The organism is Paenibacillus thalictri, assembly GCF_004307995.1.
GTDB lineage: Bacteria > Bacillota > Bacilli > Paenibacillales > NBRC-103111 > Paenibacillus_AF > Paenibacillus_AF thalictri.
This window is the reverse complement of record NZ_SIRE01000047.1, coordinates 1-43,563: the sequence shown is the minus strand read 5'-3', so window position 1 is coordinate 43,563 and position 43,563 is coordinate 1. Positions and strand designations below refer to the sequence as shown.

At 50.2% G+C, this 43,563-nt stretch carries 20 protein-coding genes; 2 read left to right on the top strand and 18 right to left on the bottom strand.

From position 1 onward, the window contains the following. Positions 1 to 534 (top strand): IS630 family transposase (locus EYB31_RS38490; RefSeq protein ID WP_131018910.1); only part of this gene is annotated, 534 nt, incomplete at its 5' end. Positions 535 to 575: 41 nt separating this feature from the next. After that, positions 576 to 1,382, top strand: coding sequence for an RnfABCDGE type electron transport complex subunit D (locus EYB31_RS38485; RefSeq protein WP_131018909.1), 807 nt, complete (start codon positions 576 to 578; stop codon positions 1,380 to 1,382). Positions 1,383 to 1,425: 43 nt separating this feature from the next. On the opposite strand, the gene EYB31_RS38480 is transcribed toward EYB31_RS38485, so the two are convergent. The 18 genes from EYB31_RS38480 to EYB31_RS38400 all read right to left on the bottom strand — a co-directional run bounded on the left by EYB31_RS38480 (position 1,426) and on the right by EYB31_RS38400 (position 43,234). Further along, positions 1,426 to 2,271: an RMD1 family protein gene (locus EYB31_RS38480; RefSeq protein ID WP_131018908.1), complete on the bottom strand. Its 846-nt coding sequence runs from the start codon at positions 2,269 to 2,271 to the stop codon at positions 1,426 to 1,428. A 313-nt stretch (positions 2,272 to 2,584) separates the two neighbouring features. Next, positions 2,585 to 7,606 (bottom strand): S-layer homology domain-containing protein, encoded by a 5,022-nt coding sequence (locus EYB31_RS38475; protein ID WP_131018907.1) that lies wholly within the window; start codon positions 7,604 to 7,606, stop codon positions 2,585 to 2,587. A gap of 335 nt (positions 7,607 to 7,941) precedes the next feature. After that, the gene (locus EYB31_RS38470; protein WP_131018906.1) at positions 7,942 to 8,964 is read right to left on the bottom strand and encodes a phosphotransferase enzyme family protein; all 1,023 of its coding nucleotides are present in this window, start codon (positions 8,962 to 8,964) and stop codon (positions 7,942 to 7,944) included. Beyond that, a complete protein-coding gene (locus EYB31_RS38465; protein ID WP_131018905.1) occupies positions 8,951 to 9,361 on the bottom strand; it encodes a nucleoside 2-deoxyribosyltransferase in 411 nt (136 codons plus the stop codon). The genes EYB31_RS38470 and EYB31_RS38465 overlap by 14 nt, the downstream gene beginning before the upstream one ends. A gap of 136 nt (positions 9,362 to 9,497) precedes the next feature. Continuing rightward, on the bottom strand, positions 9,498 to 12,203 hold the full coding sequence (locus tag EYB31_RS38460) for a UxaA family hydrolase (RefSeq protein WP_131018904.1): 2,706 nt from the start codon (positions 12,201 to 12,203) through the stop codon (positions 9,498 to 9,500). 114 nt (positions 12,204 to 12,317) lie between these two features. Continuing rightward, entirely contained in the window at positions 12,318 to 12,506 is a 189-nt protein-coding gene (locus EYB31_RS40545; protein ID WP_165452832.1) for a hypothetical protein, read from the bottom strand. A 69-nt stretch (positions 12,507 to 12,575) separates the two neighbouring features. After that, on the bottom strand, positions 12,576 to 15,431 hold the full coding sequence (locus EYB31_RS38455) for a glycoside hydrolase family 3 C-terminal domain-containing protein (protein WP_420819502.1): 2,856 nt from the start codon (positions 15,429 to 15,431) through the stop codon (positions 12,576 to 12,578). A gap of 55 nt (positions 15,432 to 15,486) precedes the next feature. Continuing rightward, a complete protein-coding gene (locus EYB31_RS38450; protein ID WP_131018902.1) occupies positions 15,487 to 17,607 on the bottom strand; it encodes a cellulase family glycosylhydrolase in 2,121 nt (706 codons plus the stop codon). A gap of 66 nt (positions 17,608 to 17,673) precedes the next feature. Then, positions 17,674 to 24,231, bottom strand: a complete 6,558-nt coding sequence (locus EYB31_RS38445) for an Ig-like domain-containing protein (protein WP_165452831.1) — start codon at positions 24,229 to 24,231, stop codon at positions 17,674 to 17,676. Between the two features lie 205 nt (positions 24,232 to 24,436). After that, positions 24,437 to 26,461: a beta-galactosidase gene (locus tag EYB31_RS38440; protein ID WP_131018900.1), complete on the bottom strand. Its 2,025-nt coding sequence runs from the start codon at positions 26,459 to 26,461 to the stop codon at positions 24,437 to 24,439. Positions 26,462 to 26,481: 20 nt separating this feature from the next. After that, entirely contained in the window at positions 26,482 to 27,924 is a 1,443-nt protein-coding gene (locus tag EYB31_RS38435; RefSeq protein ID WP_206105537.1) for an alpha-L-fucosidase, read from the bottom strand. Positions 27,925 to 27,947: 23 nt separating this feature from the next. After that, positions 27,948 to 29,627: an ABC transporter substrate-binding protein gene (locus tag EYB31_RS38430; RefSeq protein WP_131018899.1), complete on the bottom strand. Its 1,680-nt coding sequence runs from the start codon at positions 29,625 to 29,627 to the stop codon at positions 27,948 to 27,950. Between the two features lie 56 nt (positions 29,628 to 29,683). Continuing rightward, positions 29,684 to 30,589: a carbohydrate ABC transporter permease gene (locus EYB31_RS38425; protein WP_131018898.1), complete on the bottom strand. Its 906-nt coding sequence runs from the start codon at positions 30,587 to 30,589 to the stop codon at positions 29,684 to 29,686. 19 nt (positions 30,590 to 30,608) lie between these two features. Next, entirely contained in the window at positions 30,609 to 31,571 is a 963-nt protein-coding gene (locus tag EYB31_RS38420) for an ABC transporter permease (RefSeq protein ID WP_131018897.1), read from the bottom strand. 111 nt (positions 31,572 to 31,682) lie between these two features. Further along, complete coding sequence (locus tag EYB31_RS38415; RefSeq protein ID WP_131018896.1) at positions 31,683 to 33,215, bottom strand: response regulator transcription factor; 1,533 nt, start codon at positions 33,213 to 33,215, stop codon at positions 31,683 to 31,685. Further along, complete coding sequence (locus EYB31_RS38410; RefSeq protein WP_131018895.1) at positions 33,190 to 35,019, bottom strand: cache domain-containing sensor histidine kinase; 1,830 nt, start codon at positions 35,017 to 35,019, stop codon at positions 33,190 to 33,192. Before EYB31_RS38410 ends, EYB31_RS38415 begins: the two co-directional genes overlap by 26 nt. 168 nt (positions 35,020 to 35,187) lie before the next feature. Further along, positions 35,188 to 40,689, bottom strand: a complete 5,502-nt coding sequence (locus tag EYB31_RS38405) for a glycoside hydrolase family 2 TIM barrel-domain containing protein (RefSeq protein WP_131018894.1) — start codon at positions 40,687 to 40,689, stop codon at positions 35,188 to 35,190. 208 nt (positions 40,690 to 40,897) lie between these two features. Next, positions 40,898 to 43,234 (bottom strand): sialidase family protein, encoded by a 2,337-nt coding sequence (locus tag EYB31_RS38400; RefSeq protein WP_131018893.1) that lies wholly within the window; start codon positions 43,232 to 43,234, stop codon positions 40,898 to 40,900. Positions 43,235 to 43,563: the final 329 nt, after the last annotated feature.

Here is a 43,563-nt window from a genome sequence, read left to right as displayed (position 1 = left end):
CTTTTGTTTGAAGATGAAAGCATGATCCGTGATTATCAAGCGCTGCAACGAACGTGGTTTGAGAAAGGCAAGCAACGTATCGTTCGGACAACGGGCAAGCATCGCGGCGTGAAGTTGCTTTCATCCGTTGACTATTGCAATGGAAAAATAGTTTGGCATGAAGACGTAGAGTATACAGCAGACACGTTTCTGAATTTCTTGAATCGGGTGCTGGAAGCTTATCCTTCAGGTAACATTACGATGGTGCTGGACAATGCTCGGATTCATCACGCCAAGTTACTTGAGCCGTTCATGAACGAAAACAAGCGCCTCACATTCGTCTTCCTTCCACCTTACAGCCCGCAGCTCAATATTGTGGAAGGGCTCTGGAAGTGGCTCAAAGGCGATGTCGTTAATAATGTCTTTTACCACACGGTAGCAGAAATACGTAACAATGTTCGTTCCTTTATGGAATCAATTATGAAGAATCCTCAAGCCATAATTGACCGTCTCTGCGTCCGCATGGAGTCCGATAAAATTGTGGAACTTCTTTAATTCAAGTTATATAGACATCATTAGAGTTGGAGAGATATCAGGTGACTATAAAGCAATGGGTTAAAACGCCAAAAGCATATGTTGGATTTACCCTTTCGGCTTTTCTTGTGATCGCCTCCATCGAATCACGAGACATGAAAGGCATTTATGAAGCCGCCATCGCCGTATTCGTCTGTCTGGCAGCGGATATTCTTTTTTCAAGTATGGGCAAAAGAAAACGAACTTTATGGGACGGTCCGGTAATCACCGGACTGATCGTCGCGCTAATTTTGAGCACAACAAGTTCATGGTATGTTGTAGCCGCCACATCCGCGCTGGCGATTTTGTCCAAATATATATTTACCAGCAAAAAAAGACCGGTGTTTAACCCGGCCGCTTTCGGATTGCTATTATCCATCCCGTTGTTTAAGAGCGCTCAAAGCTGGTGGGGGGCTTTCGGAGATCTTCCCGCCTGGACCGTCCTATTCCTATTGATAGGGGGATTCGCGGTAACGAATCGGGTAGGCAAATTCCCTCAAGTCTTCTCTTTTCTGGGGACCTACTTCGTTTTATTGCTGTTCATGGGTTTACTCCATATTGGTGATGCCGCCGACGCGCTTAGGTCCCCTTTCATCAATATGACTCTGTTTTTCGCCATGTTGATGCTGACCGATCCGCCTACTTCACCGGGTAAAGTTAAGGATCAAATCGTCTTCGGCGTAATCTCCGCACTCGTGGGAATTACTGTTTACGGGTGCTTCGGAGGATTAATGTACCTTTTTATCGGATTGCTCTCCGGCAATCTTTATTGTTTGTTGAAATCACGCAACACCTTACCTGCCGCAAACCGGGTGACAACCGCTAAGTGAATTAATAACGAGAGGTTTGGACCTCTTATTCATAAAGTGTCAGTTAATGAGAAGGAATTAATCCGCATATTTGAAGAATAGTGATAACTACCTCAATAACGATAAGGATCACAATGATCCATTCAACGAATAAGCCCCTATTAAAATGACTGATATCCGAGAAACCTTCTGTGACGTGATACAAAGTGTCGGTTTTGCTTTTCAAAATTTTATAGCGATCGTTTAATTCAAAAAAATTCATCATCGCATCGTAAAACTCGCTTGCCGAACTGTGCGTCCAGGTGATCTCCGGTTTATCCAAAATCATGATATAAGCAAGCGTGTTAAATTCGTGACGGAGAATTCTAGCCGTTGTTTTGGCTAATTCCTTATTACTGACTCGCAGCTTTCCTTTTTCGAGTCTTTCTATCATCAGTTCCAAATGATCTTGGATTTTACTTAACTGCTCTTCCGATTTCTCAAGCGCCACCGATTTGGCGAGGATCGTTGAGATCAACTCTGGCAAAAAGTGCTCGTATTCGGCTACAACGACATACTCATCCGTTAATTCCATTCCTTCCACAGCTGCAATTTGCAGATTGTAGTCATCTCTGTAATGATCTGCTTGCTGCAAGTTGATATCGTGCTCGAAATTTTGGAGAAATTTCAAAAAGGTTTCTATTTGGCCCATATTTTCGTGATTCACAAATACAACGCTGCCGAAAGAAAATACCATCACTTGCTGAAAATCATCCACAGCAGGAGTTTGATAGATCGAGTTGAGAATATTGTTTCTAATAATCAAGGGTTGTTCCCAAGTATATTTCTTAGGAATTCCGCAATGAATAGCAATTTTATTTAAATCAATTTCAACAGCGATGGCTAACGCCTTAAACGTAATATTATTCATCTCATGTATCTTCCAATGTAGTTTATTGTTTAATGATTATCAATTAATAGCATTTCTTAACGAAGACTGGTGTATACAGTATACCAAACGGTGAGTTCCGGTTACAATGATCTCGACTGCCTTAAAAATAACTTAACATGAATGCCTTATTGCATACATTTGTGACCATAGTGTCGCCTAGCTCTTTTGCAACTTTGCACCGCTGATCGCATCCGTCAGCCGCTCGGCGGGCTGCTTGGACGGAATCGGATAAAAATAAAGCGGCTATCGGTGTGAACCGATTAACCGCTCTTTTTCATAACGCCTTGACTGATTACGGGGAAGCAACAAGCGTAATGTGTACCGTATCACTGGTCGCTTTTCCAATCGTCGTTGCGGATAATGATAGCTGATCCCCGGCTTTATTTAATTCCGTTGGCCAATAAATGGAATAACTCCCATCCGGTGAGGCAATAGTTGTATTGTAATATCCCCTCGTATCACTTTTCAGCGTGATGATAGCACCAGGTTCTGCATGACCACTGAACCGATTGGTTCCAATCACATTATCGTTAAATGTAGGTACGGCCGTTTGACCGGATGTCGCTTGCACAGTCATTTTGACCGGATCGCTTTTTTTCTTGCCATACGCTTGGGCCATCACCCATATTTCTTCTCCGACGGTCAACGTTACATAAGACCATACCACCTGCTTTGCAGAAAAAGTGCTGTCCGATGCTATGCTATACGAACCTATAAACGTTCCATCCTGCTTAGTCAAAGTAATATCGGTATTCCTTGATCCCGAATCAACAGATCCATTAAGAGTAAATCCGTTGGGGTATACATTTCCGTTAACGACCGGCATTGCAGTTTTCGGCGATGCCTGCACAATGGAAATAACTGGAACGCTTGTTGCTTTTCCCATCACAGTAGCCGTAATCGTCACTTGATCTCCTGCATTAAATAAGCCTGTCAGCAGCATATCTGCGCTGAAGGTACCGTCATCATTTGTCCAGGACATCCAGGTAACGTATTTGCTCGAACCTTTCTTTATAGTAATGATAGCGCCGGGTTCCGCACTCCCGCTGATTATCGCTTCCGAGACGGTTTCTGTTCGAGGTGCTGCCGTTTGGCTGGCAGCCTCCTGTACGATTATTTTGACAGGATCACTTGTTTTCTTGCCATAAGCTTGTGCTGTCATTAGAAGTTCTTCACCGGCAACAACGCTCACATCTGGATTAGTAAACAAATCTTTTGCGTAAAAAGCGCCATCTGCTGAAGATACGCCTATTCCGTACAAATAAGTCCCATCTTGTTTAGATAATGTAACTTTTGTCCATTTTTCAAAAGCGCCTTCTTCAGCTTTTCCCTGGATGATGAGCGCATTGGGATATACGTTTCCTGTAAAGCTGGGAGTGTCGGTTTTCGGTGCTGATTGTACGGTTACGTGAATCGGGTCGCTTGTTTCCTGACCGATCAATGTAGCGGTAATCGTCAGTTGATCCCCCGCATTAAATATACCGGATTGCAAATAGGATAAGCTAAAATAGCCGTCCTGCATTGAAGCGCGAACCCATATATCGTTCCCGTCCCCACCGGACGTATTCGACTTGATCCTGACCAGGGAACCAAATTGAGCCCACCCGCTAATCAAGGTATCATTCACAATGTCCGTCATAACCGGAGCAGTTCGTCCGGAAGTGGCCTGAACGATTATTTTGACAGGATCGCTTTTCTTCTTGCCAAACGCTTCCGCTGTAAGCAGCAGTTCTTCACCTGCCAAAAGCGTAACATTCGGATAGATATCGTTAATAGTAAACAGTCCATCCGAACCCGTACCGCTCATCGCTACAATCGTTCCGTTTTGTTTAGATAAAGTTATCAAAGTTGGCAAATACACGGATCGTGGCTCTGATTTCCCGTTAATCTGTGCTCCGTTGGGGTATACATATCCCGTAAATGTGGGCACCATCGTTTTCTCCGAGGGTTGTACGGTGACCGTAACAGGGTCGCTTGTCGCTTTTCCGAGCAATACAGCGGTTAACGTCACTTGATCCCCCGCTTTAAGTCCTTCCGATGTATGGAAAAAGTAGAATCCGTTGTTTTCCCCATCCCCCACTTCGGCTCGGGCCGTTAAGGAATATCCGCTTAATCCCTTTAAGATAACATACGCCTCAGGCTCCGCGTAGCCGCTGTTACCCGTTTCATAGACAATACCGCTCACCGTCGGCATTGCCGTTTGACCGTTGGTATTCTGCACAACAATCTTTACCGGATCGCTTTTTGCCTGGCCATATACCTGAGCTGTTAATAGCAGTTCTTCGCCCGCCGAAAGCGTTACATTTGGGGAATCGCTATAAAGCCACATCATACGAAACGAACCATCCGGTCCTACACCGTTTCCGGTTATAATGGTACCGTCTTGTTTGGACAAAGTAACACTGGACGGCACATCGTTCAACCTTGGTTCCGTCGTTCCCGTAAGCACGAATCCGTTCGGATACACGCTTCCGTTGACTTTAGGTGTCGCGGTTTTCTGCACCGCATCCGCTGACGGTGTTACGCTCACTTCATTGGAAGTTAAGATCATGCCATCTTTAACGGCCTTCACAATAAAATAATATGGAGTACCGTTATTCAAACGGGATGCCGTGTAGGTTATACTTGTTACCGATGCAGGCATTGACGTGTATGATCCGCTAACCGTGGAGCCGTACACCTGGTAGGTTACGTTTGTTCCCAAAGGACTCCATAATAAGGATACCTGACTATCGCCTGCTATCCCCCGCAGTGTCAGCGCCGCTATATCTACAATTACGGTGACGCTTGCCGTTTTTCCACCGTAACTAACCGCAATAACAGCAGTACCGTTAGCCGCTGCCGTCACGATGCCTTCTTTGCTTACCGTAGCTACAGCCGGGAGACCGCTGGTATAGTTGGCGATATTCGTTACGGGAACAACAGTACCGTTTGAATAATTGGCCATGACGATCAATTGCTGAATCGCACCACTCGCCGTTAAGTTGATGACACCGTTTGGCTCGATGGTCAACGAAACCAAGGTCGGCGCTGTCGGATCAGTCGGCACACTTTGAGCCAATACAATAATGGAAAACACAACTTCCCGCTCTTGACCATTTTTCGACAATCGGGCAGTCAGATCAACTTGCGCATTCGCTTCGCCAAAGGCTGGCCGTGTCACAATTCCGCCGCTGCTGACGACGGATGAGTTCGAGCTTTTCCAGCTAATGCTCACCCCTCTTATTGCGTCGACTATCGGAAGTGTTATATTTTCCGTAACGGCATTTACCGAATCATTTCCGGCAAAAACAATTTTAAGGTCAGTATTAGCTGCATCCAAAGTGAAACCGGTCATTTTTCTTTTGACCTCAAACAGCTTTGTGGAATAATCCGGAATATCCGCTTCCGCTACTCCGAGCAGGATTGCGTTGTTCGCTAACGTTTCAGCTTCCATGATGCGGGCATCGATTTCTGCCGAATAGGCATTGAAGTCGCCAATTGCAGCAATGGCGGAAATGGCATGGTCTTTCAGTGTATTAACCACATCTGCTGAAACCTCCACGACAATGCCGGGCGCTGCTGTTAACTGAACTGTGCCGATTACATCAACAGTACCTTCCAATTTAATGTTCGCATTCAAATGAATAGACGAAATATGAGTGCTCGCAAGATTTAATGTCGCGCCTTCAGCTTCGCTGGAAACCGTGACCGAGCGGATTTCTCCCTCTCCTGCTAATGCAATATTCGTGTTTGAACCGGTGATGGTTACTTGGTCCAATGAAACCCCTGCATTCATCGCAATGGTTGCATTGGTGCCGACATTTAAATTGGCCACAGACGTCGTACCCCCGTCTTTTGGAGGTGCAAGTTTGATTGTCGCACCTTGTCCTTCTACGGTAACGTCGCCTTTGATGGTGCCCCTTAATTCAATTTCTTGCCCTTGTGCGCCCGAGCCGATTTTAATCATTCCAAGGCTTCCGGCGGTGGACTCCATAATCACTTTCGATTGAATATCGGTATTCGTTACCTCTGAACCGGCGAGGGATTCAATACGAACCGGATTCGGTTGATTTGCCGCTGCCACTCTTAATGTTGTAATCATCGTATTAGCCAATTTAATAGAGTTGGGGCTGCCAGAAGCAACGACGATATTGGCGGCAACGACGTTTTGAAGCGTGATCTCGCCGCTCGCGCCGGGGTTCAGCGTAAGTGTACCCGTAACGATCGTTTTCCCCGTCCCATCAGACGGACCTGCAGTTCCTGACGCTGTAATCGTAAGCGAATCATATGTACCCCCGCTATTTAACTTATCCAGATCGGACTTTGCGGGGTTGTCGTTGGTAATTGTTCCACTACCACCACCTCCACCGCCACCTCCACCAAAACTCGCTGCCGCAAGGCCAGTGAACATTTTACCGGTATCTTTTCCTTTGTAGCTGAGCTTGTACACCGTCCCTTCCGTTTGAGCCGAAGTAGTAAGCACGATGACAGATTTGCTATCTGACTTCAGTTCGACTTTCAGGATGCTTAGACCATTATCAAAGGTGAAATCCGTCGCATCAAATGCAAGTATTTCCCGATTAAAGGTTACTTCAATCGTGCTGTTGTTTACCGCATTTACGGAGCTAACGGCAAATTCTGCACTATGGACAAGCTCTTTGGCCTTATCTATGTATTTCGCTTTGTTTGTTTTGAACTCGTAAGCCAAACGGGCTAAAGCTTGTCTTTCCGCATGATTTCGGGGACTGAACCGCAAAGATCCGTCAGCGTTTTCAATACCGTTCACGAAGCCAATCTTGAAGGCAAGCGATAACGGAGCTTGTGCCCAACTTGAAACTTCATTGAAGTCTGAAAGCTGAGCAACGACCGGCAGCTTTCCTGCCGTTTCTTCCAAGCCCATAGCACGAATAAAAAATACGACCAACTCTTCTCTTGTTACCTTGGCATCAGGGGCAAAAGTTGTCTCCGAAGTGCCTTGTGTAATCCCCGTTTCAACCAATGCACCAACAAAACCGTTGTACCAGCCATCCCTATCCACATCATTAAAAACAGACCCTTTTTCTGCATTCTCCTTTAAGCCAAGAGACAATGCGATGATTTTGGCCAATTCGGCGCGGCTCATCGCTTTATTAGGCTGGAAAGAACCGTCCTCATAGCCGCTGATAACTCCGGTGTCAACCAAGCTTTGAATTTCTTTTTGGGCGTATGAATCATGGATATCCTCGAATTCAGCTGCAGCGGCTTCCGATGCCATTGCTGGCGTCAGTATGCTGAACAACAGCACAAAAACAAGGACCACGCTTAGTATACTGCGGCCTTTTTGCAAAAACATGGTTTCTCCTCCTTGTACGAATCCTTGACCACAGAATGCATTGTCCGCCCTATCAGTAGTAAAAGCTTCACTATATTGCTGGAATAATCTCGTATCAAACTTATAAGTAACCTTACTAGTTGTTCAATTCCTAGTACTCGCGATAACCCTCCTCTCTCATACAATTATTCTATATTTTACCATAATCTTCGGATTAATTCGATACTCTCCTAGTAAATCAAAGTTCAGCCCTTTCCCGAATCAAGTAGAAAAATGAAAGAAAAATCACTTCAATAAAGAAAATGGAGCCGCCATATGGCGACTCCACTCCAATGTATCCCGTTATCGCAATCTCATTAGATTGCATCCAATTGCTCAGATAATGTGGCCCAGTTATTTTCAATCCAATGCATTTCTTCAACAAACCTGCCCAGCAATCCGCGTAGTTCACTCTTTTCACGGACCTCTGTACGGAGCCACCAAATCGATTCGATCAAATAAAGCATTTTCATCGCTCGGGAGAGTGCGCCGTTTGAGGCTCCCGAGTATCCTCGGTAACCATCCATCAATGCTCGAGTAGCCTCGATTTGAATCTGGCCGTCTCGCAAGGCGCCAGTTAAGACTGCCCGGGCCACGTCAACTTCCTGGTAAACCACGGCCATTCGGTCAAAATCAACAATACCGGATAATCCCTGCTCATTCAGTAAAATGTTATCCACCCACAAATCCCAGTGCAGCCATCCCGGTTGACATGATTCAAAAATACCAAAATCCATTGATTCAACAATCGAATGTGACCGATCTAGCCAACTCATCACAATGTGATCTCCTACTTCTTGCGCCTTGTTCCAATTTGCCTGCCATTCTTGCAGATAGACATCTTTAAGCGGCCTCCAAGCGGGTTTGTCCAACAGAGGGACATTTTGCAGCCACTTATGCATTTTTCCCGTTGCCGCACCTAATTCAAACATTTGAGCCGTTTTCAAGGTCCCGGCTTGAGCGGTATACCCATCAACCCAGTCCAGCACTGCATAAAACAACCCGGACGGAGTTTCCTGAATATATTGCCCGTTGTAGGAGTACACACTCGGACATGGTATTTCGGCTTTGCTCAGCTCATGCTGCAATTGCAGCGTCCTTTCTACTGCTTTCCTTCTCTCAGGACGTACATGGAGCTTATACCTATCCGGATGATAATATTTTACAAACAAGGGTCCGTGATCCGTCTCCATTTTCCATTTCAGATTGAGCCAGCCCATATCAATTGGCGCTAATTCTCTCACGGATAGTCCGAAACGCTCCTTAATATGAAGTACTATTTCGGATGTCCAGCATTCTACCAATTCATCAGTCATATTGTTCAGTTCATATCCTTTCATTGTATTTATACAGGTATTCGAGGCATACCGAATTTATTAAGTCATCTATTGAGCCCATCCGTTGTTCGACTGCATCAACATGATAAAAAGTACATGTGTTTTCGAGTTCGTTTAGTTCATTGGTTGTTGAGTGTAAATATATTTTCTTTCCAGCCCCCAGAGCGATTCCTAACTCAACATGGCATCCTTTTCCTGCTGGAAACATGATTATTACAACATCTGCATTCATCACCCCGGATACTTCTTCTTGGCCAATCTCACGAAGTTTTCCGATGGAGTCTACTTTTGAATGCGTTGTCCAGTCGTATGTATGTTGAAAACCACAAGCTTTCAAACTTTCTGCCACTTGCCGAACATTTCTCATATTTTTCAGACTAGACGCTATATAAAATTTCATATTCTTTTCCCCAGCCTATTATTATATTTTCTCCGTCTACAACTTTGTCCCATTAGAAAACGGAGCCCCAAAACTCGCAAGGCTCCGTTTTTGTTGTTTCAGAATGTGGTTAGAATTAAAAATCCGCCGCGGCACACTACAGCGAAACGCCCAGCAAACCACGTGTTAATTGAAAGTCGACATTGCCTTGCTGGTACAACCGCGGCGTATAATTATGCTCGATGACCATCTTGCACTTCTCCAAAATTTGCTCCGTCCAAACGGAGGAGTCCCCGGCCAGCAGCAAATCCATATCGCCCGCGTACGTTTGCTGCATCTCCAGCCCCGACGTTACCTGCAGCATCGGCACAAACGGATGTGTCTGCATCGGGCGGCATCCCACCAGCGCGATCATCAACTCTACACCCGTAGCGGCCAAACCTGTGACCGTCTCCACCCAATGTTCGGTCGGCGTCTCCATAATGTGAAAGCCCGATTGACGGGCATGCTCGCCATAAGCGATGGACGGCTTGCATTCCGATGTGGTCAACACATTCCCACGGTACGCAGGCGTCGCAAGCAAGCTGCTGTTCTCGGGGACAACGACGGTACCGCCTGCGCCCACAACCATTTTGGTCAGCACCGCCAGCTGTTCGCCCGCCTCATCTGCAACAGGACCGTCGCTCAAAATGCCGATACGCAATGCTTCCAGGCCGGCGGTCTCCTTTGCGGCGGCGCCTGCCGCGGCCAATTGCGCGGCAAACCAAGCTTCCACCTTCTGAGTGACCTTGTCGATCCCGCCGTCAAGCTGAATGCTGGCAAAGCCGAGTCGGCTTGGGTCAACTCCCATTTCGTCCATCTGATGCCGCATGAAGTCGTTATGCGTTTTCTCGCAGCCGTGCTCCAGCAGCAGGCAAGTTTTCACCAGCGGATGCGTAATATAACCGATCATCGTCCGCGCGTAAAGCTCCTCCGGCTGACCCGCCGAGTTGCCGCAGCCTTCCGTGTGAGCGAGCGCAACAAATCGCGAAAGCTGCTCGGTACGCCCCAGCTCCTGCTTGTTCAGCCGTCTTGCGATCATATTTGCCACCTGTCCGGCGCAAAGGCTCGTTGGCAGAAGCAGTCCGATCTGGTCGCTGGCCAGGTGATCACGATCACGATAAAATGTGAAGCGAATCGGATTGGTGGCAGCCGCTTCATCCGTTTGAACCGGAATCGGCTCTCCTCCCGGCAAAACCACATGAAGCAGCTCCTCCAAGCGGCTTGCGTCCGTTTGCTGCCAATTGCGCCAAATTTGCACCTGCGAATGTCCTGCCTTCTCGCCCACACTAAGCTGGCCGGAGGCAATCTGCAAGAAATACTCGAAAGCATCCTTGCCCAGCTCGTCCATGGACACGCCCTCTAAGTATTGACCGGCGTTGATGTCCATATCGTTCGAAAGCAGCTGGAAGCGCTGCGTTGTTGTCACAACCTTGATTGTAGGCACAAACGGGAAGTTCGTTATCGAGCCGTTGCCCGTCGTAAAGAAAATGAGATTGCAGCCCGAGGCTACTTGCCCGGCGATACTCTCCAGATCATTGCCGGGACTATCCATAAAGTAGTAACCAGAGTCCGGCATCAACTCACCGTATTCAATTGCATAGTCTAGGCGGGTCACCGGATCCTTCTTGCGGGCGGCTCCAATGGATTTCAAATAAATGTTATACAGACCGCGGTACTTATTGCCGCCGGAAGGGTTTCCTTCCGCATTGGCGCCGTGCCAGGAGGTGCGTTCCTTAAACCGCTCGACCAGCTGCAAAAATTTGCGAGCCGTTTCCACATCCCGCACCTTTTGCAGCACATAAGGTTCCGCACCGATCAGCTCATCGGTTTCAGCCAGACTGGCCGCCCCGCCGTAACGGATCAGTTCCTGAGAGATCCACCCCAGCAGCGGATTGGCGGAAATGCCGGAGAAGGCGTCCGAACCGCCACATTGCAGGCCGATTTTTAAATGGCTAATCGATTCGGGAGTCCGCTCCATCGCGTTGACCGCCTGCAGCCAGGCACGCACGATCGCTTCCCCGGCAGCCAGATTGTCATGAAAACCGCCGTCAACGGTCAAAAACCGATGGATCACGTCATCGATCGGGTAATTGTGCTCGCGCATATAGTCTTCTACCATCCGGTTGGTCACGGCTTCGATGCCATAATCTACGATCAGCACCGCTCCAACGTTCGGATTGACGATAAATCCGGCCAAGGTGCGCAGCAAAAGGTCGAGATTGTTCAGCTGTTCCGTTCCGCCTTCGGTATGAGCCGCAGGAACGATGCCTTCTACATGAGGGTAGCTCTCCAGATCACCTTGCAGTCTGGCCGCAAGCTGTTTAACGTAGCTGCCCGTGCGGGAGGTGGTACCCAGCAGAACAATCATGTTGCGCGTGCCTACGCCGCGGGCTGGACAGCGCCGGTACCCCATAAAAGTACGCGTATCCTCGTAAGCAGGCATAACGGGAGCGGGTTGAAAATTCGCCTCGTCGAGCACGTACGGCTGAAGCTGATCGGCAAAATTAGGCGCTGCCGGCAGCGCAAATTTGAGCGAACGTACACTTAACGCTTCAAGCACAGCTTTGTTGATCACATAACTGCCGGGCTGAATCGGCTGCAACGCTACACCAAAGGGCAATTCCCACGAGAGCAGCGCTTCGCCGGGCGCAATCTCCTTCACTGCAAAACGATGCCCTTCCATTACGGTATGATCCAATGTCAATAGCTGATCTTCATAATCAATGACTGTACCCGCGTCCAGCTGGCGGATGGCGATAGCGACATTGTCGCCGGGCAAAGGAAGTCTGCCGACTTCGCCAAAGCGGAAAGTTGCGCTCATCACTTTCCAACTCCTTTTGTTTAAAATAGGCTTGAATCTTTAAAATAGCTGTAACCGATTACAAAAAAATGATTTCAGTGGTTGGCCTCTGCGTACTTTCATGCACATATTGTATCATAAATTAAAGAGATGGAACGGTATTTTCCTGGCTGCTTTTGTAAAATTGGAGATCGCAGTTGCTTCGCGGACAGGAAATATTCCCAATGTGACGCCGAAATTCCTCGCTACGGATCGTTGTCCTTCCTTTCCTTCAAGGCACTTCTTAACCGATTGTATTTTTTCTTGTGCCGTTAATTTAGCCATAAAAAAACTGCACTTTCATTGTTAGATGGTGTCTAACAATAAAGGCACAGTTCAATGGTCTTGCAGCTTTTATTTATTTAAAAGCACTGATTCAAGTATGCGAACCGTCTTCAGCCTCAGCTCGCCTAGCAATACAAACACGACATTCAAATAACCGGATAAAACACCGACATCGCAAGTTACGGTAGTCCACGCCTGTGTGCCTCCGGTCGGAGGGACTTGGCATGTCCCAAGCAGCGGTCCATCCGGCGTATCCAGCCGGATTTCGATTGCCGCTTCAGGTCCGGGATTGGCGACTCTGGCCGTAAACGCCGCCGCTTTTTCGGCAAATTCAGCAAATTCCACATTTCGAAAAGCAATCCACCCCTTACCGCTCTCGCTGTATACACAGTTGCCGCCTTCATTGCATTCATCTATCCTGATCTTCTCGTAATCGTCATACAACACGGCTCTTACAGGCTCGGCTAACCTTCTTGGCGGAATGGTCTCGCCATCCACCTTGACGACCGTCTCACCGGCTATCGCTTCTGATGAGCCGCCGACCATAATGGTGTACAAGCCGTCTTCCACGCAATATTTCTCACGCGTCACATCCCAGAAAGCCAGATCTTCTACCGGCAGCCGGAAGGTCACGGTTTCCTTTTGTCCGGCAGACAGCGGGATGCGGCGAAAACCTATAAGCTTTTTGAGCGGCCTCTTCACTCTGGAGCGGTTCGCTCGCACATATAGTTGAACCACTTCTTCACCGGCGCGGCTGCCCGTATTTTCAACGTTCACAGAAATGAGCAGCTGGCCTCGCAAATCGGTCCGGTCGTGATTTACTTTCAGATCGGTATACGAAAATTGCGTATAACTCAAGCCGTGACCGAACGGATAAAGCGCTCTGCCCTCAAAATATTGATACGTTCGTCCACTCTTTATGATGTCGTAATCCATAAAGTCAGGCAGTTGGTCGACGGACCGGTACCAAGTCATACTCAATCGGCCTGCAGGGTTGTAGTCTCCCAGCAGAACGTCCGAGATCGCCCTTCCCAGTTCCTGGCCGCCATGCGATGTGTATACGATCGCGGGGGCATACTCGTCCGGCCATGTTACGGCAAATGGATAGCTGCCTACAATTACAACGATTGTATTGGCATTTGCTCTGACAACGGCGCGCACAAGCGCCTCCTGCTCCGGAGGGAGAACGATATCTTGGCGATCGACGCATTCTTTGCCGTTAATGAATGGACAATTCCCGACAAACACGATGGCCGCATCGGAGCCTCCCGCCGCTTCGACCGCTTGATGAAGTCCGTACTCAGCGACCTCGATAATAAACAGGTCGTCCCCTTCAGACTCAAATGAATGCTCCTCCCGGACGATCAGCCTGGAGTGCGCATCGACCGCAATGAGCCGTCCATTCCACGACTTCAGAGCAACCGTACCGTCTGAGAACGTATTCACGCTAAAGGATTCTTTAACAAACCAGCCGCGTGCTTCCGCCGCAGAAGCAAATAATACGTTGTCTGTTTCTGTAACGAATCGCTCGTTGCTTACCGCTTTTAAGGTTGTGCTTCCCCAGCCCCAGTCAGTATGCGCAAATATTTCCGCCGCATTGGGATCTGCGACAGCGGCCTCCAATTGACCGCCCTTTTCCCGGTTGATCGCGACATATAAGCCGGTAGCAGCGCTGCGAAGCCGGATGCGGTCCGCTCCGTCGCGATAAGCAACCTTGCCGCTGCCCAGCTTATCCCGCAGCCCTTGCAACGGCGAAATATGATAAGGCGGCGTGCCGCTGTACCAATCCGTGTAAACGCTTGAGGCAAGCGGCCCCAGCACGGCTACCTTGCCAAGCTGCTCCTTATGCAAGGGCAAAGCGCCATCATTTTTCAGCAGCACGACCGATTCCCGCGCCGCTTGGAGCGCTACGGACGCATGCTCAGCCGAGCACAGCTTTGTTTCCGGTATATTCGCATACGGATTGCGCTGCCCGTCAAACTCTCCAAGCCGGATGCGTACCCGGAATGTATTGTGCAGCGCTTTGTCTAAGTCCGCCTCCTCAAGCATGCCTTGCTCCAGCGCGTCGTGCAGCGCACGCAACGAGATAGCCTGTTCGTCCGTAATGCTGTCGATGCCGCTTCGGATCGACTTGGCGACGGCTTCGGCATAAGAATGGACATACCGATGATCTTTAACGGTCCCTAGCACATCCCCTGCGTCGCTGACGACAAAGCCGTCCATCCCCCACTCTTCTTTCACGACCTGACTGATATCCGGGTTCAAGTTGCACGGCGTGCCGTTTACCGAATTGTAGGCGGTCATCATCGATTGGGCGCGGCCTTCGCAGAAGGCAGGCTCAAACGCTTTTAAATAATATTCCCGCATATTGCGCGGGTCAATGCTCGCCGAGCACTGGCCCCGGTCGACTTCATTATTGTTGCCAAGGAAATGCTTGAGCGTTGCGGCCGTTTTTAAATAAAACGAGTCTGCCCCTTGCATTCCCTTCACCAGTGCCGTACTGAGCCGCCCTGTCAAATAAGGGTCCTCGCCGTACGCTTCCTCCGTGCGCCCCCAGCGCGGATCCCGCTCCATATCGACCGTTGGCGCCCAAATCGTGAGCCCGTTGAGCGCGGGGTCCTTCTGGTAATACACTCTCGCCTCATCCCCGATGACCGCGCCGATGTTGCCCATCAGCTCCGGGTTCCATGTGCATGAAAGACCGATGTTTTGCGGAAATACGGTCGCCTCGCCGAGCCACGCCACCCCGTGGGCCCCTTCCGTGCCGTGTTTATATTTCGGAATGCCCAGTCTGGGTATTTCCTCTTGATATTGGCACATTAGCTGGATTTTCTCCTCCGGCGTTAATCGCGAAACCAGATCGCGAACCCGCTCCTCCAGCGGCAAATCGGGATCGCGGAATGGGTACTTCAATGTATTCTCCATCATCTTGTATTGTCTCCTCTTGGCCAATCCATGACTCCTTTGTCTTCATTCAATGTTATTTCACGGTAAAAGTCCCTGCGCTATCGTTCCAGAAGATACCTTCCTTCCAGTCTTTCGTAAAGAGGGCGAACTTCACCGTATATTTGCCGCTTTCCTTCGGTATAAACGTGTGGATTACCGACAACGTATCGTTTTCTTTCACCATCTCGCCGTTAAACACTTTCTGATCCACCTTTTGTCCGTTATGATGAATTTCAATATTGACAACCGCATTGGAAATATTCGCGCCGTCGACGCTGGTAATTTTTCCAATGATTTCTACCTCCTGCCCGACAACCGCTTCCTTCGGCTTAATAACCACCTTATTTTTAAAATCCGGATGCTTGGGCCCTTCCGCCATCTTCACATTTACGTCCTGACTGACGCCTTTCGGGAAAAACTCGAAGGTCACCTTCATCTCTGAACCCAGGTTTAAATTTTTCAAAAGCCCGCTTTTCAGAATGACATTTTGTCCATCCGAATCAAAGTCATCGCCGAAGCGAAGGTAGCCTTTGGCCCAATCCTCCTTGATCGGTGCGCCGCTAGAAGTAACGGCCTTCACTGTAGCCAGCATCGTGCCGTTAAAGTCAATCGGAATTTTCACATCGTCCGCCGCGCCGGCCGCTGTAACCTCTGTAGTTGAAAATTTCGGCTGCACATATTGGATGAGCGGAAGCGTTTGCTTCAAGCCGCGGGAAAATTGAAATTCAAGCTCCGCATTGGTGCCTGTCGCATTCGGCTTGAGCACTTTCGATAAGAAGCTTTTGTTGATCGTGATTTCAGACTTTTCCGCATCCCACGTATAGTCATCGCCTGCAGACAGCCGGCTGGAGCCGTTGTAAATACCCTCCAGCGTATTGCCGTTCAGCTCCAATCTGGCAACATAATTCTCCAGGGGTTTTTCTGCGGGAATATAAGCCTCTCCCGGGAAAACAAATGAGTTGCGGATGCCTTGAGCGCCTGTGACAATCGTTTGCATCGCCTTTTCGAATCGCCAGGTATGGTTTTTTCGGTCCAGATTATCGTTGCCGTTGTCCCAGTAAATCGGAGCAAAGCCGTATTTATACGACAGTTGCATCATGTAATCGTAATAATACTCCTTGGAATGCTCGTACACCTTGCCGACCGTACCGAATTCGCCAACAATGACGGGTACTCCGTTCCGCACGAATTTGTCGTATACCGGCCGGAAATATTTATCCATTTCCTGCTTGTCGGCATCGGAACCCCATGTCGTGCGCCCCCACCAGTTGCTGACAAAATCCCAAGGGGTATAGTAGTGAAACGTGGCCAGCACATATCTGTCCTGAGGCATAATCAGATGATCGACGGCATCTTCGCTGTTGTCCCCTTCGGCTCCAATAACGACAAGTCGTTTGTCATTATGAACGCCTGAATTGCGAATGGCCTTGAGCATTCGGAAGTTCATCACATTGACTTCATCTTTAGTCAAATGATTCTTCCTCCCCGGATCGTCCGGATCGGCAGGAGTATCGTTCTTATCTTGAAGGTCTCCTTTATCCGGCTCGTTAAGCACCTCAAACATCAGCTTTTCGCTTTTGTAATTAAAGCGCTGGGCGATTTGAGCCCAAACCTTTTCCAATTTGTCCATGTTGTTGTTGAAGTTATCGGTAAATTTCCCCGTTGTCGGGTCAACTGCCATCTGAGTAGCCCATATATAGTTGTCGTGATGGACGTTAATCATGACATACAGATCTCTTTTCAAAGCCCAATCGATCACCTGCTCCACCCGGTTCATCCAGTCATGGTCGATTTTGTAATCGGGTCCCGGTCCTATATACACATCCCAGGTTATCGGTATTCTGACGCTTTTGAACCCGGCTTTGACGATATCGTCAAAGGTTGATTCCTCCACGGGTGGGTTGTTCCAGGAGCCCTCTCCGCCGGTCGCATCCATCGTATTTCCCAAATTCCAGCCCGGTGCCATACCTTTAACGGCATCTGCGGGTTTTAATGGCTTAAATGAGTTGACGTCGATATTTTTAATGTATGGAGAGGCTTCCGACGATTTGGCGCTGTCAGCCGTTTCTGCCGCGTAACCCGCTGAGCCTAACGTCATCAGCATCATTCCGGCGATCGTAAGTGATGCCAGCGACCTGGAGGTTATTTTTCTCATTAGCGTCGACTCCTTCACTTTAAACGGATGCAGCGGTGTTCCCGCCGCATCCCTTAAGTAATGAACTTATTTGGTATAAATGCGGTGCATCAGCACGGCCGTTTCCGCTCTTGTCATGGAAGCGTTCGGATACACCTTGCCATTGCTGCCCTGCACTAAACCGGCTTTGCGCAGCGCGGCAATGCTGATTTTTGCATAATCGCGAATGTCTGCCTGATCGTCGTATGCGTTCGGCTCAAGCGATTCTTCTTCAACGGATAGCTGGCCAACCGCCTGCAAGGCCCTTGCCGTAATGACCATCATGTCCTGACGGCTAATCTCCTCGTCCGGGGCAAACATATTGCCGCCGATCCCGGTTGTGATGCCAAGCTTCTTCGCAACGGCTACCGGCTGCGCGTAATACGCTGAATTGCTCACATCGGAGAAGTTCGAATCCGCCTTCGCGGTTAAATTGAGTGTGCGTGCCAACAGTGTAATAAATGCGCCGCGTGTCAGCTTGCCTTCCGGCGAGAAGGTCGTGTCCGAAGTGCCGTTAACGACCCCTTTGGAGGCAAGCAGCTCGATCTCCTTCTGAGCCCAGCCGTAGCCGCTCAAGTCGCCGAAGGTCTTCTTCACAAAGGAAATTGCGTATTGGCTAAAATGTGTCGTCACAAAGCTGATTCTGCCTCCCGTGCGGTCGTAACGTCCGCTTGGCAACCCTGTGACCGAGCCATCGTCCGCAATGTAGAGAGCCACCATATGTTCCGGCTGATCCAGCTCTTCGGAGGTTGGCGAGTAATTGAGCGAAATACGGACAGGCGCTTCCGGATTGCTCCAAGGCAGATGAGCTTCGCCCGCCTGCATGGTGATGTCGAAAACCGGCCTGTCGCCTATGAGTGCCGCAGCCTCTGCGCTCAGCTTGGACTTGTCAACCGTGCTGAATACAACCTGCACTGTTTCCGAACCCTTCACATCTGCAGCTTGCAGCATATTTCCAGGCAAGGATATAGAACCAAGAGGGGTTATAAGCTCGATGGTTTTGTCATTGGTCCCGGAAGCTAACGCCTGCACCGGCAGTTCGACGCCATAGCCGCGGGCCTCACTGGATTCGGGCACATGAATAATTACCACTTTGTTCAAGTCCCCGACAAGTGCCGTTTGCGTCAATCCTTGATTGATCGTATCCATCCCAACCGTGACGATGGAGCGGTCACCCTGCAGTTTGACGTTATCCGACTCGACCTTGTATATGCCTTGGGAGCCATTGGTCAAAATTTGATTCAGCGGCGGCAATACAGGCGGCGCGATCGGCGCGGAAACAGTTCCTGCCGGTAAGCCTGTCGGGCCAACAACAGGCGCTTGAGGCTGAATGACATTAAAGCTGCCAGGCATCGAGTTAAGATATGCGTAAAGATACGCCTTGGGCCTCATCTCAATGCCATCGACAGTGCCGAACACGTATATGGCTTGAGTCTCATCATCGAAGCTGTAACTATCCCATTTTACATTCATCTGCTGTTGTGTCCCGTCCGTATACAACGCAGCAACCGTGGCAGGCAACGAAATCTTGTAATCCTTAAACAATACAAACACAGGAATTTGCGGCACATCAAAGCCGGACAACAGGTGTCTTGGCTGCTTGGATATCCACATGTCGCTGATCCAGAACTGAATAGGAGAACTATTGGACGATGTAAATTGCAGGTGGCTGATGTTTTTAACATCCAGCGTATCTCCAATCAACTGCTTAAGCGGAATCGATACCGGATGCCAATACGTATCCCCGTAGTTTTTGAACTCTATCGTCTTGGTCGTTATCTTGTCGTCGGCTCCAGTGCTGGAGAGGCCAATGTTAAACGTCTCAGTGCCGCTAGCGCCCTTGATATAGAAATTCAATGCACCTAGCTCCAGATATGAACTTAAATCATAGGCAAGCGTGTCCGTGCCGTCTGCTTTTTGATGGCCCGGGAACGGGATTGTGGCTCCCCAGCCGGCCCAGGTTGGACCTGACACCGAAGCGGTTTTAAAACGATAAGACGGGACTCCGTCATAAGTCACATCCGTATCGAACGGAAGCATAGCCCCTTGGCCTTCCGTTTTCATTTCGCCGCTTGTATCCTCAATAGCCAAATGCCCCCAGCCCCATGAGTAATTGTTCACGTCCTTGTTCCTAAAGATGCCTAATCCATTATGCTCCACGCTGGCTGTTGTCTGGGACAGCACGGCTATATTCGCAATAACCGGAAATTTAATCCGCTTTGCAATACTCACCCCATTCACAACTTCGGTCCATGCCACCTGGCCCTTTGTCTGAAAGGCTCCTTCGGATGCATAATTCAAGGATGGCATAACGTCCCAAGCTACGGATTTAACTAAAGTGGTGTTGTCGTTGTACACAATGGTCGCCATTTCCGGCAATACCGGTACTTCTCCAGCCAATGTATTTAACGAAATGGGCTTGAAGCTCACCGGCGTGCGCACGTATACATCCGCTGCAACCGTGCCGTACGTTGTGGCTCCATTCAACCGGAACGGAGCTGCGCCTTCGGCGTACATGCTTGTTGCAATTGGATCCCAAGCGGTAACGGCGACGGTCTCACCAACCCCATCGTCAAATAATACCCTTGCTGTAGTTGGCATCGTTGGCGGTGTTTCGGCATAAGTCGTTACCTGTATATCTTTAAACCGTTTAAATTGATGCGGAGCGCTTGTTTTCCTCACTTTGACAACCGTGGATATCGGTGCGCCGCTCTCGATTAAACGTCCTTTCAGCACGACGTCCCCGACTTCCAAATAATCATTCGAGTTAAGATCCCAGCTGATTTTTACATAACGGGTCGCTGTGCTTTTGAATGCAGCGTTAACGCCAGCGGGCGGTATAGGATCAACAAAAGCAACGGTCGATACGGCGATGGGTTGAGTTTCCATCAATGTATCGGATGTGACGCGCATATCGTTCAACCAAAATTCCATAGCCGAAGCCGAGTTGCTCGTTAACGAAATCTGCCTTATCTTGCTCATGCTGAAGCCTTTTGGATAAACAAACGAATCCATCGGAATGGAGATATGCTTCCATTCATTAGTGACATTGATAACTTGGGCTTCCGTACTCAAGTTGTCGGTTTCATCGTATAAGCTCAGTTTGAACGATTCGCCGCCAGATCGGCCTTTTACATTAAATTCAAGACTGCCGTTTTTCACGTAGGCTTCAAAACTCGGATAATCGTCTTGCCAACTCTGGGTAGACCGGAACATGACACCCCAATACCCGCTGCTCCCCGTCACCTTCACATTGTGGGAACCAAGCCCGTTATACGGCTCCGATACCGTATCGAAGGGAACGTCGGTCAAGGAGAAGCCGTTGCCGGCGTATGTTCCCGCTACGGGACTGGCTGAACTATGAAAGATCGTAATATCGGCCGGTCCCAATACAGCTACCGCAATTGCAATTTGGGCGGCAGCAGCATCTCCCCCGGGAACACCGGCGGCCAGTTGAACCGGCGTTGGCTTCAACTTGCCTTTTACGTTAAACGCTTGTAATTCTTTGCTGTACAATGGAGCGGCAACCGTCTCCCATTCAACTGCTACCTCTTCCTGGGAAGCATCCTGAAAATTCGCTATTACGGTTCCGGGCAAAACCGGCGCTATTCTTGCATTTGTCGAGACTGCCGCAATAGCATCCAATCCTGCGTATACATGCGGCTGGCCGTTTGTAACGGTAACCTTGACCGTGGGCTGCAGCTGCACGCCTGCTACGGTGCCTTTTACCAGAAAACTGGTGCCGGCGGACGCATACTGATTTGGCGAAATAACGCTCCAGCTCACATTCAGCGGCTGCGTGCCGCCGTCACTCATCACGGCATTCACCGTAGATGGAAGATTAGGCGCGACGCCTTCAGCCGTGTTCACATTCGGCAACGAATATCCGTTTACATAAGAGGCTGTAAACCTCATATTGCTGACGCGTACCTGCTCCACGTCCATCACATAATCGAAAATCCCGACTTGCCTCACCTTGGAGATGTCAAAAAGGCTTTGCTTTGTAGCTGACAGGTTGCCGACCGCAGCGATCGTCGTGCAAGTCTTGTCGTTTGGTGTGGCGGCGCTGTTCAGCTTGCTTATCGGTATCGCATAATGCCTCCATTGGTCGGTTACGGGCACTTCGCAACGGGCTGATTCCGCATTAGACGTTCCGTTATCCAGCGCATTTAAAGCGATGGTTACGATTTTTTCGCCCGGCCTGCCTTTGATGTCAAATTCAAGTGCGCCGTTGGCGGTATAATTGGTTAAATCCCAGTTGTTTCCTAGTGTTGTGCTTTTCAGGAACTTCATGCTCCATATAGCGCCAGTTGAGCTCCTCTGCAGGTTATACGAGGGAGTTACCCCGTCGGCCGTATCGGTTGTATCAAAAAGCACGGTATTTAAATTGTTGATTAATTCTGAGCCTGCCCGGTTGTTTTTAAACACGGTCAAAGTAGGATTCACGTAAATCGTTACGGATACGGCTTGCACCGGCACGCCGCTGGCTATTTGAGCCGGCGTGGGGGCTGTCGTTCCGGTTGCCGTAAAGGAGGCCGGTCCGGCAGCGTATTTCGCCGGATCGATGGCGCTCCACTGAATAGCGACATCTTCCTTCGCGAGATCAAGATAATTTACTTTAACGGTTGACGGCAACACCGGTGCTTCATTGGGACTGACCGTGATCTGCGCCGGAAGTGCATCAAAGCTTGCATAAGTATGCGGTTGGCCGTTCGTAACCGTTACAGTCGCTTTGGGCTGTAATTGTATGTTCTTGTCGGTCGTGCCTTGAACTGTGAAAATTTGGCCTATTGTATCATATTGGGACGATGTGATCGCATTCCAAGTCACGTTGATTGATTTGGTGCTGGCGTCGCTGTACACCGCCGTGACGACGGACGGCAGATTAGGCGCCACACCTGCTTGGGTAGTGAGATTTATTGCTTGGTAGCCGGTTATATATACCGGGTTGAATTTCATATCGCTGACCCAGACCTGCTCGGTCCTGCCGTCGTAACTGAACAATCCGACTTGCCTGACCTTCGATATATCGAAGTTGGCTTGTTTGGTGCTGGTTTGTTTACCGACGCCCGAATCCGACGTGCACGTCGTATCGGAAGGTATAACGGAAGCGTTCATTCTGCTTAGAGGAATCGAATAATGTGTCCATTGAGTCGATAGCGTAAGCTCACAACGGGCCGACTCGGCATTCGATCCGTTATCCACGGTATTTAAAGCGAATGTAACAACCTCGCCGGCATTTTTTCCTTTTAAATCGAATTCGAAAGATCCGTTCACGGCATAATTATTCAAATTCCAGTTATCGCCTAACGTGGTGCTTTTAAGCCATTTCATAGCCCAATACGTTGTGGAACTGGAGCTTCTTTGCAAGTTATATGAAGGAGTGACGCCATCTTTACTTTGCGTTGCATCAAAAAGCACGGCGGCCATCCCTGCCGGAATTTCGGAGCTCGATGCCATCCGGGTATCTTTAAACACCGTAATCGTTGGCAACACAGCGACGTTGACTGTTACCGAAACATTTTGCGTCGGTACGCCGTTTGCCGTTTGAGCAGGTGTGGGACTCGTTGTTCCTGACACGGTAAATGTGCCTGCTCCCGCATACTGCGACGCATTGACTGCATTCCAGTTGACGGATACATCCTCCTTTACTGCATCCTGAAAGCTTGCTTTAATTTTAGCCGGCAAGCCAGGCGCCGTGCCGGCAATGGTTGATACTGCCGCAATGGTATCATAAGAGACAAACGTGTGGGGCAGGTTGGTCGTTACCGTGAGGGTAGCCGTAGGCTGAAGCTGGGCTCCATCTACTTTGCCCGTCACTGTAACCGTACCCGGCGCGGCATATTGTGAAGGTGTAAGGTTCCAGGTTACGTTCAACGGCTGCGTTGATGCATCGCTGAAAACGGCATTCACCGTGGAAGGCAGCGTTGGAGCCGTTCCTGCTGGTGTGGAGCTATTGACCGCACTGTAACTGTTTACGTAGGCAGATGTGAATTTCATATCACTGACCCAAATTTTCCCCAGTGAACTGCTGTAGTCAAACATCCCGATTTGTCTGACTTGTGCAAATGTTGTATCGAAACTAGCTTGAACAGCCGTTGTGTAAGTGCCGCCAACAGCCGAGCAAGCAGCCGCATTTGAACCGTTTGTATTCTTAAAATTATTGAGCGGAATAGAAATATGCGTCCATTGTGCCGTTGCCGTTATTTTACACCTGGACGACTCCTGAGCCGAGGCGCCGCTTACAGAAGCTTTATTTAGTGCGACCTCAACCGCTTCTCCGCCTACATTTCCTCTGATGTCAAAGTCAAGACTTCCGGTTGAAGCGAAGCCGGATAAGTCGTAATAATCCGTTCCTGAATAATTATTTTTAAGCCACTTCATACTCACTGTCCCGGCACCATTACGCTCTAACTGATACGAGTACGTTACCCCATTGACCGTTTGGATTGTATCGATTGGAGCCATGTTGCTGGAATAGCCTGCGTTCCAGATCGCATCCTTAATATTTGTTGCAATTTCATATTCCGTCCGGGAATTTTTAAACACGGTAACGGTGGCAGCCGCCTCCGCTTTGGATGGATCGAAAAATGGTAACACACTCACGCACGAAAAGACGAGCAAGAACACAAGCAAGCTTGAGATCAGGCGCCGCCATCGGCTGTGTTGGAACATCATAGGTAAGTCTCCCCCTTTTACAACGGTTTTCACAGGTGTGCCTCACAAAATAATAGCGCTTTCAACCTCATAGTAACATGCAGCTAATTTCTTAAATACATACCAAATTAGCGCTTTTTTCATGGCATAATCTTTACTTTGCGAGAATAGCTACTCCTTTGGGAGGCAATTCCATCGTCCCTTGAACGATTCGCGGTTCAAGAAGTTCCAGCAACGGTTCATCCCCTATGTGCACAGTGACTTGCATGTCATTATGGTTAAGCAGGAACATAAAGCGCTTGCCGTCCTTCTCACGCTCGGACACTTCTACGCCGGCCGGCGCGTCCAGCAGCGGGGCAATGCCCTTCGCTTCGCACAAGCTCGCGAGCAGGTGCTGCAGAAACCTCGGCTCCGGACTGGAGGCAATATACCACGCTTCGCCTCCGCCGAAGCGGTTGACCGTCACAACCGGCCTGCCTTTGTAAAAATCGGAGCCGTATTCGGCCACAACCTCGGCACCTTCGCTATGTATCAAATCGCAGAGCAGTCTGCAGTCGTACGTGCCGCTCATCAGTCCCCAATCGCCGCTCATCACCATTTGGTTGCTTTGCTCCGGCAACAAAGCGTCGATTTCCTCCGCCCAGATGCCAAGCACCTTGCGCAGCTCGCCCGGATATCCGCCGACAGTCACCATATCGTGCTCGTTCACAATGCCGCTGAAAAATGTCGTGACATAGGCGCCGCCGCGCTGGACGAATTGCTCCACCTTTGCCGCATACCCCGGCTTGACCATGTACATCACCGGCGCGATGATTACGTCGTATTTCGTAAAATCTTCGTCCGCTCCGACCATATCCGCTTGAATGTTCAATTGGTACAGCGCATCATAATACCGATGCACTTCATCCGTATACTTCAGCGCAACGCTAGGCCCGCTCGACAGTTCGACCGCCCAGCGGTTGTCCCAGTCGTAGACAATCGCAACGCGGGCCTTAACGCGGGAATCGAGCAGTTGCTCGCCAAGCGTCTGCAGCTCGCGCCCAAGCTCCGCACATTCGCGGAATACGCGCGTATGTTCATGTCCGGCGTGCTCGATCAGCGCGCCGTGAAACTTCTCACATGCGCCGATAGAACGCCGCAGCTGGAAAAACATCACCGTGTCCGCTCCCCGCGCCACGGCCTGATAACTCCACAGCCTCATCACACCGGGCCGTTTCAGCGAATTATAAGCCTGCCAGTTTTGCTGGCTTGGCGTTTGCTCCATCAGCATAAACGGCTGTCCGCTTTTCAGCCCGCGCATCAAGTCGTGCGCCATCGCCGTATAGCTGACCGGCGTCTCCATGGACGGATAGTTGTCCCACGAAACGACATCCATATATCGGGCCCACTTAAAATAATCCAGCTCGGGATAGGTGCCCATCAGATTCGTTGTAATGCGAATCTGTGGCGTATGCCGCTTCAGCTCCTCATATTCGGTCCTGTAGCATTCGAGCAAACTGTCCGACTGAAAGCGCCGATAATCGAGAGAAATTCCCTGAAAATTCGTACGGTTATACATCCATTCCTCGCTCAGCACATTCGGCACGACAATCTCGTCCCAATCGTAAAAGGTATGTCCCCAGAACCCGGTATTCCACACTTTATTAAGCGTTTCCAAAGATCCGTAACGCTCCTTCAACCAGCCGCGGAACGCTGCAGCGCAGTTGTCGCAGTAACAGTAGCCGCCGTATTCGTTGCAAATGTGCCAGGCCGCTAGTCCCGGGTGATCCTTATAGCGCTCTCCGAGCTTGTCTGCCATCAAACCCGCATATTTGCGGTACGTCGGACTATTCGGACATGAATTGTGACGTCCGCCGAAGCGCCGTTTGCGGCCTTCATAGTCGACGCGCAGCACGTCGGGATATTTCCGGGCCATCCAGGCGGGATGCGCTGCCGTACTGGTGGCCAAGCATACGTAAATCCCTTCCCGGTAAAGCCGGTCTACTATGTTATCGAGCCATTCAAAGCGGTAAGTGTCCTCATCCGGTTGGCTTAAAGCCCACGAAAATACGTTTACCGTCGCTACGTCAATCCCGGCCAGCTTGAACATGCGCAGATCTTCCTCCATGGTCTGCTCGTCCCACTGTTCCGGGTTGTAATCTCCGCCGTACCATATTTTCGGCAATTTGGCATGGATCATGCTGTAAGCTCACTCCCTTATCATTTCTGAAGCCCGTCTATTTTGAATATAAAAGCGTGCTCGCACGGCCTCTCGTCAGGCAGCGTTACATGCAGCCCGTCGTTATTTCTGCTCCATTGCAGCTTTGCTTGGCTGCCCAGCAGCTCAACGCCGCCGATTTCCTGCTCGTACAAGCGGGAAGCATAGCCAAGCGAACGGATGCTCACTTTGCCGTCCTCAGGCCAGCCCATTATTGCCGCATACAAATGATCGCATCGCATCGTAAAGCGGATATCGCGTGCCGTATACGGCTGCCGTTTCGAATCCGTAAACTCGCCGCCGACGGATGGAGTCGGTCCTTCTCCGTACAACCTCCACGGACGGGAGTTGTAGATCGCCTGCCCGTTTACGGCAAGCCAGCGGCCCAGATCCAGCAATATGGCCTCTTCTTCCTCGGGAATCGCGCCGTCCGCGCGCGGGCCGATATTGAGCAGCAAATTGCCGTTTTTGCTGACGGTGTCGATAAGGTCGCCGACAATCTCGCGCGAAGTTTTGTACTCCTGGTTGTTCACATGGCACCACGAGCTTTTCGATACGGAAGTGCATGTCTGCCAAGGGAGCGATCGAATATGCTCCGATTGACCGCGCTCCAAATCATATACGGCCGTTCCTTCCGGAAATGCGCCGTGTTTGTAATTAATGACAACCCCACGTTCCCGCTCCGCCGCCCGGTTGTAGTAATAAGCTGCGAACCGCCGCAAATAAGGCTCAAATACCGGCTTGGCGATCCACCAATCGAAATAAACTAGCTGCGGTTCGTATTTATCCGCCAGCTCGCACGTCCGCGCCAGCCAGTCTTCGAGAAACACCTCGTTGGGATACAACGCTTGCGGCTGGGCAGGCCCGTAAAAAGCGGCGAACCGCGGGTCTGCTACGTCGGAAGCAAACTGCCTGCCTCCTTCGAAAAACCACCAGTTTTCAGCCCGGTGGCTGGATAGGCCAAAGGTCAAATAATGCTTCCGGCACGCCCCGGCAAGCTCCCCGATCACGTCCCGCCGCGGGCCCATGCGAACCGCATTCCACTCGGTGAAGGAGCTGTCGTACATCGCAAAGCCGTCATGATGCTCCGCGACCGATACGACATACTGGGCTCCGGATCTGCGGAATAAGCCTGCCCAGGCGTCAGGGTCGAACCGCTCGGCGGTAAAAAGCGGGATAAAGTCCTTGTATCCGAATTGCTCCTGCGCGCCGAAACGTTCGCGGTGAAGCTGATATTCCGGCATATGTCTCTGGTACATGTTGCGAGAATACCATTCGTTATGGATAGCCGGAACCGCATACAATCCCCAATGGACAAAAATTCCGAATTTCGCATTGGCATACCAGTCTGGAACTTGGTAAGCCCGCAGCGATTCCCAAGTATTCGAGAACGGTCCGGCCTCAATCCCGGCGCGGATCGTTTGTTTACAACTGCTTGGCGCCAACGTGATCGTCCTTTCTCCAGCGCTTATTCACTCCAGAGCTTAACTTTTTCCTGCAGGATTTTAGTGAATTCATCCTCCAGCTTGTGCACTCCGGCCTTCTCCAAATCTTTCTGGAACGCATCCCACACCCCGTCAAACTGTTCCGGCTTGGCAAGAATCATTTCGGGAGCCCGTTTCTTGAAAATATCGGAAAGCCGCTTGGACAGCACATCCGCCTCCGAGCCGGTGGCCAGATTGATTTGCCATGCCGCGCCATAAGGACGCACCGGGAATTCGCTTTCCTTCGGGAATAAATCCGCCCACATCTCCACGTTATAATGCTTTAGCGTTTCTTTTTCCACATCCGTATAATCTTTTTTAATCTGCTCCTTGCTTGATGTGGAGAACGAATTGCCGGTAGAGTCCAATCTGGCATTGCCGGCAATCGGGAACGGATATACATAGTTGCCGATTCCGCTTTTTTTGCCGTACAGCGGATCGTTGGTGCGTTTGTCTAAATCTTCCTTTGTCATGACGCGCTTGCCTTGTTCAACGGTATAATTTACCCCCTCGATCCCCCATGAGCGCAGGATCATGCCTTCTTCCGAGGCCAGATAATCGAGGAATTTGATAATACGCACCGGATCTTTCGCCGATTTCGTAATGCCCACTCCCCATCCGGCCAAATAACCGGCGCTGTGAGTCGAATGATCCTTGTATTGCTCGTTTACCGTCACCGGGAAATTAGCATACGTGCGTTCCGGTTTGCCTGCTTGACGGACCACCTTCTGCCCTTCGTCGTAATCCCATTTCTGATCGATCAGACCAAGCACGCGGCCTGTGCCGACTTTGGCCTTGTATTGATCGTACTTTTGCACAAAGCTTTCCGGATCGAGCAGCCCGATTGCGTTCATATGATTAAGCCAGCGATAATACTCCTTCTCCTCCGGCCGGGTATGATGGTAAATGGCCTTTGACGTCTTGGGATCCACATACCATTCCCCGTCGTCCGGGCCGCCGGTTGTAGCCAGAGCGGGATTCGTTACGGAAATTTGCAGCCGCCAGTCTTCGGCTATCAACGATAAGCCGATGGTCGGCTTGCCGTCGATGGTCGGATATTTATCCTTATATGCTTTTATAGCGTTTTCAAAATCGTAAATCGTTCTGATTTTCGGATAACCCAGCTCTTTCAGCACTTCATGCTGAAGATGGAATGTCCCGCTGACATCCAGCAGCTTATCGTCTACCGCGGTGGAGCCAAGGAAATAAATTGACTTGTCGCTGCTGCTCCAGCGCATCCGCTTCAGATTGTCTTCTCCGTAAAGCTTCTTCAGGTTCGGCGCATATTTATCGATAAGCGGCGTGAGGTCAAGCATCGCCCCCGCGTCGACAAGCATCGATCCGTCGCCTTTTGGGTAAATCAAGTCGGGATATTCATTGCTGGCTACAATCAGCGATATTTTTTGCCGCGGATCGCCGACCGGATAATCCAACTTCAAGGTAACGCCTGTTTTTTGTTGAATGGTTTTCCCGATAGGGCTTTCCATGTTGTCCCAGCTAGCGCCGTTGCCATCCTCATTAAAAAACATGACAGTGATGGGACTGGCATCGCTTTGCGTGTTTTTATCGTTCGAATTCGGATCTCCCGGTTTATCGCAAGCTGTCAGTGCCGCCATGGTCAAGGCAACGATGGCACCGGTGGTTCTCACTAATTTCATATTCATAGACGATTAGGACCCTCCCTATATAAAAGCAAACTGAAGAAAAGCTTATGCCGATCTTATGCCTTGACCGCTCCAAGCGTCATGCCTTTGACGAAATACTTTTGCAGAAACGGATACACCGCCAAAATCGGGAGTGTGACCACCATCGTAATCGCCATTTTCATCGACTCCGGGGACACGGCGTTGACCTTCGCCATATCTTGACCACGGTAAGCGTTATCGTTGCCGGAAGACGTGCTCAGCAATATTTTTTGCAGTTCGAACTGCAGCGTGGTCAGTTCGGGCTTCGAGCTGTTGAATAAATAATTGTCGAACCATGAGTTCCACTGTCCGACGGCGATAAATAAGGCAATTGTCGCCAGTACCGGCAAGCACAACGGCAGTATAATGCGAACAAAAATCGTAAATTCGCTCGCTCCGTCGATTTTTGCCGATTCCTGCAGCGAATAAGGAAGTCCGTCCATATAGGAGCGTATAATAAATACGTTCCACACACTGAGCAAACCGGGAATAATATATACCCAGAACGTGTTCAGCAGGTGCAGCTCGCGGATCAGCATATATCCCGGAATGAGCCCGCCTTGCACATACAGGGTCAGCGCAAAAAGTGCGGTAAACAACTTCCGCGCCTGAAATTCCTTCTGGTTCAGCACAAAGGCGACCATTGAAGCGCTAAGCACGCCAAGCACTGTGCCGATGACCGTTCGCAGGATGGAATTTTGAAAAGCGGTCAGCAGATTGCCGAACCGAAACAGCGCTTTATAGTTTTCTAACGTAAACTCCCGCGGCCAAACATAGATGCCTCCCCGCACGGTGTCCATTGAATCATTCAGCGAGATGGCCAGTACATTTAGAAAAGGGTACACCGTCACGACCGCGGCCAATAACATAAAGCCAACATTGCATATGTCGAAAATCAAGTCGCCTTTGCTGCGGCTAACTCTCGTCACCTTGTTAATCATGTTTCCACTCCTCACAAATTCACAAGATGCTTTCTTTGGTGTACCGCTTGTAAATTCCGTTTGCTGTTACCACCAGAATGACGCTGACCACCGAGTTAAACATACCGACCGCCGTACCGAAGGAGTAACGATTCATGCCAATCCCGTAATTTAAAGCATACAGGTCAAGCACTTGGGAATAATCCGCAACGATCGGGTTGCCAAGTAAAAACTGCTTCTCAAACCCGATGCTGATGAGCGAACCAATGGCCAAAATGAACAGAATCATAAATGTGGAGCGGATGCCTGGCAACGTGATGTGCCGCATGCGCTGAAATCTGCCCGCGCCATCCACGGTTGCCGCCTCGTACAGCTCAGGATCAATGCCGGCGATGGCGGATAAAAAAATGATCGTATGCCAACCGGTTTCCTTCCATGCGTCGGAAGCCGTCACTATGGTCCAAAACCAATTGGCCCTTGCCATAAACTGAATGGGCTGGTCCGTCAGCTGCAAGCCAAGCAAGAGTTGATTGATGATGCCCCCGTCGGTGGAAAGCATTTTGGTCACAATGCCGGCGACGACAACCCAAGAGACGAAATGCGGCAAGTAGGAGATGGTTTGGACAGAACGCTTGAACAACTGGCCCTTGAGCTCATTCAGAAGAAGAGCAAACAAGATGGGGAGCGTAAAACCGACGACCAGGCTCATCCCGCTCATAACCAGCGTGTTGCGAAGCACAAGATAAAACTTATCGTCTGTGAACAGCTGAACAAAGTTGCTCAATCCGACCCATTGCTGATCCAGTATAAAACGTCCCGGCTTGTAGTTCTGAAATGCCATCAGCCAGCCCCATATCGGTATATAGCTGAATACAATAACCCACAGTACAAACGGCACCGACATATAATACAGAAACCTTTGGCGCCACAGCGTGCTCCAAAAGCTCGAGGCTTTCTTAGGCTCATGGCGCAAAATACCGGTTTCTGTCGGAATCGTTTTCATAAACTTCCTCCTCTTCTGTTAGCTACATTCATAATACAAAAGAGAAGAAGCGCGAAGTACCCTCTAAATTCAACGCAAAATCATGTCAAAACAAGCGCTTTCAGACTGCGGTTACTTAACCGATTTTCCCTTGTAGGATGAGGGAGATACACCGACATACCGTTTGAATTTGCGGTGAAAATAATCGACGTTAGCGTACCCGATGCGCTCGGCGACCTGATGCACCTTCATGCCTTGACCGAGCAGCTCGGTCGCTTTTTCGATGCGGATTTTGTCCAGATACGTATGGAACGATTCGCCGGTGTATTTGAGAAACATTTTGCCCAGATAACCGCTGTTGTAGCTGAATACGTCGGCAAGCGTCTCCAGCTTGAGATTTTCGCTGTAATGATTATGGACGAAATCGATCAGTTGCTTCAGTACCGGCTCGTTGCCGGCGCCGCCGATCCGTTCGGCCAATTTCAGCAGGCGGCTTCTTGTCTCAAGCAGCAGTCCGGCATAGGTATGGTGCTTATGAATGTCAGCCGTCAGCGACATGCAGCCCTGAACTGCGGTGTAAATCTCATTGTTTCGCGACGAAAGCTTACCCAATACAAGAGAGATCAGCTGAGTCCAATTGGTCTTCATGTCGTGCTCCGAGCCGTCATACGAGATCAGCGCTTTGCCAGCCTGCTCCAGCACTTGCTCCACACCGCTTTTTCTGCCGATATCGAGCGCATAATACAGCTTCTCCGCAAGTGCATCCAGACTGTCGCAGGTTTCGCTTGAATCCGTCGGAACCGGCATATCGCGAAGAGTATGTATCTGCTCCCCGCCCAGCAAAAACTTGTGCTTCATCAATTGGGCCGCTCCGATAAAAGAATCGGCCGTCTTGGCAAGCTGCTTCACGGTTTGTCCGGCCGCGGCAAAGCAGATTAACTGCAGGCCTGCAAGCTGCTGCTTGATTTGCCGGTAAAGCTCCTCCGAAGACTCCCCTCCGTTAACCGGCTGCTTCAGCAGGATGCCGATCCATGACTCGACGGAAAATACAATGCCACTATGGTTTCCCTCAAACAGCTTTTCGAGCCTGCGTCTGGCCTCCGAATACTGTTTTGGTTCCACCTTGTACCCGATGGTAATGTCGATCAGCAGCACTTGATAGCTCTTCCATTCCGACAGCTGCGACTGCAGCAGCTCTTCGCCCTCGAGCTGACGGTTGTGCAGCAAGGAGTGGATCAACGCTTCCTGACGCTCGGCGGCAGCTTGCCCCGGTTGAATCTGAGCTGCTTCTTTTTGCAGCAAAATATGAACGCGCTGTAAATGCTCCACTACTTCCGCCTCGTCGACGGGCTTCAAAATATAGCCGTCTATTCTGAATTTCAACGCCGTCTTCGCATAGGTGAAATCCGCATAACCGCTCAAAATGATAAACCGGCATCGCTCATCTACTTTGCGTATTTCTTCAATCAGCTGCAGTCCGTCCATGCCCGGCATCCGAATATCGACAACCAGCAGTTCCGGAGCGAGCTCGCCGTGCCGCTCAAGCGCCTCCCTGCCGTTTTTGGCATCGCCTACGACAGTAAAGCCGTATTCCTCCCATGGAATGATGGCTTTCAGCCCTTGGCGTATCATCGGCTCGTCATCCACGATCAATACTTTGTACATACATGCTTCCCCCTGTCGGTATAACAAAAAATATACGTGTGCCTCGATCCGGCTCACTGGATATATTCAGCCCGTACGACTCCCCGTAAGTAAGCGAAAGCCGCTGGTGCACATTGCGCAATCCGATGCGGTGTTCCCTCCGGTCGCTCGCATCCTGCAGCGATTCGTTAATCGCCTGCAGCCTCTCGGCGCTCATGCCGATGCCGTTGTCCGTTACCTCTATATAAAGATGGTCATCCTTAAGCCCGGCTCGAATTCTCACATTTCCGCCTGCCTCCATCGTTTCCAGCCCGTGGATGACGGCATTTTCAACCAGAGGCTGAACAATAAGCGGAGGAATGAGCAGATGCTTGCAGGAAGGGTCGATCTCCAGTTCGAAAGTCAAACGGTCCTCGAACCTGAACTTCTGAATGTCCAGATAATACCTGGCAATATCAAGTTCATCCTGCAGCGGAATATCGCTGCCGCCGATCTCCAAATTTTTCCGAAGCAGCCTGCCCAAGGACTTGACGGCTGCGGCAATCTCCTGCTCGCCGTGCATATGCGCCTTCATCCTTACCGATTCGAGCGCATTAAACAAAAAATGCGGATTGATTTGGCTCGCCAGCATTTGCAGCTTGATTTCCTTCTGACGAAGCTGGAGCTCGTTTTTTTGTCGGTTCGATTCCTGTACTTCTTCCATCAAATGGCGTATGCTGTGCAGCATATTGCTGAACTGCCTCGCGAGCAGTCCGATTTCGTCATTGCCTCTGATCGAGGTTGTCACATGCAGATCCCCCAGCGCCACCCGGTTCAAATCCTTATTAAGCCGCATCAGCCGATCGGCCAAAAATCGCGATGAAAAGTAAATAAGCACAAATGCTATACACAGGCTGACCGAAATAATGGTAAAGCCGAGCATACTGATCCGGTTAGCGTTACTGACTATACTTTCTACCGAGAAAATGGAGACGATTTTCAGCTTATTGCTGCTTCCCTCAGGCATCAGCTCTTCAATGATGACTTTGGACGGTTTGCCGTTTATGATATCGTCATAAATTCCCTGTTGGCGGTCTTTGAACGAGTGGCTATACTCCGTTTCGTTTAAATTTTTGCCTACCCACTCTGTATTTTTTGCCGCTATGATATAACCTTGGCTATCGTAAATCATCGTGTCGAACAGTTCCTGACTCACGATGCCATTCAGCTCCTGGGGATTGACATCGACAACCAGCACCCCGCTTGTCCGGTACTCCACAAAGTCGGACCGGCGGACAAGACTTAAGAAGGACCGGTTCCCTTGGGTTTCGTCTTCGGCATACACCCAGCTTGCCGTCGCCTGCTTTTTATCCAGCGCCTCCTTATACCAGAACGTGTTTCTGATGCCTTCATCAGGCTGGATGAAATACCAATTATCGATAATAGTCGGGTTCCTGGTGTAAAACCGGATGTTGTATATCTCTTTATACAAGCGCGTGTAATCCAGAAAATCGTTATAATCGCGATACGCCATCATGACTTCAAAAGCATTTTCATATTGTGTATTAACCAGTTTTTTCAGCCGTGGATCAATTAACAGCTTGTTTGAAATTTCCATCGGCATGCGCAGCGTATCGGCAAGCCGTTTTCTGATGATGTCAACACTGTTGACCGTCTGTTGTGTCGCATCTTTAATCATCGTCTGCCGAAATGAAACCGTCAGGAAAACTCCTACCAGAATAACCGGAATAAAGACGACAAAAATAAACGAAATAACCAGCTTCTTCTGGATCCGGATATCGTTGATTCGCTGCAGAGCCATATCCAACCATCGGAGCGTTCTCATCGCCTTACCTCCCGCATTATATGCAATCGCTTTCATTTCGACCGAATTCGACAGTTATTGCTAGCTATTATTATAACAACAACATTTCCGAGTGAACAGAAGCCATTCTTCAAGCTGACCATCAGCTTAAAGAATGGCTTATCTGAAGCAATACCTGAGCGTGCTGCGTTAATTGCTTAAATTATATATGTTATACATAAGCACGGCAGCTTGCGCCCGATTCGTGGTGTTCTGCGGATAAATGGACTGGTTAAAACCATGCACAAGTCCCATCGACACCAACGCGTTAACGCTGCTTGCGGCATAAGCGGACACATCGGAAGCGTCTTGGAATGCATCGATTGGCGCTCCCGCCGCTTGCGGGGAAGCTTTCTTGGCCGATTTCAAGGCCCGGTCCGTTAACACCATCATATCTTGCCTTGTAATCGGATCCTGCGGTCTGAACAAATTGCCTTCTCCCCCTTCCGCAATGCCAAGTCCTCTGGCAAGCTGCAGCGCCTCGGCATAATACGCATCCGCTTTCACATCGGCAAACGGGCTGCCTAACGCGCCTTTCAGCTCGAGCGTTCTGACCAGCAGCACCAGAAAGTCGGCACGGCTTACTTGCTCGGACGGGTTAAATGCGCTTTCCGAGGCGCCCTGCACGATGCCTTTGGAGGCCAACACTTCAATCGGCTTCCGCGCCCAATCCAGAGAAGCGATGTCCTGGAACGTCTTCTTCACAAAACCTACGGCATATGTGCTGAAATGCGTCACCGTAAATGTCACCGTTCCCGTGCTGCTGTCGTATTTGCCGTTGGATACCGGAGTGGCTTGACCTTGACCGTCCACATACCAGATGACAATGTTCTCGCTGTCGGTTAATTCGGCAGGCGTCGGCGTATACGGAATACTGATGGACACGGGAGCATCCGAATTGGACCATGGAATAACGTTTCCTCCTGCTTGAATGCTTAAGTCTATGACAGGCCGGCTGCCGACTTGCCGTTGCAAGCTCTCGTCCCACTTGCTTGAGTCCACCTGGCGCACATGGAATTCCACTTCCTTGTCGGCCAGCTCGCCCGTTTTGAATAAATTACCCGTTGAAGTAACTGTGGCAAGCGGCGTGGCCAGTTTGAACTGCACGTTCTGCGTAGTGCCGTTAATTGCCTGAGACGGGATTTGCGTTACATAAGATTGTACGCCGGGAATTTGCTGAATCTGGATCACAACCGCGTTCACTGCGTTGCCGCTTGCGCTTGCTTCAGCAAGCGCTTTATCCCACGCCCCGGCGTCAATTTTCGATACTGCTGCGCCGGATGCCTGATCCAGCTTCACTTGCGGCGAGATGCTGACAACAGAGCGATTGGCGCCGTTATTGCCATTGCTCTCCGTGGCAGACCCCGGAGACGTCGTGGCTCCCCCGCCCGTAGGACCGCTAGACGTGCCGCCGCCTGGCGTAGAACCGCCAGAAGGATTGCTGCTGCTGCTATCGGTAAAAATTCGGATCACCTTCGAGTCGAACTCGGCCAGCGCAGCTGCCAGCTTCACCTTCGCCTGATCGACGTCCTGCTGGAATATTTCAGCCATATTGGCTATTCTGAGCGCCTCATCCACAGCAGCTTGAAGCACCGCCTTCGAGCCTGTTGGATATTGCAAGTTTCCTGCTCCCTCTACAGCTAAAGAAAGCTTGTTCTGAGCCGAGGCGATCGTCTCGTTCAGAGCCGATTTGTCCAATGGCGCAGGCTGCAATGTGACCTCATATTGCAAGCCGCTTACCTCATATACCCCGGCTGGGCTATTTAATTGGACATTGCTCAGCAATACCTGGCTTTTGGTTTCTTGGGAAACCGCTGATGATTTAAATGTTAATTTCAACACATCACCGTTTGCGCCAAAGGTACTGTCACCTGCCGGTGTCGTGGTCTTGAGTGAAATTTTCCCCGGTGCCAGTACTTTATTTTCCGTTACTTTTAATTTGCTTTCGTTAAGCGAGCTGGCCGAAATCATATTCAGCTTGGCTGGGTCAAATTGGAGCGTCAAACTATGGCCGTACACTTGCTGATAGACGCTTTGCGTGACGCCGAGCACGGCCCATGTCAGGTCAAACGGCTGACCGGCCAGCGCTTTGGCAGGACCGTACAGCTCTGCCGCCGCCGGTACGGCATCGGATGGTGCGGACTGCGTTCCCGCACTGTTCACTGCAGTCACCTTATAAATATACTTTCTGCCATTAAGTCCGCTGTCTCTGAAGCTGGTCGCGGTGAGCGGGCTCGCGTTCACTTTAACGAACGTATCTCTTAAGGAAGTGGAGCGGTAGACGTTATAGCTCTCCGCGCCGTTTACACTGCTCCAGCTTAAATCAATGGTATCCGGCGTGCTGCCCGTGACTTTCAAATCCGCAGGCTGATCCGGCATGATTACCTTAGGTCCGATTACGCGAAACTCATATATACTGGCGAATTTGGTAGTGGAATTATAAATCCCCGTGATCGTTAGTTTGACATACCTGGCTTTGACCGGAGCACTCAAATCGTCCGCCAGCGTAGCAGCGCTCGTCTGATTTTGCGTCCTATCCAAAATCGTCGTGTAGCTGTCCCCCTCTTTCTGCTTGGCTTCCACTTTATACCGGTAAGCCCGGCTATCCTGCGGAAGAAGCTCGATCCGTTTGATCGTACTTACTGCCTGCAGGTCCAACTCGATCCACTGCGGGAAATCCGAGGTTGCCCCGGCAGATGCCCACTTGGTCGCAGCAACTCCGTCCACTGCATTCCTGGCTGCCGAACCGGCCTCATTTTCTTGCGTTGAGAAGCTCTTCAGCTTGTTTAAGGCCAAATTAATATCCTCCGGCGTCTCGCCCGGGCTATTCGTCATATCGAATTTAAAGCTGATCGTTCTTGCATAATCTCCGGATGCCTTGTTTTTCTGTCCTTCGGGCCCCTTGGCATCCGCCATATCAAACTTATCTCCAATCGCCGGTATCCCGTCAAGAAAGGAAATATCGCCGGAAGGCAGAGGTGTATAGGCTTTACCGGGGGATGCATTATCATAACTGAAATCGATATTGTACAAACGTAGAAATAAATTTTCGTCCTTGCTGGACATCGTAATATCGCCCTGCGTCGTTTTCAGCACAGCCCAATACGTATCTCTGTAGAACCCGGCAAACTCCGGATAATCCCAGCGGTTGGTCGATTCGCTTAACGCCTTCTCCCAGACGTTGAAAACCGGCCCTCTCATTCTGTTTTTGTAAACCCGGTACGGCCCTTTCCCAAGCCATTTGACGCCAGTCACTTTATCCTTCGGATAACTGAAATTGACGCCCATATAATCGTAATCGCCGTTCAAATTATACTTGTATTCCAGATCTACCCATCCGGAAGGATGAAGCGTCCATTTGGCGAATTTCATATCCCCTGTATAGTTAATGAGCACCACTTGGTCGCTTCCGCTGGACGAAACCGAAATATCCTTGAAGGTTTGCGTCCCTGAGGCGAGAACAGGACCGTTGTTAAAAGATACCGGTTTGCCGTTCTGGGTAATATTTTTCAAAGTACCGCTGGTTTTATCGAATTTCAGCACAGTTGCTGCTGAGGCTATCATAATTTCCGCATCATCCTGAAGGGCTGTCACCGTGCCAACGCCCGCATCAACCAAACCGCTTCTAAAATCGGCCGCTTTCTTGATCATCCATGTCCATGTTGCAAGCTCGGTTCCTGCCGAGTCCTGCACGGTTACCGACAATGCGTCGTAATCTGCGTTCTTTTTCCAGCCATCCGGCAAATTCAAGCGCAAGAGGCCGGCAGCGCCCGGCGCAATATTCGGGGCAACCGCTTGTCCGGTCACCTTCTGCACGTAGCCGGAGCCGGTGTCGGTTGGATTTTTCATTTTTAACAGCTGCCATGTGTATTTCAATTGATTCAAATTGGTAAATTGGTATTGGTTCGAAATGCTGATGTCTCCTGTAAATCCGGTTGGGAAGCTTTTCTCAAGATTGTCCGCGTCCGTCAATTGCACAGGAGAGAAGATGTCTTTAATCGTAAAATAGCTGCCTTCCTTTTGCCGGTAGGGTCCCACAATGCCGTCGGGGTAATTATCGCCGTTTGCATCGATGGTGCCATTGGGCCGCTTTACTCCTTCATCCAGCAGCGCCCAGATAAATCCTCCTGCCGACTTGGGTTTGGTTATATCGCCCATCAGCTTCCAATAGTCGTTAAGCCCCGCGCCTGCTCCGCCGTCAAACAGGGAATGCAAAAATTCGGTCGGCATAAAGATATTGGGCTGCGTTTCAATTTTGTTTTTTGTGTCAGTGTAGTTCAGATAGTGGCTGGCATCGATTTTTTCGTATAAAGATTTGGTGTGAAGCACCGGTCTCATCTGCGGATCAAGCGATTTGGCTGCGTCGGTCGATTTGTAAAAAAGCGGGTCCAGGTCCGTATTCCAGCCAAATTCGTTGCCGTTCGCCCAGAACACGATACTCGGATGGTTCACGTCGCGCGTAATCATCTCGGTCGCCAGCTTCGTTCCGACCGTGGTGTCATATGCCTTCTGCCACCCGGCCAACTCGTCGATCACGTACAGGCCAAGCTCGTCGCACAGCGCCAGAAAGCTTTGGTCCGGCGGATAATGAGACATTCTGACCGCATTCATATTCATCTGCTTCATTAGCATAATATCGTTGCGGTCAATCTCGGGACTAAGCGTTCTCCCCGAGTCCGGCCAGAAGGCATGCCTGTTTGCGCCTTTGAGAATGATCTTTTTGCCGTTGACATATATTCCGTCTCCGGCGCGTGCTTCAATCGTTCGGAAGCCAAAACGCTCCGTCACCGTGTGAATCGTTTGCCCTTGCTTTTGCATGCTGATCTCGACTTTATACAGATTCGGCGTTTCCGCCGTCCACAGCTGCGGACTGGCAACCGTTGTCTTCAGTCTTCTCGAAGTCACCCCTTGTCCCAGCCCTGCCGTGAACGGGGCTCCGACATTTTGGCCATCCAATGTCTTGATTTGCGCAACCAGGTTATCCGCGTCCACGATACCGTTGACATATACGTCCATAGCGAAGCTGCCGTCCGCCTTGGCGTTGATTGCCGTACGTTCAATGGATTGCGACGGAGTCATTTCCAAGTAGACCGGACGGAAAATGCCGCCGAATATCCAGTAGTCTCCCTGTCTCTCCGCCCGATTTACCGAGGCGTTATCGGACATTTTGCTTACCGTTGCCTCCAATGTATTCAGCGATGCGCCATAGTTCAGCTTATCCGAAATATCGTATTTGAACCGGTAGAAAGCTCCTTGATGAACCGGCCCAGCAGACTTTCCATTAATATACACATCGGTATCGGTCATTGAACCTTCGAACACGATTGACACCTTTTGCCCGCTCCAGCTTGCCGGAACGTTAAAATTGTACTTATACAGCCCTTGCTCATTGCTGGTGTTGAAGCCATAACCTAATGTGCCAAAGCCCAGCACATCCCACATCGAAGGAACCGGAAGCGTCGTCCAGCCAAGTTCGCTTTTGCTTCCCGCAGTAACCTTAAAGTCCCAGTTGACGGTATGATCCTTGTCCGTTCCGGATAAATATTGAACCTGTGTTGGAACAGGCAGATCCGCTGCGATTCCGTTCCCGCTTGATGAACCTCCATTAACATACTCAGGATCCGTCGCCGCCATGGCCGGCTCTGGAGCCATAACAGAGGGAAACATCGAAAGCACCATCATAAATGATATCAACAACAGGATATAACGCCTTACCGGCCTTGCCTTCACACGTAAAACCCCTTTCACGAGTCAATAAATGTAAGCGTTTTATAGCCTACTTATTCATTATAGGGCATTCCGGCAAGCAACTTTACATGGTAAATTAGACATGTTTTCATGTACAAATGCAAGCTTTTTGTCATTTTTGCACATGTGCGTCATCCTGCCTTTCGCCCTTTACAATACCTAGACCGTTAGTTCCGATGTATACTCTGCCGTATTCCCGCGGATCTCCGGTGATCGCCTGATCCGCAGTTCCAAACTGATGCTGGCTGTCGTTAATTTTGATCCAAGTTGAGCCTTGGTCGTCCGAACGGAAAATCCCGTGGTCGTCTTGAGCTTGGCCGACGATATAAATCGCCATTCCCTGCTGTCCGGGAGCGGCCTTGCCGAATCCAACGGACACCGCCCCGACTCCATCCAGCTTCGCAAACGTTAATCCGGAATCTGTCGAATGGTACAGGCCGTTGCGGCTGTCCGAATTACCGTTGTCCTGGGCTCCCGCAAGCCATATGTCGCCTTCGACTCCCGGCATCGCTTTAAAGTTGCTTATGATTCTCGAAGGCAATCCGGTCGCCTGCGATTTCGTAAAATGGGCGCCGCCGTCAATGCTGACGTAAAACGTTCCGTTCTTATAGCCGTAAAATTTGTGCGGATTCACGCGATCCGATGAGACTCTGGCCGCTTCCGGAATGCCCTCCGACGCAGACCATGATTTACCCATGTCGCGGGAAAAGCTGACAGGCCTTACACCGGCCTTTTCGCCGCCCAACGGGCTCCATACGATTAACGTTCCGTCGGCCCCCACTGCCGCCGTCCCCCCGTCCGTCCGGTCGTCCGCTTCTGACTTCCAAGAGTTAGCTGCAGGTTTCCACGTAATTCCGTTGTCGGTTGAGATGCCCATTCGCGGTTCGTGCCCGTTGCCGCCATGACTGCCAACCCTCACAACGACGTTCGGATTCAATTCAGCATAATCCACATCCGTGCTTGTTCCGATATACGGGTTGGTTATCATGTCAGGCGCCTTGTTTAAGTCGGCATGGCGGAATCCTCCGATATCCCCCATCGCGCTGATCAGCGGCGCTCCCGATGGGGGACTGACCAAGCCTAATACGGCGGTTTCCTCTATGCCCTCGGCATATACGGAAATGTCGACAAGCCTGTCCTGATCAAGCGCTCCGAGATTTTCCGTGCCGTACATCGTGGCCCCTGTGCCGTACAGCATCCGGTCGGAATTAAAGGGATCGATTTCCAAGGAGCCGATCATCCAGCCCAGCTTCGGCGATATTTCCGGCAGCTCCTTTTTGGCGCCCCAATCCAGCCAAGGAGATAACGAGTAATCAATGGCGAAGCGGTTTATCCTCGAGGGGTTTCCGGAGTTGTTCAGCTCCCAGAAAACCTTCCATGTTGCCCCTCCGTCCGTACTGCGGTAAATATAATCATCCGGCCACCATTTATTCATCGTTGCGACCACAATCGTATTGGGATGCTGAACGTCGACGGAGATCCCCCCGTATGGATTGTCCATATTGCCTGTTGGACTGATATTTGCCCAGCTTTCTGCAGCCGTGTCGTATTTCCATACCGCCCCTTTGCCGCCATTGTACGGTCCCGCTCCTTCGTTATAAGTGACGTACAAGCTTCCGTTAGGCGACAGCACGCCATGGTGCGGCAGAAAACCCTGATTAGGCTGACCGGGGACCGCTTCCCACGTCTGCCCACCGTCGCGGCTTCTGTAAATGCTTTGTCGGGTGTCGGCTACGCCGACATAAATCGTTTGAGTAGTACCTCCCGGTTCGGCTGACGCCGGATCAAAGGTGATCCACGCGATGCCGACCGTATCTTTATAGTCATCCACGTAGTTTCCCGTTGCGGTAAAACTCTCGACCCTGCTCCATGTCTCGCCGTAATCGGTGCTTCTCCACAGCCCGTTGCCGCTCCGCGCGCCGAAATAAAGCACGCTGTTGTTGCTCGGATCGATCACAAGCCGTTCTCCCATCGAGCGGCCGGGCATATTGCCGCCGAATTTAAACGGCAGCTCGCTTCGCTGCCACGTGGCTCCTTTATCCGCAGAGCGAAGAATGACCCCGTTCATGTCCGTCCAATCGTTCGTGTAAGTGCCAGCCGCTATGTACAGACGATTAGGCTCTACGGCGTCGGTCGCCAGGCTTTCAACGCCAAGCATGTTCCATTCCTTGCCGCTGACAAAATCCATAAGCTGAATCCATGAACGCGATCTTGCATCCCACCTGTACGCTCCGCCAATATCCGTGCGGGCATAAATCAAGTCCTTCTCCGATTTGTTGAATATAATCCCCGGTATAAATCCGCCGCCGACCACCTTGACTCTGCCCCAGCTGTAGGGTTCAGACTTTATTGCCGCATCTCCCTGCTTGTGCTCCTCCGCAGCAGCCAAGGATGCGGTCGAAATCGTAACCAGCGCAATCATTGCGATCAAACTTGCAAGCCTTCTCATTACTTACCCTCCCGATTAATAGATCAATCGCTATACTGTAAGCGCTTTACATACATTATAAAGCTTACTCCAAAGCAGATTAACCTACATATTTAGATGCTTTTTCATGTCTATATTACATTCCCAATCGCAGAATGGCCGTATTCTTAGATCAAAGTTGCACTTTTAAACAGAAATCGATAGCCTTGGTTGTGAAAAAAAACTACGGCTGTCCAATCAACTAACAGGAAATTCCAATACCTCTGTCGAAATAGTTAGCAGCCATTTTGACGGAGGTTTTCTTATGCCCTTACCCAAAAATCGAATTGTTCCTGAGAAAAAAATCTACT

Excerpts from the sequence above, each read along its gene's own strand:
- EYB31_RS38480 (WP_131018908.1), bottom strand. The coding sequence starts at position 2,271 with ATGAATAATATTACGTTTAAGGCGTTAGCCATCGCTGTTGAAATTGAT.
- EYB31_RS38475 (WP_131018907.1), bottom strand. The coding sequence starts at position 7,606 with ATGTTTTTGCAAAAAGGCCGCAGTATACTAAGCGTGGTCCTTGTTTTT.
- EYB31_RS38470 (WP_131018906.1), bottom strand. The coding sequence starts at position 8,964 with ATGAAAGGATATGAACTGAACAATATGACTGATGAATTGGTAGAATGC.
- EYB31_RS38465 (WP_131018905.1), bottom strand. The coding sequence starts at position 9,361 with ATGAAATTTTATATAGCGTCTAGTCTGAAAAATATGAGAAATGTTCGG.
- EYB31_RS38460 (WP_131018904.1), bottom strand. The coding sequence starts at position 12,203 with ATGAGCGCAACTTTCCGCTTTGGCGAAGTCGGCAGACTTCCTTTGCCC.
- EYB31_RS40545 (WP_165452832.1), bottom strand. The coding sequence starts at position 12,506 with ATGGCTAAATTAACGGCACAAGAAAAAATACAATCGGTTAAGAAGTGC.
- EYB31_RS38455 (WP_420819502.1), bottom strand. The coding sequence starts at position 15,431 with ATGGAGAATACATTGAAGTACCCATTCCGCGATCCCGATTTGCCGCTG.
- EYB31_RS38450 (WP_131018902.1), bottom strand. The coding sequence starts at position 17,607 with ATGAGAAAAATAACCTCCAGGTCGCTGGCATCACTTACGATCGCCGGA.
- EYB31_RS38440 (WP_131018900.1), bottom strand. The coding sequence starts at position 26,461 with ATGATCCATGCCAAATTGCCGAAAATATGGTACGGCGGAGATTACAAC.
- EYB31_RS38430 (WP_131018899.1), bottom strand. The coding sequence starts at position 29,627 with ATGAATATGAAATTAGTGAGAACCACCGGTGCCATCGTTGCCTTGACC.
- EYB31_RS38425 (WP_131018898.1), bottom strand. The coding sequence starts at position 30,589 with ATGATTAACAAGGTGACGAGAGTTAGCCGCAGCAAAGGCGACTTGATT.
- EYB31_RS38420 (WP_131018897.1), bottom strand. The coding sequence starts at position 31,571 with ATGAAAACGATTCCGACAGAAACCGGTATTTTGCGCCATGAGCCTAAG.
- EYB31_RS38415 (WP_131018896.1), bottom strand. The coding sequence starts at position 33,215 with ATGTACAAAGTATTGATCGTGGATGACGAGCCGATGATACGCCAAGGG.
- EYB31_RS38410 (WP_131018895.1), bottom strand. The coding sequence starts at position 35,019 with ATGAGAACGCTCCGATGGTTGGATATGGCTCTGCAGCGAATCAACGAT.
- EYB31_RS38405 (WP_131018894.1), bottom strand. The coding sequence starts at position 40,689 with ATGGCTCCAGAGCCGGCCATGGCGGCGACGGATCCTGAGTATGTTAAT.
- EYB31_RS38400 (WP_131018893.1), bottom strand. The coding sequence starts at position 43,234 with ATGAGAAGGCTTGCAAGTTTGATCGCAATGATTGCGCTGGTTACGATT.